The sequence below is a fragment of the Dyella japonica A8 genome, assembly GCF_000725385.1.
In the GTDB taxonomy this organism is placed as follows: domain Bacteria; phylum Pseudomonadota; class Gammaproteobacteria; order Xanthomonadales; family Rhodanobacteraceae; genus Dyella; species Dyella japonica_C.
The window spans coordinates 2359575-2416215 of record NZ_CP008884.1 but is presented as its reverse complement, the minus strand read 5'-3'; the positions used below and the strand labels follow the sequence as shown (position 1 = coordinate 2416215).

At 64.8% G+C, this 56641-nt stretch carries 52 protein-coding genes, 1 tRNA gene and 2 pseudogenes (1 of these 55 running past the window's edge); 26 read left to right on the top strand and 29 right to left on the bottom strand.

The window, feature by feature from the left end:
• Positions 1–2458, top strand: the 3' portion of a protein-coding gene (locus HY57_RS22135; protein ID WP_235186641.1) for a hypothetical protein. Its footprint begins 2270 nt before the window's first position; 2458 of the gene's 4728 nt are visible here — the last part of the coding sequence; its start codon lies off the left edge, out of view; the stop codon is at positions 2456–2458.
• Here HY57_RS22135 and HY57_RS22295 read toward each other — a convergent pair.
• Positions 2440–4386: pseudogene (locus tag HY57_RS22295) on the bottom strand (beta strand repeat-containing protein); the annotation flags it as partial. The gene HY57_RS22135 and the pseudogene HY57_RS22295 sit on opposite strands and share 19 nt — an antisense overlap.
• A 546-nt stretch (positions 4387–4932) precedes the next feature.
• Positions 4933–5064: pseudogene (locus HY57_RS22290) on the bottom strand (ESPR-type extended signal peptide-containing protein); the annotation flags it as partial.
• Positions 5065–5239: 175 nt separating this feature from the next.
• Here HY57_RS22290 and HY57_RS21560 point away from each other — a divergent pair.
• A complete protein-coding gene (locus tag HY57_RS21560) occupies positions 5240–5503 on the top strand; it encodes a hypothetical protein (protein ID WP_144240805.1) in 264 nt (87 codons plus the stop codon).
• Positions 5504–5879: 376 nt separating this feature from the next.
• On the opposite strand, the gene HY57_RS10015 is transcribed toward HY57_RS21560, so the two are convergent.
• Entirely contained in the window at positions 5880–6833 is a 954-nt protein-coding gene (locus HY57_RS10015) for a hypothetical protein (protein WP_144240804.1), read from the bottom strand.
• A gap of 791 nt (positions 6834–7624) precedes the next feature.
• Positions 7625–8101 (bottom strand): Lrp/AsnC family transcriptional regulator, encoded by a 477-nt coding sequence (locus HY57_RS10010; RefSeq protein ID WP_019465097.1) that lies wholly within the window; start codon positions 8099–8101, stop codon positions 7625–7627.
• 122 nt (positions 8102–8223) lie between these two features.
• Here HY57_RS10010 and HY57_RS10005 point away from each other — a divergent pair, with 122 nt between their 5' ends.
• The 3 genes from HY57_RS10005 to HY57_RS09995 all read left to right on the top strand — a co-directional run bounded on the left by HY57_RS10005 (position 8224) and on the right by HY57_RS09995 (position 11946).
• Complete coding sequence (locus tag HY57_RS10005) at positions 8224–8895, top strand: glutathione S-transferase family protein (RefSeq protein ID WP_019465098.1); 672 nt, start codon at positions 8224–8226, stop codon at positions 8893–8895.
• A 404-nt stretch (positions 8896–9299) separates the two neighbouring features.
• Positions 9300–9689, top strand: a complete 390-nt coding sequence (locus HY57_RS10000; protein WP_081500636.1) for a DUF2946 domain-containing protein — start codon at positions 9300–9302, stop codon at positions 9687–9689.
• Positions 9690–9843: 154 nt separating this feature from the next.
• A complete protein-coding gene (locus HY57_RS09995) occupies positions 9844–11946 on the top strand; it encodes a TonB-dependent copper receptor (protein WP_019465100.1) in 2103 nt (700 codons plus the stop codon).
• Between the two features lie 278 nt (positions 11947–12224).
• Here the strand turns inward: HY57_RS09995 and HY57_RS09990 are convergent, their stop codons facing one another.
• The gene (locus HY57_RS09990) at positions 12225–13091 is read right to left on the bottom strand and encodes a pirin family protein (protein WP_019465101.1); all 867 of its coding nucleotides are present in this window, start codon (positions 13089–13091) and stop codon (positions 12225–12227) included.
• Positions 13092–13220: 129 nt separating this feature from the next.
• On the opposite strand from HY57_RS09990, the gene HY57_RS09985 reads away from it, so the two are divergent.
• Both HY57_RS09985 and HY57_RS09980 read left to right on the top strand, forming a co-directional pair.
• Entirely contained in the window at positions 13221–14165 is a 945-nt protein-coding gene (locus tag HY57_RS09985; RefSeq protein ID WP_019465102.1) for a LysR family transcriptional regulator, read from the top strand.
• A gap of 37 nt (positions 14166–14202) precedes the next feature.
• Positions 14203–14451: a hypothetical protein gene (locus HY57_RS09980; protein WP_019465103.1), complete on the top strand. Its 249-nt coding sequence runs from the start codon at positions 14203–14205 to the stop codon at positions 14449–14451.
• Positions 14452–14513: 62 nt separating this feature from the next.
• Here the strand turns inward: HY57_RS09980 and HY57_RS09975 are convergent, their stop codons facing one another.
• Positions 14514–14960: a methyltransferase family protein gene (locus HY57_RS09975; protein WP_019465104.1), complete on the bottom strand. Its 447-nt coding sequence runs from the start codon at positions 14958–14960 to the stop codon at positions 14514–14516.
• Positions 14961–15166: 206 nt separating this feature from the next.
• Here HY57_RS09975 and motA point away from each other — a divergent pair, with 206 nt between their 5' ends.
• Both motA and motB read left to right on the top strand, forming a co-directional pair.
• A complete protein-coding gene (gene motA / locus HY57_RS09970; RefSeq protein ID WP_019465105.1) occupies positions 15167–16036 on the top strand; it encodes a flagellar motor stator protein MotA in 870 nt (289 codons plus the stop codon).
• Positions 16033–17067: a flagellar motor protein MotB gene (gene motB / locus HY57_RS09965; protein ID WP_019465106.1), complete on the top strand. Its 1035-nt coding sequence runs from the start codon at positions 16033–16035 to the stop codon at positions 17065–17067. Before motA ends, motB begins: the two co-directional genes overlap by 4 nt.
• 23 nt (positions 17068–17090) lie before the next feature.
• Here motB and HY57_RS09960 read toward each other — a convergent pair whose 3' ends face one another.
• Positions 17091–17600, bottom strand: coding sequence for a hypothetical protein (locus HY57_RS09960; protein ID WP_019465107.1), 510 nt, complete (start codon positions 17598–17600; stop codon positions 17091–17093).
• A 144-nt stretch (positions 17601–17744) separates the two neighbouring features.
• Between HY57_RS09960 and HY57_RS09955 the strand changes: the two genes are divergently transcribed.
• Positions 17745–18686 carry a helix-turn-helix transcriptional regulator gene (locus tag HY57_RS09955; RefSeq protein ID WP_019465108.1) on the top strand — a complete coding sequence of 314 codons (942 nt, stop codon included), beginning with the start codon at positions 17745–17747 and terminating at the stop codon, positions 18684–18686.
• 296 nt (positions 18687–18982) lie between these two features.
• Here the strand turns inward: HY57_RS09955 and HY57_RS09950 are convergent, their stop codons facing one another.
• A complete protein-coding gene (locus tag HY57_RS09950) occupies positions 18983–19573 on the bottom strand; it encodes a porin family protein (protein ID WP_019465109.1) in 591 nt (196 codons plus the stop codon).
• Between the two features lie 1183 nt (positions 19574–20756).
• Between HY57_RS09950 and HY57_RS09945 the strand changes: the two genes are divergently transcribed.
• The 3 genes from HY57_RS09945 (at position 20757) to HY57_RS09935 (ending at position 23142) form a co-directional block, all read left to right on the top strand.
• Complete coding sequence (locus HY57_RS09945) at positions 20757–21317, top strand: hypothetical protein (protein ID WP_019465110.1); 561 nt, start codon at positions 20757–20759, stop codon at positions 21315–21317.
• An 84-nt stretch (positions 21318–21401) separates the two neighbouring features.
• On the top strand, positions 21402–22334 hold the full coding sequence (locus HY57_RS09940) for a hypothetical protein (RefSeq protein WP_019465111.1): 933 nt from the start codon (positions 21402–21404) through the stop codon (positions 22332–22334).
• Positions 22335–22641: 307 nt separating this feature from the next.
• Positions 22642–23142 carry a pilin gene (locus tag HY57_RS09935; protein WP_039732322.1) on the top strand — a complete coding sequence of 167 codons (501 nt, stop codon included), beginning with the start codon at positions 22642–22644 and terminating at the stop codon, positions 23140–23142.
• Positions 23143–23194: 52 nt separating this feature from the next.
• On the opposite strand, the gene HY57_RS09930 is transcribed toward HY57_RS09935, so the two are convergent.
• The 5 genes from HY57_RS09930 to HY57_RS09910 form a co-directional block, all read right to left on the bottom strand.
• Positions 23195–23503, bottom strand: coding sequence for a hypothetical protein (locus HY57_RS09930; protein WP_019465113.1), 309 nt, complete (start codon positions 23501–23503; stop codon positions 23195–23197).
• Between the two features lie 172 nt (positions 23504–23675).
• Positions 23676–24077, bottom strand: a complete 402-nt coding sequence (locus HY57_RS09925) for a YciI family protein (RefSeq protein ID WP_019465114.1) — start codon at positions 24075–24077, stop codon at positions 23676–23678.
• A 17-nt stretch (positions 24078–24094) separates the two neighbouring features.
• The gene (locus HY57_RS09920; RefSeq protein WP_019465115.1) at positions 24095–24631 is read right to left on the bottom strand and encodes a LysR substrate-binding domain-containing protein; all 537 of its coding nucleotides are present in this window, start codon (positions 24629–24631) and stop codon (positions 24095–24097) included.
• An 83-nt stretch (positions 24632–24714) separates the two neighbouring features.
• On the bottom strand, positions 24715–25062 hold the full coding sequence (locus HY57_RS20865) for an FxLYD domain-containing protein (protein WP_144240803.1): 348 nt from the start codon (positions 25060–25062) through the stop codon (positions 24715–24717).
• Between the two features lie 78 nt (positions 25063–25140).
• Entirely contained in the window at positions 25141–25521 is a 381-nt protein-coding gene (locus tag HY57_RS09910) for a VOC family protein (RefSeq protein WP_019465117.1), read from the bottom strand.
• Between the two features lie 195 nt (positions 25522–25716).
• On the opposite strand from HY57_RS09910, the gene selD reads away from it, so the two are divergent.
• Positions 25717–26757 carry a selenide, water dikinase SelD gene (selD, locus tag HY57_RS09905; RefSeq protein ID WP_019465118.1) on the top strand — a complete coding sequence of 347 codons (1041 nt, stop codon included), beginning with the start codon at positions 25717–25719 and terminating at the stop codon, positions 26755–26757.
• Positions 26758–26774: 17 nt separating this feature from the next.
• Here the strand turns inward: selD and HY57_RS09900 are convergent.
• The 8 genes from HY57_RS09900 to HY57_RS22125 all read right to left on the bottom strand — a co-directional run bounded on the left by HY57_RS09900 (position 26775) and on the right by HY57_RS22125 (position 36449).
• Positions 26775–26871: transfer RNA gene (locus tag HY57_RS09900), tRNA-Sec, on the bottom strand.
• On the bottom strand, positions 26824–28818 hold the full coding sequence (gene selB / locus HY57_RS21190; RefSeq protein WP_081500638.1) for a selenocysteine-specific translation elongation factor: 1995 nt from the start codon (positions 28816–28818) through the stop codon (positions 26824–26826). Before selB ends, HY57_RS09900 begins: the two co-directional genes overlap by 48 nt.
• Positions 28815–30248, bottom strand: a complete 1434-nt coding sequence (gene selA, locus HY57_RS09890; protein WP_019465119.1) for an L-seryl-tRNA(Sec) selenium transferase — start codon at positions 30246–30248, stop codon at positions 28815–28817. The genes selB and selA overlap by 4 nt, the downstream gene beginning before the upstream one ends.
• A 156-nt stretch (positions 30249–30404) precedes the next feature.
• A complete protein-coding gene (gene fdhE / locus HY57_RS09885) occupies positions 30405–31355 on the bottom strand; it encodes a formate dehydrogenase accessory protein FdhE (protein WP_019465120.1) in 951 nt (316 codons plus the stop codon).
• A complete protein-coding gene (locus tag HY57_RS09880; protein WP_019465121.1) occupies positions 31352–32011 on the bottom strand; it encodes a formate dehydrogenase subunit gamma in 660 nt (219 codons plus the stop codon). Before HY57_RS09880 ends, fdhE begins: the two co-directional genes overlap by 4 nt.
• The gene (gene fdxH, locus HY57_RS09875) at positions 32008–32925 is read right to left on the bottom strand and encodes a formate dehydrogenase subunit beta (protein WP_019465122.1); all 918 of its coding nucleotides are present in this window, start codon (positions 32923–32925) and stop codon (positions 32008–32010) included. The genes HY57_RS09880 and fdxH overlap by 4 nt, the downstream gene beginning before the upstream one ends.
• An 11-nt stretch (positions 32926–32936) precedes the next feature.
• Positions 32937–36014, bottom strand: coding sequence for a formate dehydrogenase-N subunit alpha (gene fdnG / locus HY57_RS09870; RefSeq protein WP_081500639.1), 3078 nt, complete (start codon positions 36012–36014; stop codon positions 32937–32939).
• Between the two features lie 228 nt (positions 36015–36242).
• Entirely contained in the window at positions 36243–36449 is a 207-nt protein-coding gene (locus tag HY57_RS22125; protein WP_430536785.1) for a GDCCVxC domain-containing (seleno)protein, read from the bottom strand.
• Between the two features lie 131 nt (positions 36450–36580).
• Between HY57_RS22125 and HY57_RS09855 the strand changes: the two genes are divergently transcribed.
• From HY57_RS09855 to HY57_RS09845, 3 genes are all read left to right on the top strand, one after another.
• The gene (locus tag HY57_RS09855) at positions 36581–37828 is read left to right on the top strand and encodes a GGDEF domain-containing protein (RefSeq protein ID WP_019465126.1); all 1248 of its coding nucleotides are present in this window, start codon (positions 36581–36583) and stop codon (positions 37826–37828) included.
• 82 nt (positions 37829–37910) lie between these two features.
• Positions 37911–38774, top strand: coding sequence for a PhzF family phenazine biosynthesis protein (locus tag HY57_RS09850; RefSeq protein ID WP_026033896.1), 864 nt, complete (start codon positions 37911–37913; stop codon positions 38772–38774).
• A gap of 134 nt (positions 38775–38908) precedes the next feature.
• Positions 38909–39688: a hypothetical protein gene (locus HY57_RS09845; RefSeq protein ID WP_050997899.1), complete on the top strand. Its 780-nt coding sequence runs from the start codon at positions 38909–38911 to the stop codon at positions 39686–39688.
• 28 nt (positions 39689–39716) lie between these two features.
• Here the strand turns inward: HY57_RS09845 and HY57_RS09840 are convergent, their stop codons facing one another.
• On the bottom strand, positions 39717–40514 hold the full coding sequence (locus HY57_RS09840) for a helix-turn-helix domain-containing protein (protein WP_019465129.1): 798 nt from the start codon (positions 40512–40514) through the stop codon (positions 39717–39719).
• Between the two features lie 82 nt (positions 40515–40596).
• Positions 40597–41178, bottom strand: a complete 582-nt coding sequence (locus tag HY57_RS20860) for a DUF1579 family protein (protein ID WP_019465130.1) — start codon at positions 41176–41178, stop codon at positions 40597–40599.
• Between the two features lie 195 nt (positions 41179–41373).
• On the opposite strand from HY57_RS20860, the gene HY57_RS09830 reads away from it, so the two are divergent.
• On the top strand, positions 41374–43332 hold the full coding sequence (locus HY57_RS09830) for a M61 family metallopeptidase (protein ID WP_019465131.1): 1959 nt from the start codon (positions 41374–41376) through the stop codon (positions 43330–43332).
• Positions 43333–43537: 205 nt separating this feature from the next.
• Positions 43538–44341, top strand: coding sequence for a GAF domain-containing protein (locus HY57_RS21550; protein ID WP_200873913.1), 804 nt, complete (start codon positions 43538–43540; stop codon positions 44339–44341).
• A 128-nt stretch (positions 44342–44469) separates the two neighbouring features.
• Here HY57_RS21550 and msrA read toward each other — a convergent pair whose 3' ends face one another.
• Positions 44470–44988, bottom strand: a complete 519-nt coding sequence (gene msrA, locus HY57_RS09820) for a peptide-methionine (S)-S-oxide reductase MsrA (protein ID WP_019464114.1) — start codon at positions 44986–44988, stop codon at positions 44470–44472.
• Positions 44989–45433: 445 nt separating this feature from the next.
• Here msrA and HY57_RS09815 point away from each other — a divergent pair, with 445 nt between their 5' ends.
• The gene (locus tag HY57_RS09815) at positions 45434–45874 is read left to right on the top strand and encodes a hypothetical protein (RefSeq protein WP_019464115.1); all 441 of its coding nucleotides are present in this window, start codon (positions 45434–45436) and stop codon (positions 45872–45874) included.
• A gap of 172 nt (positions 45875–46046) precedes the next feature.
• On the opposite strand, the gene HY57_RS09810 is transcribed toward HY57_RS09815, so the two are convergent.
• Complete coding sequence (locus HY57_RS09810) at positions 46047–46964, bottom strand: JmjC domain-containing protein (protein WP_019464116.1); 918 nt, start codon at positions 46962–46964, stop codon at positions 46047–46049.
• Between the two features lie 569 nt (positions 46965–47533).
• Between HY57_RS09810 and HY57_RS09805 the strand changes: the two genes are divergently transcribed.
• The 3 genes from HY57_RS09805 (at position 47534) to HY57_RS09795 (ending at position 50486) form a co-directional block, all read left to right on the top strand.
• Positions 47534–48226, top strand: coding sequence for an alpha/beta hydrolase (locus HY57_RS09805; RefSeq protein ID WP_019464117.1), 693 nt, complete (start codon positions 47534–47536; stop codon positions 48224–48226).
• Between the two features lie 149 nt (positions 48227–48375).
• A complete protein-coding gene (locus HY57_RS09800; protein ID WP_019464118.1) occupies positions 48376–49485 on the top strand; it encodes a hypothetical protein in 1110 nt (369 codons plus the stop codon).
• A gap of 74 nt (positions 49486–49559) precedes the next feature.
• Complete coding sequence (locus tag HY57_RS09795; protein ID WP_019464119.1) at positions 49560–50486, top strand: M14 family metallopeptidase; 927 nt, start codon at positions 49560–49562, stop codon at positions 50484–50486.
• A gap of 91 nt (positions 50487–50577) precedes the next feature.
• On the opposite strand, the gene HY57_RS21830 is transcribed toward HY57_RS09795, so the two are convergent.
• A complete protein-coding gene (locus tag HY57_RS21830) occupies positions 50578–50736 on the bottom strand; it encodes a hypothetical protein (protein ID WP_157786173.1) in 159 nt (52 codons plus the stop codon).
• 297 nt (positions 50737–51033) lie between these two features.
• Between HY57_RS21830 and HY57_RS09790 the strand changes: the two genes are divergently transcribed.
• A complete protein-coding gene (locus tag HY57_RS09790; RefSeq protein WP_019464121.1) occupies positions 51034–51465 on the top strand; it encodes a phosphate-starvation-inducible protein PsiE in 432 nt (143 codons plus the stop codon).
• 13 nt (positions 51466–51478) lie between these two features.
• On the opposite strand, the gene HY57_RS09785 is transcribed toward HY57_RS09790, so the two are convergent.
• The gene (locus HY57_RS09785; protein ID WP_026033735.1) at positions 51479–52420 is read right to left on the bottom strand and encodes an alpha/beta fold hydrolase; all 942 of its coding nucleotides are present in this window, start codon (positions 52418–52420) and stop codon (positions 51479–51481) included.
• A 164-nt stretch (positions 52421–52584) separates the two neighbouring features.
• On the opposite strand from HY57_RS09785, the gene HY57_RS09780 reads away from it, so the two are divergent.
• Positions 52585–53469 carry a LysR substrate-binding domain-containing protein gene (locus HY57_RS09780; RefSeq protein ID WP_026033736.1) on the top strand — a complete coding sequence of 295 codons (885 nt, stop codon included), beginning with the start codon at positions 52585–52587 and terminating at the stop codon, positions 53467–53469.
• Positions 53470–53485: 16 nt separating this feature from the next.
• Here the strand turns inward: HY57_RS09780 and mddA are convergent, their stop codons facing one another.
• The gene (gene mddA / locus HY57_RS09775; protein ID WP_200873912.1) at positions 53486–54577 is read right to left on the bottom strand and encodes a methanethiol S-methyltransferase; all 1092 of its coding nucleotides are present in this window, start codon (positions 54575–54577) and stop codon (positions 53486–53488) included.
• On the opposite strand from mddA, the gene HY57_RS09770 reads away from it, so the two are divergent.
• Positions 54572–55951 (top strand): Hsp70 family protein, encoded by a 1380-nt coding sequence (locus HY57_RS09770; protein WP_026033737.1) that lies wholly within the window; start codon positions 54572–54574, stop codon positions 55949–55951. The genes mddA and HY57_RS09770 overlap by 6 nt on opposite strands.
• 6 nt (positions 55952–55957) lie before the next feature.
• On the opposite strand, the gene HY57_RS20855 is transcribed toward HY57_RS09770, so the two are convergent.
• Positions 55958–56500 (bottom strand): TetR/AcrR family transcriptional regulator, encoded by a 543-nt coding sequence (locus tag HY57_RS20855; RefSeq protein ID WP_019464126.1) that lies wholly within the window; start codon positions 56498–56500, stop codon positions 55958–55960.
• Positions 56501–56641: the final 141 nt, after the last annotated feature.

Here is a 56641-nt window from a genome sequence, read left to right as displayed (position 1 = left end):
CAGCGAGGCCACGGTGCTGTTAGTCGTGCTCAGACCGGTCGACAGCGAGTTGAGGCCCGACGAGGTCGAGGTCGACAGCGAAGCAATATTGCTGGTGGCTGTGCTCAGACCCGACGAGGTCGACGTCGACAACGAAGCAATGTTGCTGGCGTTGGTGCTGGCGCTGGACGACAACGAGGCCAGGCCGGTGGAGGTCGAGGTGGACAGCGACGCCACATTGCTATTGGTCGTGCTCAGAGCCGACGAGGTCGAGGTCGACAACGAGGCAATGTTGCTGGCGTTGGTGCTGGCACCCGTCGACAGCGAGGCAATATTGCTAGCGTTGGTGCTGACGCTGGACGACAGCGAGGCCATGCCCGTCGAGGTCGATGTCGACAGCGACGCCACATTGCTGTTGGTCGTGCTCAGACCGCTCGACAGCGAAGAGATGCCTGTCGACGTGGAGGACGACAACGAAACAATGTTACTAGCAGCGGCGCTAGCACTAGAGGACAGCGAAGCGAGGCCGGTCGAGGTCGATGTGGACAGCGACGTCACCGTGCTGTTGGTCGTGCTCAGACCGGTCGACAGCGAGTTAATGCCCGTCGAGGCCGAGATCGACAGCGATGCCACATGGTCATTGGTCGTGCTAAGGCCAGTCGACAGCGAAGCGATATTGCTATTGGCCGTGCTCAATCCCGCCGATGTTGAGGTCGACAGCGACGTAATGCCGCTGGTGGCCGAGCTAATGCCCGTCGAGGTGGAGATCGACAACGACGTGATGTTGCTGTTGGCCGTGCTCAGGCCCGTGGAGGTCGAGGCCGACAGCGAGGCGATGTTGCTGGCCGTGGTGCTAGCGCCCGTCGACAGCGAGGCCACCGTGCTGTTGGTCGTGCTCAGACCGCTCGACAGCGAGGCCATGCCCGTCGAGGTCGAGGTCGACAACGACGCCACATTGCTGTTGGTCGTGCTCAGGCCCGACGACAGCGACGTGATGTTGCTGGCCGCGGAGCTGGCGCCCGTCGACAGCGAAGCAATGTCGCTGGCATTGGTACTGACGCTAGACGACAGCGAAGCCAGGCCGGTCGACGTTGAGGTCGACAGCGACGTCACCGTGCTGTTGGTCGTGCTGATGGCCGACGAGGTCGAGCTGGAGAGAGACGTGACGGTGCTGTTGGTTGTGCTCAGGCCGGTCGACAGCGACGTGATGCCCGTCGAGGCCGAGGTAGACAGCGACGCCGCATTGCTGTTTGTCGTGCTCAGGCCCGACGAGGTCGAGGTCGACAACGAGGCAATGTTGCTGGCGTTGGTACTGGCACCCGTCGACAGTGACGAGATATTGCTGGCATTGGTGCTGACGCTGGACGACAGCGAGGCCATGCCGGTCGAGGTGGAGGTGGAAAGCGAGGCAATGTTGCTGTTAGCCGTGCTGATACCCGACGAAGTCGAGTTCGACAGCGAGGCGATACCGGCCGAGGTGGAGGTGGACAGCGATGTCACCGTGCTGTTGGTCGTGCTCAGACTGCTGGACAGCGACGTGATGCCCGTCGAGGCCGAGGTCGACAGCGATGTCACGCTGCTGTTGGTCGTACTCAGACCGGTCGACAGTGAATTGATGCCCGTCGAGGCCGAAACCGACAGCGAAGCAATATTGTTGGCGTTGGTGCTTACGCTTGACGATAGCGAAGAAATACCCGTCGAAGCCGACGTTGACAGCGAGGTCACGGTACTGTTGGTCGTGCTCAGACCTGTAGAAAGCGAGGTGATACCCGTCGAGGCCGAGGTCGACAGCGATGCCACGAAGCTGTTGGTCGTGCTCAGACCCGACGACAGTGACGTGATATTGCTGGCCACGGTGCTGGCGCCCGTCGACAGCGAAGCAATGTTACTGGCGTTGGTGCTGACGCTGGACGACAACGAGGAAATGCCGGTCGAGGTCGACGTGGACAGCGAGGTCACCGTGCTGTTGGTCGTGCTCAAGCCACTGGACAGCGAGTTGATACCCGTCGAGGCCGAGGTCGACAACGAGGCCACGGTGCTATTGGTCGTGCTCAGGCCCGACGACAGCGATGTGATGTTGCTGGCCGCAGTGCTTGCACCCGTCGACAGCGAAGCAATGTTGCTGGCGATGGTACTGGCACCCGTCGACAGCGAAGCGATGTTGCTGGCGTTGGTGCTGGCGCCCGTCGACAGCGAGGCAATATTGCTGGCGTTGGTGCTGACACCCGTCGACAGCGAAGCAATGTTGCTGGCATTGGTGCTGGCGCCCGTCGACAGCGAAGCAATATTGCTGGTGTTGGTGCTAACGCCCGTCGATAGCGAAGCAATGCCCGTCGAGGTCGAGGTGGACAGCGAGGCAATGTTGCTGGTCGCGGCGCTCAGGCTGGCCGTGGTGGCGGTCGACAGCGAGGTAACGCTGCTGTTGGCCGTGCTGATACCCGAAGACGTAGAGGTCGACAGCGAGCTCAACTGGCGATAGTTCACCGCATCCGTCGGCTTGGAGCCATCGGCAACATTGGTCAGGGTGACTTCGGAGGAGGCGCCGGTACCACCCAGGGTGACCTTGGAATGGCTGGTATCGTCATACTTCACTGCCATGTCCAGGCCGGTCGACAGCGAATTGATATTGCTTGTCGCCGTGCTCAGGCTGGCCGTGGTAGCGGTCGACAGCGATGCCACGCTGCTGTTGGCGGTGCTTAGACCGGTCGACAGCGAGTTGATACCCGTCGAGGTCGAGGTCGACAATGAGACGAGACCACTATTGGCCGTGCTCAGGCCCGCCGAGGTCGAGGTCGACAACGAGGCAATGCTGCTGGTGGCCGTACTCAGACCGGTCGAGGTTGAGGTCGACAGCGATGTCACTGCACTGTTGGTCGTGCTCAGACCGCTCGACAGCGAGTTGATACCCGACGAGGTCGAGGTCGACAGCGACGTAATACGGCTGTCGGCCGTACTCAGGCCCGTCGAGGTCGAGGTCGACAGCGAGGCGATAAGGCCATCGGTTCCCGTGCTGATGCTGGTACTCAGCGATGCTATGCCGGTCGAGGTCGACGTGGACAGCGAGCTCAACTGGGAATAGTTGACCGCATCCAACGAGTTGGAGCCGGCTGCGACATTGGTCAGGGTGACCGGGGTGCTCGCATTACCCAGAGTGACCTTGGTGTGGCCAGCGTCATCATACTTCACCGCCTGTGCCGACAGCGCGTTGATGTTGCTGGTCGCCGTGCTCAGGCTGGCCGTGGTGGCGGTCGACAGCGACGTCACGCTGCTGTTGGTCGAGCTCAGGCCCGACGACAGCGAGGTGATATTGCTGGCGTTGGTGCTGACGCTGGACGACAGCGTGGCAAAGCCGGTCGAGGTCGAGGTGGACAGCGAGGTAATGTTGCTGGTCGCTGCACTCAGGCTGGCCGTAGTGGCGGTCGACAGCGAGGTAATGCTGCTGTTGGCCGTGCTGATACCCGACGAGGCCGAAGTCGACAGCGAGGTAACGTTGCTGTTGGTCGTGCTCAGGCCGGACGACAGCGAGGTGATATTGCTGGCGTTGGTACTGACGCTGGCCGACAGCGTAGTGAAGCCGGTCGAGGTCGAGGACGACAACGAGGCAATGCCGCTTTCGGCCGTGCTCAGACCCGTGGAGGTCGAGCTCGACAACGAGGTGATACTGCTGGTGGCGGTGCTCAGGCCCGTCGAGGTCGAGGTCGACAGCGATGTAATGCTGCTGGTGGCGGTGCTCAAGCCCGTTGAGGTCGAGGTCGACAGCGATGTGATGCTGCTGGTGGCGGTGCTCAGGCCCGTGGAGGTCGATGTCGACAGCGAAGTAATGGTGCTATTGGTCGTGCTAAGGCTGGTCGACGTCCAGGTCGACAGCGACGATACGTTGCTATTGGTCGTGCTCAGACCCGTCGAGAGCGACGCGAGGCTGCTTGCGTTGTCCCAGTTGATCGAATACACCTGCGAGCCGTTGATCGCATCGGTCGACGTAGCAGTGATTTGACCGGCCGCCACATTCTGGATCTGACGCTCGTGGCCCGCCGAACCCACGCTCACCACGCCATCCGTTGCCGGTGTCACACCCGCAAAGTTGGAGTAGGTCTTGCCGGCAATCGTCGCTGAGGCGGTATTGACGCCCAGCGTGGTCGCGCTCGACGCACCCAAGGCCACGGAGTTGGCCTGCGTTGCGCTTGCACCGTTACCCACCGCCACGGCGTTAATGGCCGACGCGCCAGCATTCTGGCCGATGGCGATGGCACCATCGGTCGCTGCGGCGGCCTGCGCGCCATAGGCAAGCGAACCAACGCCGCTCGCGGCGGCCAGTGTGCCCGACGCCTGCGCGTCTTGCGCGATTGCAGACGCTTGCGTGCCTTGCGCGTAGGAGCCATTACCACTTGCGTAGGCGTTGATGCCCATAGCAGTCGTGCCGGTACCAATGGCACTCGAACCCCAGCCGCTGGCGAAGGAGCCAAGACCCAACGCCTGAGAACCGCAACCCGTGGCAAAACTATTCATACCCAAGGCGGCGTTATCGCCAAACTTCTGCCCGGTCGCTGCGTTAGCCGCCGATGGCGTTTGGGCAGACGTTACATAGAACGATCCGCCATTGATGCTCTGGGCAGCAGAATAGTTATTGATCGCACCGTTAGAAATGACGCCATAGGTAATCGAAGTAGTCTGCGGCGTTATCTTGGATGAATACAGTCCACCGGTACCACCATAAATGTTTGTGGCCGTAAGCGCCGTGGGCGTATTGGTAGAGGACGTACCCGAAAGCAGGCCGCAATCGATGGCGCCTGCCATGGCCACGCCGTTGAACGAGGCGTTCGACGAGTTCTGAAAGGTGTAGGTGGCGGCGTTGCCGTCTCGAAAACTTTGGCTGGCATTGGCGACCGCATAGCCTGCCTCAGCAAGCTGCGGCGCCGCTATTCCCAGCAACGCGAGCGCCACGCCACCGGCCAATGCACCCGCGCGCAACGGCTGCACCGATCCAACGGTGTCGGAAGCCATACTCGAGCACGGGCTGACCAACTCGGATACAACGTCAATGCGTCCGAGCTTGCGGTTGTAAACAAGCCGATAGATACGATTCATGGAATCAAAGTCCGAGAGAAAACGCCGAGAAAACTCAGTAACCCGAAGACACTCGAGAAGCGCCTGAGCTGAGCCGCCAAAACCAAAAAAGAAAAGTTCCCTGCCGCAAGGTTAGCGACGGCCACAGAGGGGAAACATCAGGGGCTTCTCAAAAAATTTTCGGATTTGTTTTCGCTTGGACTTAATCAAGAAATTGCCCGAAATCTCAGAGCATTCTTACTTCGCAATCGCCAGCCAAAATGGCTTAAAGCGTGTTCGCTTTTCTCATCATCGCCACAACAAACATGAGTCGTTTCAGTCATCGATAGCGGAAGCGCTCGAGCAAGCGAAGCCTGTCGACCGCCTCCTGTCCGTACCTATCGAAGAGATTGCGAAAAGAATCGAAGGCGTGAACCTGCGCTGGACACTATCTTTGCAGACGCCTGAGCAAGCCTGGTGATGGCAAAACCATCTATCGGCGATAGCGTTCGAGCCACTTTGAAAAGGTGGCCGCGCTTAAATCACGTCAGGAAGGAAGATCAGCCAGCGCCAATCTCGCTTCGCTCTACTTGACGAACCCGGGATCTAGTCAGCACGTTCTCAGCGCTGATGCCTATGCATACTCGCGAGGTGACGAACCTTACCGCCTCACATGTGTGGCGCAACAGACGTCGGGAAGATATTGGATAGCCGGCGAACTCGCGCCAACCGTAGCTATCGCTGATTGCTGCGCTAGACCAAAGCATCCATAGCCGTGAAAGCACCAGATCGATAACCATGCCAACGAAAAAAGACAAAAGCAGATATCACCATGACACCCTTCAGCGCTTGATGGCTCAATGTAACGGCGGCTTTGCACCGTCTGCGGACCCTGTAGAGCTGTCGCTGCCATCGGAGGGAACCGCGTTCAGTGCGAGACGGACGAACCCAGACTGCTCCCACCACGTACTGGCCATCTCATTGCCGAAGTTGCATACAAGGTTGAAGCTCATCACGCGGGCATGGATCTCAGTCAGCCGCTCGTGGACATCCGCCCCCTGAAGCAGGCGGCAAACACGCGATACGCACCCTGGCAATGGCCACCGGGACGGCCACTCGCCAACGAGCCGGCCCAGCTCTTCGGTTCGTTCGCACACGTCCAGCATTTGACCTGCCGAGAGATCATGTTCGATCTCATGCACCACCGTTACGATGGACCGCCGAAGCGCGGAACGCGCGCGCACCGAGCTCGATGGGGTGTCGACATTCGATGTGTCCGACCTTGGCGGAGCCATTTTCAGCTCCCTCTCCAGCCGGGCCAGCGCCGCTGCCCGCGTAGGCACCTCTGCCCCTCGAATGGCCACATGAAGCAACAGCGCACGATCATCCTGATCTTTCATCAGACGCATGCGATCGCTAAATGGCGGCGATGCCTGGTGCGTCCCGCTCATCATCGCGTAATAGATGGCGAGTGCTTTAGCTCGCACTTCCGAATCACTACCAAAGGTCGACGCGTACTGGGCACTGGTCAGGTCAAAGATATCCGTCGGCGTCGCATGCCCCGGCATACCTGAAGAACCCACGTTACGCGTGGCATGGTCATCGCCACTCGGACCATCAATACGCACTTTCCACGACATCATGATCTTTAACCTTAGCTTCTCGACTGACGCAAAGGCGGTGATGGATCGCCACCTTCCGGTGCTGCTCCATAGGCCCGCATGGTGATCACAACGATCACGCGAAGCCCGCGCTCTGATATCGAAGGCATCGGGCATGAATCGCCCCGGGATGCGCGGCAGAAACTTCATCGATAACGCCATGAAACTTTCGCACACACCGCCAGATGGTGATTGACGTGGGACCGAATACATTCGGCTATCAGGTTTGTAGGAGTCTAGTCATAGGGAATGTGTGCTCAATAAGAAAATGCTTAGATTTGCGAGTCCTGGCCATTTGCAAGCATTCCCCTGGTGATTAGCTGCCAATACCCGCGACGCGCGAAGGTGGCCTGCCAAACCCCCGACGTCATCGCGCCTCTTCGCTCGCATAGCCGTACCGACTGACCGGGCTGAATACGTTCACGTCATCCCTCAGCTTCAAGGTCAGCCTCAACAGCTTCCCCCGCGGCCATGAACACCATTTAGTACCGCAACGATCCCGTCACCACGGTGCTCAACAGCGCGCAGGATGACCAGCCTTCGGCTGTTGTGACGCGTCTCCGGCATGCGCCGGAATGACAGGTGTTGTGCATGTAGCCCAAATGGAGCCGACGGCGCCATCTGGGGTCACGCCGCGAAACGCTCACAGGCGTGCATGGAGCAACCCACGATTATGTCTTGGCTTAACTGGATCGACCTCGCACGGCCACCCGGATTCTCGCTGCGCTTCATCCGGGCAACGTTGATCGGGGGGCGCGTTGGGTCGGGAGCGGACTTGACCAACTGGCCGACAATGCACCCCAAAGGCAACGCTCCCGAGCGAGCCGAAAGCTGGCAAGTCCAGGATCAAGGCCCACTTTTTTTCGGTCACATGCGCTCAGCCTGGGGCGTCATCGTTTTGAGCGAAGGTTCGATGTATCCGCAGAGAACCAGGCCATCGCTCAGGAAAGCGGGTCCATCGGCACCAGCATGCCCCGCTTCAACGTACTCAACGCCACGCGCGTCTGAAACCGCCGCACGTTGGCGTTCTCCGCCACCAGCCGTTGCATCAATGCTTCGAAATCATCGACGTCGCGTGCCGAGACGATGAGCACGTAGTCGCCTGCTCCGGTGACGTACCACGCCTCCTGGATGCACGGTTCGGTGGCGATCCATTGCTTGAGGCTGGCGAGTAGTTCGGGGCGTTCGCGTTCCACTTCCACGTCGACAATCATGGTCAATGGCCGGCCGGCGCGGCGTGGATCGACCAGTGCGACCTCGGCGGTGATGACGCCTTCCTCGCGCAGGCGGGCCATGCGTCGCTGCACGGCGGAGGCGGACAGGCCGACGTCCGCGCCGATCAGTTCGGCGGGGCGACGGGCGTCCTTCTGGACGATGGCGAGGATGCGGCGGTCAAGTTTGTCCAGTTCGCTGGTCATCGTGCACAAGGCCCAGGGGATGCGGGGAAAAGACGCGTTATGCCGCCCGTAGTTGCGGGCTGCCCGCGTGGGCGAAACCTAGCATAGCCCACTCAAACCACCACGCAGAGAGCGGGCTCCCGATGAAGCTTCTTTACCAATCCCATTCGCCGTACGCACGGAAGGTCCTGGTGTTCGCGCACGAGGCGGGGCTTGCGGACCGGCTCGACGTGATCCACCACGAAACCAGCCCCACGCTGCGCAACGAAGAAGTGTTCGCGCTCAATCCGCTGGGCAAGGTACCGGTGCTGATCGCTGATGACCGGACGGCGCTGTTCGATTCCGCCGTGATCTGCGAGTACCTGGACGGCCTGCACGAGGGCCGCAGGCTGATCCCGTCATCCCCTGCCCGGCGCTTTCGCGCCTTGCGCCACCAGGCCATCGCCACGGGGCTGGCGGATGCAGGCATTGCGGTGCGGTGGGAAGCCACGCGACGCCCGGAAACGCTGCGCTGGGCGCCGTTGCTCGAAGGCCAACTGCAGAAGGTCATCGCCTCGTGCGATTACCTGGAGCAGAACGTCGAAGACAGCAACGACGTGGACATCGGCGATATCGCGCTGGCCACGGCGCTGGATTGGATCGCCTTCCGCAACATCCATGATTTCCAGCACAGACGTCCCCGCCTTGCCGCCTGGTACGCAGCGCTGTGTTCGCGCGAGTCGATGCGGGCCACGGCCTTCCATGGCGATACGGTCGATCAGGTGCCTGCGTCATCCACCATCACGGGAGTGGCTCATGCCGTCGCCATGGGTTGATCTTCTGCAACTGCATGGCCACATCACCGACCTGTCGCTGCTGCGGCGACTGGCTGGATTACCTCCGGCGGCACCTCGCCCCGCCTCGGATACCCACCAAACCCCAGTCACCCGTGCAAAACGCGTCATCGCGAGATGGCGATTGTGCCTGGGCATTGGCGACGGCGTGCTGCGCACGCAATAGAGCGCTACTGCTCGCACCGCGCATGACAAGGCCAGCCGCCGGTCGGTCACGGGCTCACCCGCGTGCCCGGCCGGTGGTGGTGAAACCGCGGACGAAAACCTCGACCTCCGCGTCATGGGCCGCGTGTCGATACCACTCGCGTGTCGATTTGCCACAGCATCCATGCCCATGCTGACTGGGCGACCATGGCATCATTCCGCAAGTTCTTGTGGGAGTTAGCATGGTTCGCGGACGCGCCCGGCGAAAAATGGTCGCTTGGCTCGCCATGTTGGCGATAGGCCTGCTGGTGGTTGCGCCCAGCCTGTCCCGGATCACCTCAACGCCATCCATGGCCGCGGCCATGGGCGAGATGTGTGACGACCACGCGCACAACGACTCGCCTCGTCCGAATGATCACCGCCACGCCGACGCGCTCGATGCGTGCGCCTACTGCGTGCTGGTATCGCATGGCACGGCGCTGGGTGGCACGGTGGTGTTTTCCGTTCCGCCCGCCCCGGCTGCGCCCGCAGCCACGCCGCTTACAGGCCGCAGCATCACCACCGTCCACGTGTGGCGCCAGCCCGCGCGCGGGCCGCCGACGCGCCCCGTGAGCGTCTTCGCCACCACCTGAGCGAACGCACCTCCCTGCTCCCTACCCACGCCCGCTGACGACCGGTGTCGTCGGCCCGTCCCCGTGTGCGCGGCGCTCTTGCGCCAGCACGCGCCGGCTTCGCTGTGCCTGCGGAAGACCCGGCAGCCGGCGCCGTATCCAAGGAATTTGCATCATGTCCCGGACCTCCCCTCACGCTTCAGCCGCGCGCTGTGCGCTTGCCTTCGCCCTGAGTCAGGCCTTCGCCGCCAGCGTCCATGCTGATGACGTCGCCGCCATCGACTCCAAGACGCTTCCCCCCGTCGTGGTCACCGCCATCATGCAGGACAGCCCACTCATGGTGATTACCGATCCAAAGAAACCGCGCCAGCCGGTTCCGGCCAGCGATGGCGCGGACTTCCTCAAGGGCATCCCGGGCTTCTCCACCATCCGCAAGGGTGGCAGCAACGGCGATCCCTTGCTCCGCGGCATGAGCGGCTCGCGACTGAACATTCTGGTGGACGGCGGCATGATCGCCGGCGGCTGCCCGTCGCGCATGGATCCGCCCACCGCCTATATCGCGCCGCAGCTCTACGATCGCGTCACCGTCATCAAGGGGCCGGAAACCGTGCTCTATGGGCCGGGCAATTCCGCTGGCGTCGTTCTGTTCGACCGCGAGTTCAAGCGCTACACCCAAGCCTCGCTCGATGGTGATGCCAGCGTGCTGTTCGGCACCGCCGGGCGCAACGACCAGAACCTGGATCTGCGCGCGGGCGACGCCACGGGCTACATCGGACTCAGCGCCAACCACACGCACTCGCAGGACTACAAGGATGGCGACGGCAACCGCGTGCATTCGCAGTATGACCGCTGGAATGCCGATGCCACCGTCGGCTGGACGCCAAACGACGACACGCGGGTGGAACTCACCGCTGGCAAGGGCAATGGTGATGCCGCCTACGCGTTCAGCGGCATGGATGGCGCCCAGTTCCTGCGCGAAAGCGCGGCCCTCAAGTGGACGCAGGAGCACCTCACCCCGCATTGGGACAAGCTCGACGTGCTGGCGTACACCAACTACGCCGACCACGTCATGGACAACTACACGCTGCGCAAACCCGACCCCTCCAGCATGATGCCCATGGCCATGGCATCCGACGTGGATCGCCGCACGTCCGGGGGCCGCGCCGTGGGTACCTGGCGCTGGGACGACGCCCTGGAACTGGACGCGGGCATGGACGGCTCCGTCAGCGTTCATACCAGCCGCATGGGCGGTCCTCCGGGCAGCAGGATGGGCTACTACAAGGACAAGCCGCGCACGCGTGACGCGCGCCTGCAGGACATCGGTGCGTTCGCCGAGGCGCGCTGGACGTTCGCACCATCACAGCGGCTGGTATCCGGCATCCGCGTCGACCGTGCGCAAACGCGCGGCTACCTGCTGGATGAAGGCGGTGGCCACACGGCTGGCATGGGCGGCATGGGTCACATGCCCATGGCACCGACGCGGGTAGCCGCCGATCGCAGCGATACCCTGCCCTCGGGTTTCGTGCGCTACGAGCGCGACCTGTCGACACAACCGGCCACGTTCTACGCCGGCGTCGGCCATGTGGAACGTTTTCCCGATTACTGGGAACTCTTCGGCCAACATGTGCAAAGCACGCTCGCCAGCTTCCGCACACTGCAACCCGAGCGCACCACGCAGCTGGATGTCGGCATGCAGTACCACGACGACCGCGTGAAGGCCTGGGTGTCCGCCTATGCGGGCGTCGTCAACGACTTCATCCTGATGCACTACCCCGTCACGTCGATGAATGTCGGCTACGCCAGCAACGTGCAGGCGCGCATCGCCGGAGGCGAGGCGGGCGCCAGCTATGCGCTCACCGATCACTGGAAAGCCGATGCCACGTTCTCCTACGCCTGGGGCGAGAATCGCACGGAAGATCGCCCGCTGCCGCAGATGCCTCCTTTCGAAGCACGTCTGGGGCTGACCTACGAAGCCACCGCATGGTCGGTCGGCGCGCTATGGCGCGTGGCAGCCGCCCAGCACCGCGTGGCAACGGGCGAGGGCAATATCGTGGGCCAGGACATCGGCCCCAGCGCCGGCTTTGGCGTGCTCTCGTTGAATGGCGCCTACCGCATCGATCGACGCTTCACGCTGAGCGCCGGTATCGACAACGTGTTCAACAAGACGTATGCCGAGCACGTGAACGCAGCGAGCGCGGGCCTGGCGGGTTACGTCAACACCACCCGCGTGAACGAACCGGGCCGCACGCTGTGGATCAAGCTGGACACCAGGCTTTGACGGGCTGACTTCCTGGCCGCCTGTCGTCGACAGCATCCTTGTGCGACAGGCGCGGAACAGGAAACGACCGTCCGCAGGAGGAGCGCGAAGGCTCCTTCTGCGGATCGTGCCGTCATTCCTTGTCGTAGGAGAACGGCAGGCCTGCCGTGCCGCCGGTTTCGATGAAGAGGTTCATGAAGGCCGCCACGGCGTCCTTGCGCTGCCAGTCCTGCCTACGGGCATCGGCCCATGACGACGCGTCATCGCGGTGCGGGAACGCCTGGGATACCCCGCTGACATCAGCGGGGCATCTGCCCGAAGCGGCCGCTGTTGAAGTCCTTGATGGCCTGGTCGATTTCCTCGCGCGTGTTCATCACGAACGGGCCATAGCCGACAACGGGCTCGTCGATGGGCTCGCCGCTCAGCAGCAGTACGGTGGCGTCGCTTTGCGCGTCAAGCAGCACGCCGGTGCCATTGCGTTCAAGCATCACCATCTGGGCATCGCGGACAGTGGTGGCGCCATTCACCTGCACGGCACCATGCAGCACGATCAGGGCCGTGGTGTGGCCTTCCGGAACATCCAGCTGCGCCTGGCGGCCCTGCTGCAGGCGGAGATCCCACACGTTGATAGGCGTGAAGGTCTGCGCCGGCCCGCGATGACCGAGGTAATCGCCGGCGATGACGCGAACCTGGCCCGCGCCCTCCGGCAGATCGACCAGCGGGATGTCCTGGTCGAGCAGGGTCTGGTAACGCGGCGGGGACAACTTGTCGCGGGCCGGCAGGTTCACCCACAGCTGCACCATCTCCAGCACGCCACCCTTGCGGGAGAATTCAGTGGAGTGGAACTCCTCATGCAGGATGCCGGAGGCCGCCGTCATCCATTGCACGTCGCCGGGGCCGATCTTGCCGCCCGCGCCGGTCGAGTCGCGATGTTCCAGCTCGCCCTGGTAGACGATGGTGACGGTCTCGAAGCCGCGGTGCGGATGCTGCCCCACGCCGCGCGGCCGGGCCGACGGCTCGAACACGGCCGGACCGGCATAGTCGAGCAGCAGGAATGGGGTAACGTGCTGCCCGTGACTGTCGTAGCTGAAGATCGAACGGACTGGAAAACCGTCGCCCACCCAGTGGCCCTGGGGAGCACTGTAGACACCTAACACCTTCTTCATGGCGACCCTCCCGTGGCGGGCCGAATGCCCGCCACCATTGACAGGGAACGATACGCTTGGAACGATGCCCCCAGTAGACAGCAGTTTTTATCCTTTGCGTCCCACCGATGGAACGACAGGCAGACCGTTATGCGGGACCTGAACGACCTGTATTACTTCGCCCAGGTGGTCGAGCATCAGGGCTTTGCGCCCGCCAGCCGCGTGCTGCTTATTCCCAAATCGAAGCTGAGCCGGCGCGTGGCCATGCTCGAGGAGCGGCTGGGCGTGCAGCTGATCCAGCGCTCATCGCGCCACTTCTCGGTGACGGACATCGGACAGGAGTTCTACCGGCACTGCCAGGCCATGCTGGTGGAGGCCGAAGCCGCTGACGAAGCGATTGCCTACCGGCGGGCGGAGCCGCAGGGCGTGGTCCGGCTGACCTGCCCCACCGGGCTGCTGCATGCACGGGTCAGCGACATCCTTGCTGATTACCTGACGAAGTATCCCAAGGTGAAGTTGCAGCTGGAGGCCACCAACCGCCGCGTGGACGTGATCGCGGAAGGCATCGACGTCGCCATCCGCGCCCGGCCGCCGCCGCTGGAAGACAGCGACCTGGTCATGCGCATCTTCGCCGAGCGCAGCTGGAAGCTGGTGGCGTCGCCGTCGCTGGTGGCGTCGCTGCGTGCACCCGACGTGCCGGCGGATCTCAGCTGCTTTCCCACCATCGACCTGAGCCCGTCCAACGGCATCCATGTATGGGAGCTCACCGGCCCGAAGGGCGTGAAGGCATCGATTCATCACGATCCGCGCATGGTCACCGACGACATGCTGGCCTTGCTTGCCGCTGCTGCCAAAGGCGTCGGCATCGTGCAACTGCCGAGCATGGTGGTGTCCGGCGCATTGAAGAACGGCAGCGTGGTGGAACTGCTGCCGGCGTGGACCCCCAAAGTCGGCGTGGTGCACGCCGTGTTTTCCTCCCGCCGCGGCTTGCTGCCTTCGGTGCGACACCTGATCGACTTCCTGGCGGAACGCCTGGCGGTCGACGAGGACGAAGCAAGCCCAGCGACACCCGCAACGCCCGCCAGCGACGCATGAAGGCAAGTACAAGCATCACCCCCACGAGGACCCATGCATGATCTCCGCCATTTTCCTGATCGACGCCAAGACCAGCCAGACGGAACACCTTGAAGAAGCGCCCGAGCTGCTCGATCGCGATGGCCGCGTGTTTTCGCTCCGCGCCGGGCCGCGCCAGCCGCAGACCACCGATCACACGTGGGATCCGGTCGCCGTCTATGCACCCGACGAGCTGACCGAGGAAGAATTCCAGGACCTCTACTGGGCCAGTCGCGAACGCATACCGGAACTCAACCTCAAGTATTGAGGGCTTGCCGTGGTCGTCGACGAGCCGATGGCTTTGTCAGGCACCGCGAACATGCCGCTCCCTCAAAGCCATCGACGCACACGAAGGCGATACGCGGCGAACTCCACCGGAAAGCGCTGCGACAGCGCACGCTCCTCCGCCCGGATCTGCACGCGGTCAAGGTAGATCGCAAACAGCGGAACGCCGAGCAGGCCCACCGGACTCGCCAGGTACAACGCCAGCGCCAGCAGCTGCATGAGCCGGCCCAGGTACATGGGGTTGCGGCTCCACTGGTAAGCGCCCGTACTCACCATGACCGACGCGGCGCCGGGTGACATGGGGTTCACCGTGGTGCCCTGCCTGACGAAAAGTCGTTTCGCGCTCAGGTCGACGGCCGTGCCAAGCAAGGCCAGCGCAAGGGCTGCGCACGACGCATAACCGTTGGCTGGCCATGCGCGCGTCATGTGTCCCGAACTCATGACCGTCGCCACGGCCATCGTCACGGCGATGACGGGTGGTGGAATCCTCATCGTTCGACTCATCCTTGAATGTTCATCGGGCGGCCCCTTCACCATGATGGCCGGGCTTGCCGCCCCACCATGGGAATGGCATTTCGCCCGGCGCGCAAGAGGCTCGCTGTTGCCTGCTGCAAGGTGCAGCTGTTTCCTTAACTTTCCCGCCCCCGCGCCGATAAGACCTCAGCGCGGAGTAACCAGCTCCGTATCATGGAGCGAACATGTTGGTCCTCATCGGCGCGGTGGTGGTTCTTGGGTGCGTGTTTGGCGGCTTCGTGCTGTCGCACGGGCAGATTCTTGCCTTGTGGCAACCCTATGAACTGATGATCATCGGCGGCGGCGCGCTGGGCGCCTTTCTTTCGGCCAACCCGCCCAAGGTGGTCAAGGGTGCCGTGCAGGATGCCATCGGCCTGCTGAAGGGCCCCAAGTACACGAAGCAGGATTACGTCGACCTGCTGTCGATGCTCTACGACCTGTTCAGCCTGATCCGCAAGGAAGGCCTGCTCGGCGTGGAGGAACACATCGAAGATCCGCAATCCAGCTCGCTGTTCTCCGCTTATCCGCGGCTGCAGCGCGAGCATCACCTGATCGAATTCACCACCGACTGCCTGCGCCTGATGGTGGGAGGCAGCATGAATCCGCACGAGCTGGAACAGCTGCTGGAGGTGGAACTGGAAACGCACCACCACGAAGCCGTGGCGCCGGCGCTGGCAGTGACGAAACTGGCTGATGCGCTGCCCGGCTTCGGCATCGTGGCGGCGGTGCTCGGCATCGTCACCACCATGGGGCAGCTCGACGGCGACACCTCAGCCATCGGCGAACACATCGCTGGCGCGCTGGTGGGCACCTTCCTCGGCATCCTGCTCTGCTACGGCTTCCTCGGCCCGCTCGGCTCGGCGATGGAAAACCGCGTGCAGGAAGATGGCAAGGCGTTCGAATGCGTGAAGGTGGCCCTGCTGGCCAATCTGCGTGGCTACAACCCCAAGGTGGCGGTGGAGTTCGCGCGCAAATCGCTTTCCTCCAATGCGCGGCCGGGCTTCCAGGATCTTGAGGAACACCTCAAGGCGCCGCGCGCCAAGGCGGCGACGTGAGCGATCAGGGCGACCTCGCGCCCATCATCATCCGCCGTGTGAAGAAGCGGGGGCACGGCCACCATGGTGGGGCGTGGAAGGTCGCGTATGCGGACTTCGTCACCGCAATGATGGCCTTCTTCCTCGTGATGTGGCTGATCGGCGCAGGTACGAAGCAGCAGCGCGCGGCCATCTCCGAATACTTCAAGAATCCGAGCATGACGCAGGGCACGGCGACCATGGCACCGCCGGGCCGCACCGGCCCGGGCGGCGCCAGCACCAGCATGATCAAGCTGGGCGGTGCGCTGGACCTGCCGCACGGCCCGGGCAAGGACACCAGGAGCCAGGCAACGGCCAGCGTCGATCCCAAGGAGATCGAGCAGGAAGCGCGCAAACAGGAGCGCGCGCGCCTTGAACAACTGATGCAACAGCTGCAGGCGGCCATCCAGAGCAGCCAGGCGCTGGCTCCGTTCAAGGACCAGCTGCTGCTGGACATCACGCCCGAAGGTTTGCGCATCCAGATCGTGGACAAGCAGAACCGCCCGATGTTCGACCTGGGCAGCGCGCAGCTGCGGCCGTACACCACGACGATCCTCGAGGAGCTGGCGGGCTTCATCAACCGCGTGCCCAACCGCATCAGCCTCTCCGGCCACACCGACGACGCGCCGTACAGCAGCGATCACCAATACGGCAACTGGGAGCTGTCCGCCGATCGCGCCAATGCCGCACGCCGCGCGCTGCTCTCCGGTGGACTCACCGAAGACAAGATCGCGCGCGTCGTGGGGTTGGCCGCCTCGGTGCCGTTCGACAAGGCGAATCCGGGCGACCCGGTCAACCGCCGCATCAGCATCATCGTGATGAACAAGCAGGCCGAGGCCGCCTCGCTCTCGCAGGAAGCCGGCCCCGGCGACATCAAGACGACATCGGCACAGCTGCCTGCGGTCGCGCACGTCGTGGCGGCCACGCCGGGCATCGTGGCGACATCCACGATCGAACCAGCCGGTCAGAGCACGACGGACGCCGCCGTGCAGGCCAGCCCCAACTCACCCTGACGCGGGGCACCGCGCGTGCCGTCTCAGCGCTTCGCCTTGGCCGGCCGCAGGTAACCGTCGTAGTTGACGACCCAGGTCTGGCCACCGTCGAGCGAGTAATCCCAGACCTGGTGCACGCCGTCCGCCATGGGCGTCCAGATATTGCGATGCAGGGCCACGCGTCCATCGTCGTCCACGTGCGTGCCGATCATCACCATCTGCTTGCCACGCATGCCGCCCTCGATGGTCAGCAGCGTACCGTGGCTGCTGGCCCAGGTTTCGTTCCAGACCTTGCGGTTGGCATCGTAGATGTTGAGGCTGGTGCCGCTCTCCCCTTCCACGCCGGTCCAATGCTCGATCAGCACGCAGCCGTCGTGCGCCTTCTCCACCCGGTTGTGGCCAAGCAGCTTGCCCGCGCTGTCGTAGGCGTCCCAATCGCCGGCAAAGAAATCAAACGCACGGTGAGCGGCGTCGGTGCAACGCGGACCATCGGCGGCCCTGGTAGTGGGAACCACCAAGGCAGTGGCAAGCAAAGCGACAACGATGAAACCCATGGCTTTCACAGGATGTTCCCTCCCTAGACGAGTGACGAACGTGGCGGCAGGCACCGCACGGGTCGCTTGCGGTGCCTGCGGGACAGCCCCATGCTAGGCAGCCATTAGGACGATCTGCGTCCTAAATTCCTTCCGGGTCTTCGCATGTATCACCCCACCAGTCGTGCCCTGGCCGTCCTGGAGTTGTTGCAGGCCCATCGCCGCATCAACGGCACCGAACTGGCACGGCGGCTGGACATCCACCCACGCACGTTGCGCCGCTACATCGCCATTCTCGAGGACATCGGCATACCGATCACCACCGAGCGCGGACGCCACGGCGCCTACATGCTGGTGCCCGGCTTCAAGCTGCCGCCCATGATGTTCAGCGATGACGAGGCGCTCGCACTTTCGATAGGCCTGCTTGCTGCGCAGCGCCTTGGCATGACCCAGGCCAGCACAGCGGCCGCCAGCGCACAGGCCAAACTGGAACGCGTGATGCCCGAGCGGCTGCAGCAGCATGTGCGCGCGCTGACCGAAACCGTCAGCCTGGAGCATGGGCGCCCTGCGCCAGCCGTGAACAGCAGCCTGCTGATGACGTTGAGCAAGGCCGCCCAGGAGCGCCGGCAAGTGCGGTTGGCTTATCGCTCACCGCAGGATGAGCACACCGAACGGCCGGTCGATCCGTTCGGGCTCGGTCATCGCCATGGCTATTGGTACCTGGTGGGCCGCTGCCACCTCCGTCAGGAGTTGCGCTCGTTTCGGCTGGACCGCATCACTGCCGCGCATCCGCTTGAAGTCCCCTTTGAACGTCCCGGGAACTTCGACACGCTGACGCATCTCGCCGACAGCCTTGCCACCCAGCCGCGCACGCATGTCGCCGAGGTCGAGTTGTTCACCGACCTCCCGCAGGCGCTCAACCACCTGGGCAACGCCATCGGCGTGTTCGAACCCATGGAGCGCGGTGTGTTGATGCGCAGCCAGGTCGACGACCTGGACTGGCTCGCGCGCGAACTGGCGCGACTGCCCTTCGGCTTTCGGGTGATGAGCCCCGTACTGCTTCGGCAGGCCCTGCAGGATCTGGCGGGGCGTCTGGCGCTGGCGTAAGTGGCGCCGTTGTGCGCACACGCCGGCGCCGCTCCGCCTGTCGCTAGCCGCTGAGGGAAGGCACTCATGCTGGCCGCGACGTGCGGCCAGCATGAGGATTGACACCCGCCAAAGGCGCCATGCCTTAGAGCCTGTTCACGATCTCCATCAAGACCCACATCTCCTCACCGTCATCCCCGCGGAAGCGGGGATCCAGTGCCTTCAAACCCTATCGAAAGCCGAAAGTCACTGGATTCCCGCTTCCGCGGGAATGACGGTGAGGAAAATGGGTGTCCCGCGAGACGTTGAACAGGCTCTTAGAGACCGAAGCGGTACTCCACCGTGCCAGAAAGCAGGTACGGATTATTGGTGTTCGTCAGGATGCCCTTGGCCTTGGCTTCGTAGCGGTCGAAGTTGATGCCGACGCTGAGATTCCGGCTGAAGTTGTAGCCAGCGCCAACGCCGACGTACAAGTTCGTGTCGTTCGCGCTGAAGTCGTTGGAGTAGCCTTCCACCGTCAGCTTGGTGTTCGAGAAGAATGCGCCAAGGCGCGCGCTCAGGAACCAGTGCTCGGCCAAGTTGAGCTTGCCGTTCACGCCCAAGGTCCAGCCCGTGACGTGAAGCTTCAGGTTGTACGTATTGTTGTACACGGGATAACCCTTGGCTTCCGGCTTGCCCAGGTCGACATAGCCAGCTTCCACGCCCCAGGTGTCGTTCCAGCGGTAGCCGACGTTGACGCCGTAACCGAAGTCGTCCTGCTTCGTGAGGCCCGACACGTCGGAATGGGCGCTGCCGAGGCTGGCGTTGACGAACAGATCGCCATTGCCCGTCTCCACGGCGGCACGGCTGGCAAGGGGTGCGGCCAACAGCAGCGCACCCAGCGACACAGAAAGAAGCAACTGACGCATGATTTTCCTTATCTGGTGAAATGAACCCGACAACGCCATGTTGCCGGTGGATGGAAACGGCCTTTCCTGCGCGCATTCGCCCCACAACATCCGCCTGCGTCGACTTCAGTCGACGGCGGAAATCTTTCGCGATGTCCCGGCGGCAGCGACGGGCACGTGACGGCACGCCGGACTACAGGCGTCACGTGCGGTCTGCTTCGTATCGAACGTAGATATCCCGGCATCCGCGACAGCCTGGTGGTGCCATGAAGCACCTCCGGGCGATATCTCGGGAATCATCGGGCCCACGGGTAACGAGGTGGAGACGAAGCGACCGTAATGACATCCCTGTTTGCCTTTACCCGTCGCGGCACTCGGCCACGCGGAAACGCCACCATCCCTGGCAGAACGATCGATTGCATAGGTTGTCCCCTGTTTCGCATGTCCGTATCGCGGCAGTCGTCGTCTCGATAGCTCATCGACGAACGTTCCGCGGCAAACGGGGCGCTATGCTCGTGAATGACGCGCCCGAAGTGAATAGGCCCTTTGGCGGATGCGCACAGGACTCAAGGGAAACATTCGGGCGATACGACACGTGGCAAAACACAGCGCACGTGCGCTTCCCTGCGCGCAGGGTCACGACGCCAGCAATTCCGATGCGTCATCGCAATTATTTGCGCCATATCCCGTACGGAAGAGGCACTTCGCAATTTCTGGACCTTGATCGAAAGACCATGCTAGGTTTTGTCGCAAGGGGGAAAACATGAAAGAACACATCGCCGCAGGCATAGCGGCGGCGCGCGCTTGCGCGCCTGCGAGCCATCGCACTCCATCCTTTTGCCAACGGCGCCTTGCGACTTCGCATGTCGTTGCGTGCGCCACGGGGCACATTCGAAACCGCCATCCCTGACGCTTCGCGCCGGGGACATTCAACGCTTGCCTGTTAGCCAGACTGGGCCACGGGTCGTTCGCCATGTCGCACAACAACCTCGGGTTGTCGCGCGCCCTGTCGATCGCACCGATTGCCCGGCCGAACATCAACACCGTCCGACCACACAGGGAGATCCACCACATGCAGTTTCGTATCGGAGTCGTACTTGCAGCCGCGGCTGCCTTGTTGAGCGGATGCGCCGCGACGCCCCAGCGACCCATCGCGTTTTCCGCTCCGGCACAGAACGCCAGTGCGCAAAAGGTAGGCGTGGTCATGACCACGCTTCCCAAGGTCGATGTCTACACGCCGGGCGCGGGTTGCCTGCTGTGCATGGCGGCAGCGTCCATGGCCAATTCCAAGCTCACCACCTATTCCCACTCGCTTCCGGAAGAAGGCCTGCCGAAGCTCAAGGACGACGTGGCGACCCTGCTGCGCAAGCGCGGCCTCGACGCCGTCGTGATCAATGAAGACATCGACGTGTCCAAGCTTCCCAGTGCCAAGTCCAGCGGCGCCGACATGGCAAAGAAGGATTTCTCTTCGCTGCGCGCCAAGTACTCGGTCGACCACCTGGTGGTGATCCAGATCCAGGAAGTCGGCTTCGAGCGCCCTTACTCGGCCTACATTCCCTCCAGCGATCCGAAGGGTGTCGTGATTGGCCTTGGCTACGAAGTGAACCTCGCCAACAACACATACGAATGGTATTCGCCGGTAAACATCCACGTGGCGGCCGAAGGCAAGTGGGATGAGCCGCCGACCTTCCCCGGCCTGACCAATGCCTATTTCCAGGCGCTGGAAACGGGCAAGGACACGTTCCTCAAACCGTTCAAGGGCTGACCGCCCCGGCCTGTGCATGGAAACGGCGGCGCAACGCCGCCGTTTCCGCCAGGCCGCGCACACTCCAGGCAAGGAGATCAGGGAATGAATCGTTTTGCATTGATGCTTGCCATCGCCATGGCCACCATCGTGTTCTGCACACCGGGACGAACCGCGCGCGGCGCCGACAAGAGTGCGGCACCCGTGGCCAGCGTTCCCGCCGCCCAGGGCTTGAACTGGTCGCTGCAGCTGCCCGCGGACGAGAAGGTGCCCTTCAGCGGCGTGGCCAATTTCGACGGCTCGGGCATGTCCACCGGCAGCATGATGTATCCGGCGCCCAACGCCATTGGTTTGCTGGCGGCGGTGCTGACCCACGCGGCGATCATGAAGTCGACCCGCAACGCGCAGAAAACCAAGATCCAGAAGGACGCTGACAAGGTGCTCGGCCCTTATCAGCCCGTGCTTGATGGATTCCACACAAACGCGCTCATGGAACGCGGCCTTTCGCTCACCAGCAGCGGCACCGCGAGACAGCTGTTGCAGGAGGGGCAGGACGATCATCAGGGCTGGCTGGTACTCAGTACGCCAAGTTATGCCATGACGCAGGACCAGAGCACCCTCGTGCTGGACAACATCGTGGAGATCTACGCACCCAACGAGCGGAAGAAGGCGTCGTACGTCAACACGGTTCGCGTCATATCCAGTGCGCGGCAAGAGCAGGACATGATGACGTACTGGACGCGCGACCAGGGCAATCCGCTCAAGGAAGAGAGTGCCCGGTTGCTCGCGGCGTCCCTCGATATCGCCATCGCCGATGCATCCAGGGCAAAAGCCGATGCGCCATTCAAAACGGTGAGGTATCAGGAAGGCCATGCCGAACGCATGGAGCGCGGCCAGTTGATCGACGAGCAATGCGGGCGCGTGCTGTTGCGCTCGCTGCGGGGCACGCTCATGTCCGCGCCCGCCAAGATGGACGAGACGGCGGCACCGTCGCCCACCTGCGGCGATCAGACGGCCAACGCCGCCCAGTCACTCTGAGTCCGGGATCAAGGCACATGGCCACCTGGCCCGGGGTTTGCCCAGGCCAGGTGGAAGCCGCTCTGGCATGGTCGATGCGTGGTGCGGCACCTTGTGGCCATGGGTGAGGCGACCTGCCCTGCTTCCAGCGACGGCATGATGTCTGCGCCCACGCATCGCCTGCCCTCGCCAACAAAAAGCATGCAATAACAACGCGGATAGCGGAATTAACATGTCCTCCACGGTACGTACACCGCCACTGAGGACAGTTGGAAGGGATTCGTCGCTCGCGTGGAGCAGCCAACGGCCATCAGGCTGGGGATGTGTCATGACCCGTAGGAACAGCGCCGCCGTGTTCGGCATGGTGGCACTGAGCGCCATCGTCGCTGCCATGCTATGGGCCTTGGGATTGCCGCTTTGGCACAGCTATAGCACGGAGCATCACGTAGCAGACGCACTGAACCACGTCGCCGTCGCCAAGCTGGCGGTGATGGAAGCGGCCACGATCAAGGGCGGCTTTGCACAGGTACGCTCGAACGACCTGCAGTACAGCGCCAGGGTATCGGGCGGGCCCTACGTTTCGCGGGTGGATATCGCCGACGGCGGGCTCATCACCCTGATGACGCGCAACACGGGTGCCCATCCCGATCCGGTCCTGGTGTTCACGCCGCTACCGAGTCGTGGGAGCACCGGTGACATCATCTGGAATTGCCAGGTGTTCCTCGGTGATTCCTCACTCGTTCCCGCGAGCTGCCAGAACCAACCCATCCCGTCCTACACGGTCGTCCCTGTGTCCACTCGCGGCGCGACGGTCAGCCTGATCCCTTAACCGCGAACCATGCCTGCGAGTCAGCAGCGTACCGATGCACGCGGCCGCTGCGTCAATGCTTGCCACGGGACGCGGGTGGCGCGGGTGGCGCAGGCGCGGCCTCCTCGGGGGGCGGCTGCAGGCTCACCGCCAGCTTCTCCAACGCGGCGAGCTCCTCTTCCAGGGCATCGTGCAACTCGCCCTGGCGGTTCATCAGTGTTTCGATCGAGCTCGTATGCTTGAGCTTCTTCAGTACACCGTCGAACAGCAGCCACTGCGCTGTCAGGGTTTCGACATTGTTCTTCGCGTAATGGCGCATCTCCTTGAGTTGCGCCACAACGTCGTTGACGTGATCGAACGGAGTCTTCGTATCCGCGGACATGGCGGCACCTCAGGTCTCATCCGTACCCGCAGGATAGTCGCGCGAAGCTGGCTGTTGCCGAAACAGAGCCCGCATCGGCGAACGATGGCGGCCCTTGCCGTGCTTAGCTAATTCGGCCGCGCCCCATCATGGCGGAGAAGTTGCCGGGGCCGCCTGCATGCCGGGCGTGCCCTCAGGATTCGCCGCGATCCTCGGCACCGTCAGCGGCGAGCAGATCCGCCATCTCATACAGCGGCCGGATTTCGATCTCGCTCGGCCCCGGCATGGGATTGGGGCAGCGTTTCACCCAGGCCACCGCTTCCTCCATGTCCTTGACCTCCCACAACCAAAACCCTGCCACCAGCTCGTGGGTTTCGGTGAAAGGTCCGTCGGTGACCGTGCGGCTGGCACCATCGAATGCCACGCGCTTGCCATGCGAAGAGGGCTTGAGACCATCGGCGGCGCGCATGATGCCGGCCTTGACCAACGCTTCATTGAATCGCCCCATCGCCTCGAGCGATGCAAGGTTGTCCGGGGTGGGCGCAAAGCCCTGCTCGCTGTCCGAGGTCGCTTTTACCAGCACCATCACACGCATCGTCTGTCTCCTGGTTGCTAACCGGCCTTGTTGGCCTGGCATGGGTACGACGAACGGAAGCTCGAAAAATCGACACCATGATCGCGCGCCCTGAGGCCAGCGAGGCACCGAATGGGTCTGGCTGGGCGTGCTGGCTCACCGGGCCGGCGGAGGGTTGGCCATCGCCACACTCCGTTTTCCCACAGAAAATCGACCACCGCCACGACCGCGGGCGGTACCGGCGGCCGGCTCGCGTATACAAGGTGCATGCCGAGTTCCGTGCTTGCACGTCGATAGTTGGGCAGTACGCGCACGAGCCGTCCCTGCGCGATCATCGGCTCCGCCATCCATTGCGGAAGCAGCGAGATATCCAGCCCCGCCATGCAGGCCTGCGCCAGCACACGCCTATCGTAGACGGCGAAGCGGCGGTTGATCGCCACCGCCTGGCTGCCGCGCGGCCCCTGCAGGCGCCAAAGGTTGCGACCCTGGCGATGGGAAAGGGTCAGGCCGTCGTGCCGGGCCAGTTCGCGCAGTGTGCGCGGCGCGGAGCGCCGTGCCAGACACGAGCATGCCATCGACGGCGCAACCTGCACGCACCACCGGCAACGCGGCGGCGAACCTGCAAGAGTGAGCGGGGCCTCCCGCCGCAGCTGACTCGCTATCTGGCTTCGACGCGCAGGAGACGGGCCCGGCTTACATTGCCGCGGGCCTGCGCGTGGAATTTCCAGGATTGGCCCGGTTCCAGATCATGCACTTCATCGGTGGCGCGACCGATCGCGCGACCGGTGGCATCGAACAGGCGGAAGCTCACCCTGGCAGAATGAACGGGCACCTTCCCCGTGTTGGTGAGCGTTCCCACCACTTTGTTGCGGCCCGGCGTCACGTCGCGCTCGACGCGGTAGGTCCCCAGGTGCACCTTGGGCCTTACCACGCCGGTCGCGGTGGCGATGGAGGACATCAGACCAAATCCAAGCAACAACAACGCAACGGTCGAACGGAAATTCATCGTGTACTTCTGAAAGGAAATGCAGGAACAAGGCCGCGTAGCTTACCGGCCTTCACCCCGCTCCGGATGCCACACCGTTCACTCCCAGCGATTGGCGTTCTTCGGAAAGCCGGGGCGCTGTATCCGCACCACGCAGAACCGTTGTCCCGTGGGCGCCTGCATCACCACCCAGCGTTCCAGCCGGCTCACCACGTGGGCGCCGAGCTTTTCCAGGCGGGCGACCTCGGCGGGGATGTCGTCGGTTTCGATATCCAGGTGGATGCGGCTCTCGTGCTCTACGCGCTGGATCTGCACGATGGGCTCGTCTTCCGGCGTTTCCAGCATGCGGTAGTTGCCGCGCGTGCCGGGGTGTTCCGTGTCGATCGGCCGCCCCAGCGCATCAGCCCAGAAGCGGGCAGCCTGGTCGATGTCCGGCACGTGGCAATCGATGAGCAGCGCGCAAAGACGGGAGTGGTGCATGGCGTTTCCTCCAGAGGAAGTCATGTGACGCAGCCAGGGCATGGTATGACGGCCTGCCCGGTTCGTCCCCCTCGGACGTCGGCAGCCTCGCTGCTCCTGTCGTGACATCGTGAAGGCCGCATCGGGTCCCTGCATTTCGCTATGCTTCGACGCGCATCACCCGCGTACCCGCGAAACTTCCGGAGGCTCCTCGGCATGACCTCTGTTCGTTTGACCGATCTTGCCCACGGCGGCGGCTGCGGCTGCAAGCTCGCACCCTCCGTGCTCCAGCAACTGCTCGCCGGCAAAGCCGCCACGATGCCGTTCGCCCAACTACTGGTCGGCACGGAATCCAGTGACGACGCCGCCGTGTGGCAGGTGGACGAGCACACCTGCGTCATCGCCACCACCGACTTCTTCATGCCCGTGGTCGACGATCCCCATGATTTTGGCCGCATTGCCGCAGCCAACGCCTTGTCCGACGTGTACGCGATGGGTGGCAAGCCGATCATGGCGCTGGCCATCCTGGGCATGCCGCTGGACAAGATGGACGTGGACACGGTGCGCGCCATCCTCGCCGGTGGCGAATCCATCTGCGCGGAAGCAGGCATACCCATCGCGGGCGGCCACTCCATCGATTCGGCCGAACCCATCTACGGTCTTGCCGCCATCGGGCTGTGCGCGCCCGCGGACGTGCGCCGCAACAGCGGCGCGCAGGCGGGCGACGCGGTGATCCTTACCAAGGGTCTTGGCGTGGGCATCTATTCGGCGGCGTTCAAGAAGCAGGCGTTGCCGGCGGCGGCGTATGCGGAAATGCTGGCGTCGACCACCCTGCTCAACCGCGTCGGCCACGCGCTGGCCAGGGATAAGGACGTGCATGCCATCACCGACGTCACCGGCTTCGGCCTGCTGGGTCATGGGCTGGAAATGGCGCGCGGCAGCGGCCTGCGCATCCGCATCGAACAAGCGCGCCTGCCGTGGTTCACACAGGCCGAAGCGCTGGCCCAGGCCGGCTACCTCACGGGCGCATCGAAGCGAAACTGGAACAGCTACAGCGACGGCATCACCCTGCCCGCCGAACTGCCGGACTGGCGGCGTGCGCTGCTGACCGATCCGCAGACCTCCGGCGGCCTGCTGGTGGCATGCAGGCCGGAACGTGCCGAGGCGATCCGCGCGATGATCGAAGACGCGGGCTATCCGCGCGCCACCATCATCGGCGAAGCGCTGGCCGGAACGCCGGGCGTCGAGATGGTCTGAACACGCCGCGCGCAAGGTGGCGGAAGAGAATGGGAGTCGAACCCACCCGAGACAGTCTTGCCTGCCTCACCCGGATTTGAAGTCCGGACGCCCCACCGGGGACGATGCTCTTCCATGCTGCGAGGTTACCTCAGCCGCGGCGGCGTACAAGTCGAGGTAGCGCGACTGGAACCGGCGCAAGGTGCCGCGATTGAGCGTGACGCCCTGGCGGTCGAAGAACTCCAGTATCTGGATGGCGACCTTTCGACCGTTGTCCAGGCGGTCGCGGAACTGCGCCGCGGTGAAGCGGCCGTCCGGCGCGAGCGCGGCGATATCCGCGGCGATCAGCACCATTTCGTGCATGGTGGTGCGCAGGAAGAAATGATCGTGCGCCACTTCGTCCACCAGGCCCAGCCGGGCCGCGAAGGCCAGCAAGTGCCTTATGCCCTGCTCCGGGCGTGCCAGGATGCCAGCGATGTCGCGCACCCGTGGCGGCCGGAAGCGCGCCTCGCCTCCCAGCAGCGGCTCGATGGAATGCCATAGCGCCTCGCGCTCGGGAATCCATTGCATGATGTGGCTGGCCAGTCGCACGAACGCGCCATCACGCACGATGGGACCATCGAGGTCGGCGTGCTGCAGTGCCTGCACAAAGGCAGCTGGCGGCAAGCGTGGTTGCGAGGCGAGGCGCAGCTTCTCCCGGCTCACGCCCTGCAGATCGGGATTGGCCGTATGGAAGGCTTGCAGGTAATCGTGCACGCCCGCCACGAAACCTGGCCAGCGCGACTGGCTTATCGCGATACGTTGTGCACCGAGGTCAAACACCACCGGCGAGAGCGCGGCGACGATTTCCTCGAGCCTGGCGGCCGAGAGCGCGCGGTCCCGCGCAAAGGCGAACAGGTCCCACGCATGCGGCGGTGCCTCGAGCAAGGCAGCCAGCGCCTGCTGGGCGTCGGCGATGCCCAGCGCGGCACGCACCGCCTCCCGCCCCGCCGCGCGGCGCTGGCGCGCCGGTGCGCGCAGGTCGAGGAACACGCCGCCGCCCATCGTGCGTTGGGCGGATACGTCGCGCAACACGAAACGATCCAGCGCGGCGGCGGCGATGGGCCGGCTCAGCACCAGCTGCACATGGGTCGTACCGCCTGGCTGCAAAGGCAGGCCATCGAGCAGCACGATGCGCGCGCCGACCTCTACCGCCCCATGATGCAGGCGCGCAGGAAACCATTGGCCGATGGCTTTCGGTTCGCCAGGCAGCAGATGCACGCGCGCGTCGATGCGATCGGTCGGCGCATGCAGGAAGGCATCGACCACCATGTCGCCACGATGGATCGCATCCTTGGTGATGCCCTCCCCGGCAAGGTTGAGTGCGCAGCGATCGCCGGCCCTTCCACGCTCCACCGGACGGTTCTGCGCATGTACCGAACGAACACGCGCCGCAAGCCCCGAGGGACTCAGCCGCACCTGATCCTTCACGCGCACCACGCCGGACAGCACCGTGCCGGTCACCACCACGCCGATGCCTGGCAAGGTGAACACGCGATCGACGGCGAGACGGAAGCGGCCGTCGTCCGCGCGCTCGCCAAGGGCGCGGGCCTCGGCTGCGAGACGGTCGCGCAGCGCGTCCATGCCCCGGCCAGTGGTCGAGGAAACCGGCAGGATGTCGGCGCCGTCGAGTACGGTGCCCGCGGTTGCTTCGCGAATCTGCGCGCTGACGTCGGCCAGCCGTTCGGGCGTTGCCAGGTCGGCCTTGGTCAATGCCACCAGGCCACGGCGGATGCCGAGCAGGTCCAGGATCGCCAGGTGTTCCAGCGTCTGCGGCATCACGCCGTCGTCGGCGGCGACCACCAGCAAGGCCATGTCGATGCCACTCGCGCCCGCCACCATGGTGTGCACGAAGCGCTCATGGCCGGGCACGTCGACGAAACCAAGGATGAGATCGTCTTCCAGCGGCAGGTAGGCAAAACCAAGATCGATGGTGATGCCGCGCGCTTTTTCTTCCTTCAGGCGGTCGGTGTCCACACCGGTCAGGGCTTTGACCAGCGAGGTCTTGCCGTGATCGATGTGGCCCGCGGTGCCGATGATCATGGGGTGTGTGCGGCGACGCCGTCGATATCGAGCCGCGACAACGCGGCTGCCAACCGCGCTTCATCGGCTTCGTCCAGGCAACGCAGGTCCAGTCGCAATGCGCCGTCGGCGATGCGGCCGATGATCGGGCGCGGCAATGCGCGAAGGGCCGCGGCCAGCCGTTCCAGCGCGCCCTGGCTGCCGCGCGGGCGAATCAGCAGCGCCGCGCTGGCGAGCGTATCCAGCGGCAGGGCGCCGGAGCCGACCTGGCTGAGACACTCGCCGACGTCGACCGTAAACGCAGGACCCAGCCGCTCGGCAACGATGGGTTGTAAGCGATGCGCCTGCGCCTCGATGTCGTCCCGGGCGCGCGCCAGGAAACGCAGCGTGGGCAAGCGCTGCGCGAGCCGGTCCGGATCGCGGTAGAGATTCAGCGTGGCTTCGATAGCGGCGAGCCGCAGCTTGTCCACGCGCAATGCTCGTTTCAATGGGTTGCGGTTGATTGCGGCGATCAGCGCGCGATCGCCCACAATGAAACCGGCCTGCGGTCCTCCCAACAACTTGTCGCCCGAGAACGTAACCAGCCGCGCGCCCTCTTCCACGGCTTCGCGCACGGTGGGTTCGCGTGCAAGCCCGTAGCGCGACAGATCGACCAGACTGCCGGAACCCAGGTCGTTCAGCAGCGGGACGCCGGCGGCGTCGGCCATCGCGGCCAGTTCGCGCGCGCCCACTTCGGCCGTGAAACCCTGGATACGGTAGTTGGAGGTGTGCACCTTGAGCACGACACCGGTGTGCTCGTTGAATGCGCTGCGATAGTCGGCGGCATGGGTGCGGTTGGTGGTGCCTACTTCGACCATGCGCGCACCGGCACGGGCCATGATGTCGGGCATGCGGAAGGCACCGCCGATCTCGATCAGCTCGCCGCGCGACACCACGGCCTCCCGTCCGAGAGCCAGGGTGTTGAGGCATAGCAGCACGGCGGCCGCATTGTTGTTGACCACGGTGGCATCTTGCGCGCCGGTCAACTCGCACAGCAGTGCACGCACGTGATCGTCGCGCTCGCCGCGCGTGCCATCGGCCAAGTCGTATTCCAGCGCCACCGCGTGGCGCATCGCCTCCACCGCCGCCTCGATCGCCGCCTCCGCCAGCACGGCACGGCCAAGGTTGGTGTGCAGCACGACGCCAGTAAGGTTGAACAACGGGCGCAGGCCGGGCATGCGGGCCTCCAGCAGTCCATGGGCCCGCTGGGCCAGTTCCGTGGCGCTGGGCGCATCGGCGGGGATGACCCGCAGGGTGTCGCGAGCCGCGTCGATGACCTGGCGAATGGCCTCGGTGGCGGCGACGCGCCCGTGGCGCTCCACCAGCAGGGCCGCCTCGGCGGTGGCCAGCACGGCGGCAACCGCAGGCAGGTGGCGCAGGACGTTGACCTCGGGTTCGGCCATGGCGCTCATCCACTGGCATCGCCGGTCGCCCAGACGTCGGTCAGGGGAAAGCGGCGATGAAGTTTCGGGGTAAGCCGTATGCTGCGGGGTGCGCCGGACGCGGTCAAGGCAAGGCGCCACGCCGGCGTTTGCCGGGGGCTTGGATGCTTGGGAGAAAGCGGCGCCCTACCCGGCCACGCTGTCCTCGTCGCCGACCAGCAGCAAGGGGTTGGGCGCATGCCGGGCGAACCCCGCCTCGGCAACGAGCAGGTCCAGGCCCAATGAAGCCAGGTCGTCCGCATAGGGGTCGACCTGGGTGTCCTGCAGTTGGTAGAGCAGCTTGGCGTAGGTATGGCAGTCACCGCAGGTTTCGGCCTTGACCACGCCGGGATCACCCTCGATGGCCTGCAGGGACAACCGCCGCGTGCCACCGCAGGTGATGCACACCGCACGCGTGTGGTTCCACGCGGTGGAGCACAGCGAGCAGTAGAGGTAGCGCGTGCCTGGCGTGACCCCGGTGGCGGTGATCACCCCCGCCACTGAGGGCGAGCCGCAGCAGGGGCAGAGTTCGCGCTCTTCCAGCAGGCGCAGGTCTGCCGCGTCGAGGCGCGCCGCCGAGCAGGTGAAATAGACCTGCAGCGCGGCGGCGACGTAGACCGCGGCGGCCGCATCGGTGGCGGAGAGGCCTCCACGCAGGAACCGGTCGGCCAGCTTCTCCAGCGACGCGGCATCGCTGCTGCGCAACTGCTCCATCGCCTGCTGCGCGGCGGGCGGCAACTGACCGTCGTCGACCAGTTCGAGCAGCAGGGCCAGCCCGTCGCTCCAGGATGCGTCGCGGCGATGGCCATCCGCCGCCAGCGGCGGCAGGCGTGCCTCCACCGCCTGCATCACCTGGGCGGGGCTGAGTGTCGCGGCCGGGGCCAGCGTGGTGGCCACGGTGTGCTGGGCGTCCGCCAGCGCGGCCATGAAGCGCAGCCAGGCTTCCAGCGGATGCCCGTCCGCCAGCCGCTCCAGCCGTTGTGCCGTCGCGGCGAAGCGCCGGGCCGGATCGGCAAGCAGGATCGGTTCGGGTGCCTTGACGCCGGCGTGTGACGGGCCGGTCCACTTGCCTTCGGGCGGCGTGCCGGCTTGCTTCATGGGCGCTTCCTGATGATGTCCTTGCCCAGCCGGCCGGCGGCAATCTCGCGCAACCAGGTGCGGTGATGGCGCCAGGCCCAGCCCGGCGTCACGTAACCCTGCGTCATGGCGCGCACCGAGTCGCGGATCCACAGGGCCGCGTAGACGTGGACAATCCACACGATGATCGCGGCGATCGCCGCCATGCTGTGGATCAACACGGCCGCGCGCTGCACGGGTATCGGGGTGGCCTCGCCGAAATACACTTCCCAGATCACCAGGCCACTGCAGAACAGCACCGGGATCAGCAGCGTCATCGACCAGAACACGAATTTCTGGCCAGCGTTGTTGCGGCCCACCGGCGGCACATGTTCTTCGTCGTTTTCCACGACGTAGCGGATCGACTCCATCCACTCCACGTCGTCCTTGTGCACGAGGTTCTCGCGCCAGAACTGGACGATCAGGCCAAGGTAGCTGACCAGCAGCACGCAGCCGATCCACGGATGCATCGCGCGCATCCATTGCCCACCGCCGAACAGGCCGGACAGCCAGAACATCATCGGGTGGAACATCGCCAGCCCGGACAGCACCAGCAGCACGAAGCAGATGGCGTTGATCCAGTGGTTGACGCGGTTCACCCGGCTGTAGCGCACGATCACGGTCTTCGAGCGGTTCATGGCGTCTTCTCCGGCTCTGATGCCTCGAGGACGCGCTCGCCCTTCTCTTCGTCCTCGTCGGTGACCTCGTTCGGCCCTTCGGTGACCCAGTGGAAGAAGCCACCGAGTACGGCGGCGGCAACACCGAGCAGCGCCAGCGGCTTGATGATGCCCTTCCACGCCTCGACCATCCGGCTGATCCGTGGTTTGTCAGGCAGGCCGGAGTACAGCGAGGGCTTGTCCGCATGGTGCAGCACGTACATCACGTGGGTTCCGCCGACCTCCTGCGGATCGTACAGGCCGGCCTGCGCGAAGCCGCGGGATTTCAGGTCGACGATGCGCTCGGCCGCCTGTTGCTTCATGTCCGTCTTGGAGCCGAACATGATCGCGCCGGTGGGGCATGCCTTGACGCAGGCCGGCTCCAGCCCGACTGCTACACGGTCGGAGCACAGCGTGCACTTGTACGACTTGTGGTCTTTCTTGCTGATGCGCGGGATATCGAACGGGCAACCCTTCACGCAATAGCCGCAGCCGATGCACTTGTCGCTGATGAAGTCGACGATGCCGTTGGCGTACTGCACGATGGCGCCGGGCGCCGGGCAAGCCTTCAGGCAGCCCGGATCCTCGCAGTGCATGCAGCCGTCCTTGCGGATCAGCCATTCCAGGTTGCCCTGCTCGTTCTCGTACTCGGCGAATTTCATCAGCGTCCACACGTCGGGGCTGAGGTCGTTCGGGTTCTGGTACGAGCCTTCGAAGTGGCCGATGTCCTGCCGCAGGTTGTTCCACTCCATGCAGGCCGACTGACAGGCCTTGCAGCCGATGCAGCGGCTGACGTCGATGAGCTTGGCAACCTCTTCCTCGTGGTTGCGCGCCTGCGGCGGCGTCATGGTGGATGCGGAGCGCCGGATGTAGTCTTGCGATTGCAGGTCTGACATGTCGGCTCCCCTCAGGCTGCGACCGGTGCGCTGGTCTTTTCGATGTTGACCAGGAACGCCTTGAACTCCGGCGTCTGCGTATTGGCATCACCCACGGAAGGCGTCAGCGTGTTGGCGCCGTATCCCTTGCGCGCCTGCCCGGTGAAGCCCCAGTGGATGGGGCAGCCGATCACATGGGTGGGCTTGCCATCCACCATCATCGGCTTGATCCGCTTGGTCACATAGGCCTTGCAGATCACCTCGCCGCGCTTGGACGTCACTTTCACCCAGCCGCCCTGCTCGATGCCCTTCTCCTTCGCCAGCACTTCGCCGATCTCAATGAATTCCTCCGGCTGGAGGATGGCGTTGATCAGCGCGTGCTTGGTCCAGTAGTGAAAGTGCTCGGTGAGACGGTAGGTCGTGGCTACATACGGGAAGTCTTTTGGACTGCCAAACACGGCGCGGTCATCGGCGAACACGCGGGCGGCGGGATTGGACTTCACCTTCGGATGCAGCACGTTGTCCACCGGCGATTCCAGCGGCTCGTAGTGCTCGGGGAACGGGCCCTCCGCCATCATGTCGCGGGCGAACAGGCGCCCCATGCCCTCGGCATTCATGATGAAAGGGCCAACGCCGTCGGACGGTTTCACCGTGGGGCCGTAGTCGGGAACGTCGATGCCCACCCAGCGCGTGCCGTTCCACGAGATGACCGGCTTGGCCGGATTCCACGGCTTGCCTTCCAGGTCCGCGCTGGCGCGGTTGTAGAGGATGCGCCGGTTGGCCGGCCACGCCCACGCCCAGTTGGGTGCAATGCCCTGCTCGCGCGGGTCGGTGGCGTCGCGCCGCGCCATCTGGTTGCCCTTCTCGGTGAAGCAGCCGGTGAAGATCCAGCAACCCGAGGCGGTGGTGCCGTCATCGCGCAATTGCGCGAAGCCGTCCAGCAGCGTACCGGCCTTGGTCGCCACGGTGTTGGTGGCTGGGTCGGTGAGATCCGCCAGCGCGCGGCCGTTCATTTCCTTGGCCAGCTCTTCCGGATCCGGACTGACCGGGTCGGTGTACTTCCACGTCACGTTGAGCAGCGGATCGGGGAAGGCGCCGCCCTCCTTCCGATACAGCTCACGCAGGCGGTGGAACAGGCCGGCCATGATCCAGATGTCCGACATGGCCTCACCCGGACCGTCCGCCGCCTTCCAGTGCCACTGCAGCCAGCGCGCGGAGTTGACCAGCGAACCGTTCTCTTCCGCGAAGCAGGTCACCGGCAGCTGAAACACTTCGGTCTGGATTTCGCTGGGCTTGGCCGGGTTCTGCGGCCCGAAATCCTGCCAGAAGCGGGAGGTTTCGGTGTCCAGCGGATCCATCGTCACCAGGAACTTCAGCTTGCTCAGGCCACGGCGGATCTTGCCGCGATCCGGGAACGCCTGCAGCGGGTTGAAGCCCTGGCAGATGTAGCCGGTCATCTGGCCGTTGTTCATCATCTCGAACGCCTTGATGATGTCGTACAGCGGCACATCCAGCTTGGGCAGCCAGTCGAAGGCCCAATCGTTCTCCGCCTTGGCGGCGTCGCCGAACATCGCCTTCTGGAAGCTCACGAAGAACTTCCGGTAGTTCTGCCAGTAGCTGGTCTGCCCTGCCCGCAGCGGCTTGAACAGCTTGGTCTTCATGTAGACGTCGAGACTGGTTTCCTTGTCGCTGGGCAGGTTCATGTAGCCCGGCATCTGGTTGGAAAGCAGGCCGACGTCGGTCAGGCCCTGGATGTTGGAATGCCCGCGCAAGGCGTTCATACCGCCACCGGCCACGCCGATGTTGCCGAGCAGCAGCTGCACCATCGCCATCGAACGGATGTTCTGCGCGCCCACCGAATGCTGCGTCCAGCCCAGCGCGAACAGGCTGGTCATGGCCTTGTCGGGCGCGGCGGTGCTGGCCATCAGCTCGCACACGTGCAGGAACTTGTCCTGCGGCGTGCCGCAGATGCGCGACACCATCTCCGGCGTGTAGCGCGACACGTGCTGCTTGAGCAGGTTGATCACGCAACGCGGGTTCTGCCAGGTATCGTCGGACTTGGCGAAACCCTGCTCGTCCAGTTCGTAATCCCAGCTGGAGCGGTCGTAGGCGTGGGTTTCCTCGTTGTAGCCGCTGAACAGGCCTTCGTTGAAGGCAAAGCCTTCCTTCACGATCAGGCTGGCATTGGTGTACGAGCGCACGTATTCGTGCTGGATGGCGTCTTTCTCCAGCAGGTAATGCATCACGCCACTCAGGAACGCGATGTCCGTGCCCGGACGGATCGGCGCGTAGTAATCGGCCACGGAGGCCGTGCGCGTGAAGCGCGGGTCGATGACGACGAGCTTGGCGCCGTTCTCGATCTTCGCCTCGATCACCCATTTGAAGCCGCAGGGGTGCGCCTCGGCGGCGTTACCACCCATGACGACGACGACGTTGGCGTTCTTGATGTCCTGCCAGGTGTTGGTCATCGCACCGCGACCGAATGATGGGGCCAGACTGGCCACCGTCGGTCCGTGTCAGACACGCGCCTGGTTGTCGAACACCACCATGCCGAGGGAGCGCACCACCTTCCACGTGAGGTAGGAGGTTTCACTGGACGACGCGGACGCGGCCAGCATGCCGACGCTGGTCCAGCGGTTGACCGTGGTGCCAGCAGCGTTCTTGGCAATGAAGTTCTTGTCGCGGTCGTCCTTCATCAGGCGCGCGATGCGATCGAGCGCGAAGTCCCAGGAGACTTCCTCGAACTCCGTGCCGCCCGGCTTGCGATAGCGTGGTGCTTTCAGGCGGGTGGGTGCATGCACGATGTCGAGCAGGGCCGAGCCCTTGGGGCACAGCGTGCCGCGGTTCACCGGATGATCCGGATCACCTTCGATGTGGATGATGTTGGAGCGCGCGTTCTTGGCGCGATCGCCCATGCTGTAGATCAGGATGCCGCAGGCCACCGAGCAGTAGGTGCAGGTGTTGCGGGTTTCCGTGGCGTGGGTGAGCTTGAAGGGCCGTACGGCTGCGGCTTGTGCCTCCCCCGAGGCGCCGAAGCCGAGCATGCCCAGGCTGGATGCTGCCAACCCCAGGCCGGTGAACTTGATGAACTCGCGGCGGGTGAGTGCCATCGCTTGCGCTCCCGGAAAATCTGGCTGGACATACCGCCCGCTGGATGGGCGGTGGACATGGCTCGACAATCTCCGTGAAAACAACGGGTGTGACCCCGCAGTTCGCTCAAAACGGTAGCACAAGTTCCGTCAGTGGGCCGTCATGTCCGGGCGGCTTCCGGCGGGCCCCGCGGCGGCTTTGTGCCAGGCCGCCGTGATCGGCGCCACGGCCCGCAAAGCGGGCGACGCTCAGTGGCCGCAGCAGGACGACCCCTGCTGCTGGATCGGCGGGCACGGCACGGAACCGTACGAGCAGAACACGCAGCAGTCGCCGGCCTTCGGTTTCAGCAGCGCGCCGCAGGCAGCGCACTCATGGAAGAACACGCAGGCGTTCGTCGGCATGACCTCCACGCTCTGGTGGCCGCACTCGGGGCAGGTCAGCGTGGATTCCAGCATCAGCGGCTTGGCATCGGTACTTTTCATGGCTTGAGCAGCTTGTCCGTCGTCGTTTCGGTGAGATGGCGGCCGGCGACTTCGCCCCGTCATCCGGAGTTTTATACTAGGCAGCGGGCGAAGGCTTCGCCACCGTGCAACTGGGGAACACCGTGGAGTGGATTGCAAGGCTGGCCCACGCCGGCACCCTGCTTATCGTCAACGCCTTGTTGGCCGGCCTTTCCTCGGCAATGTTTCTGGCCCTCTATGCGACGCGCCGAAACCTGCGCCGCGTACGCGGCGTGCTGGCATGGGGCCTCAGTTATGCAGCCTTCGCCGTGGGCTTCGGGATACTCGTCCTCCCCGCATTCCACATCGATTTCGCCTTTCTTGCGCTGCTCGGCAACCTGGTCATCGACATCGGTGCCGTGCTGGGCCTGCTTGCCGTCAACGCCTATCTGGAACTATCCAGGCGCCGGTTGTGGGTACTGCTTCCCGTCGCCGTACTCGCGTTCGTGGAGATCGGCGCCGTCATCGCCGGGGGCGAAAACTTCCGGCTCATGGTGGTGCTGGGCAACAGCCTGACGGCCCTGCTCGTGCTCGCCACGGGTGCCGCGCTGTGGCAATGCCAGGACGCGCCCCGGCGCCCGGTGGCGCGCATGGCGGCGGCGTTCCATTTCCTGTGGGCGCTGATGCTGCTGATACGGATGGCCTGGTGGCTGGTCCATCCCGGCGCCAACGTCGGCCAGGAATCGACCTCTACCTTCGGCCTGCTGTCCCGCCTGATCCTGACCTGGGTGATCACGCCGAGCTTCCTGTGGATGCTTACCCGCCAGCTCGACGCGGAACTGATCCGGCAAGCCCGCCACGACCCACTGACCGGTGTGCCCAATCGTCGTGTCATCTGGGAACAAGGGGAGCGCATCGCCGCCGAGGCGGATCGGCGCGATACGACCATGGCCGTGCTGATGATCGATGTCGATCACTTCAAGGCAATCAACGACCGCTGGGGCCACGACGGCGGCGACCAGGTGCTTATCGCCATCGCCGCCACGCTGGATCGGCACGTCCGCAGCGACGACCTGCTGGCCCGCGTCGGCGGCGAGGAGTTCATGGTGTTGATCCCGCATGGCGATGGACCCGCCGTGCGCGAGATCGCCGAGCGGCTGCGCGTGGCCGTCGAAAGCCGGCCCATCGCCATGCCCTCGGGTGAACGCCTGACGTGCACGGTGAGCATCGGATGCTGCCTGTCCCCGCGTGGGCAGGCCCGCTGGCGGGACGTGGTCATCGCCGCTGACCAGGCGCTCTACGCGGCCAAGCGCCATGGAAGGAATCGCGTGGAGCTGGCCGCACCGCCCGCGTCGGATGCCGATCCGTCGGCTTCAGCGGCACGGCCCTGCTGAAGCATGCCCCTGGGCCGACTGGCCCACGCCCCTGCTTTCTGCCTAAATGACGGTGATGCCAGTCAGCCGAAGAGGACTCGCCGTGCGCTGTCGTGTGTTCAAGCAAGTGGACGTGTTCGCCGACCAGCCATTCAAGGGCAACCCCGTGGCGGTGATCATGGATGCCGATGATCTGTCCGTGGAGCAGATGGCCGCCATCGCCCGCTGGACGAATCTCAGCGAAACCACCTTCGTGCTGCAGCCCACCGATCCGGGCGCGGACTATCGCGTACGCATTTTCACCACCTTGCACGAGTTGCCGTTCGCCGGCCACCCCACCCTGGGCACCTGCCGGGCATGGCTGGAGGCGGGTGGCGTGCCATGCGGTGAGGAGATCGTGCAGCAGTGCGGCGTAGGGCGGGTGCGCATACGACGCGATGCCAATCGGCTGGCCTTCGCCGCGCCGCCGCTGCTGATGTCGGGCGCCGCACCGGCCCCGCAGGTGGAAGCCATTCGCGCCGCGCTGGGCATCAACGCGCATGAGCTGCTGGATGCGCAATGGGTGGATAACGGCGCGGGCTGGATGGCGCTGCGCTTGGCCAGCCCCGAGGTGGTGCTGCGCATCAGACCGGATGTCAGCAAGCTCGGAGGCACGCCCGTGGGTGTCTTCGCCGCGTATTCTGTTTCGACGGAACACGAACTTCCGGAGTTCGAGGCCAGGGCCTTCATCGCCGGTGACGCGATGCCGGAGGATCCGGTGACCGGCAGCCTGATGGCCGGCATCGCGCAGTGGCTCCAGCATGACCGGCTCGCCCCGGACCACTATGTGGTCAACCAGGGGCGCCTGCTTGGTCGCACCGGACGGATCCATGTCGACCGCCGTGGCGAGGACATCTGGATAGGCGGCAACGCCCTCACACTAGTGGACGGCATACTCGCAGCACCATTCGTCTTGTCGCGGACCTAGCACGCGACGCCATCAAGACATGTTGCGAATGGGTAGCGCTACGCCAGGGCTACGGCGGATCTCACTATGCTTCCTGCTCCCCGGCGAAGGCCGCCACGCGCCAGCGTGCCAGGTACATGCCCTCCACTCGACGGATGCTTCGATTTCTCGGCCTTGCCTGCGTGCCGTTGGCCATGCTGGCCGCACGCGCCGCGCATGCCGACCTGACCGACGAGATCCAGGTCTACGACGACAGCATCAACCGCCGCGGGCAACTCGGGCTGGAACTGCACCTCAACACCACGCTGGAAGGTCGCTCCACGCCGGCATGGCCGGGGGAAATACCGCCTAACCACGGCTTTCGCACCACCATGGAATGGTCGTACGGCATCACCGATACGCTGGAAGCGGGCCTCTATCTCCCGCTCGTGCACGACGGCACCGGTACCACCTATTTCCCCGGCCCGCGCCTGCGCATGAAGTGGATTCCCCACCGCCCCGCGACGGGTAGCTCGGGGATGTTCTACGGCCTCAACATCGAGGTGTCCGCCGTGAATGGACGATTCGAGCAGGGTCGTCCCGCCGTGGAGTTCCGCCCCATCGTCGGCTATCGCAGTTCGCTGTGGCTGGTCTCCTTCAATCCGGTGATCGACGAAACGTATCGTTCCCGCTATGTCAGCAACCGTCCGGATTTCAATCCGGGGCTGAAGATCGCGCGAACCGTGGGCCAAGGCACCTCGCTGGGCATCGAGTACTACGACGACTTCGGCTCCATCGGGAACTTCGCGCCGCCACGCAGGCAGAACCAGCAACTGTTCGCGGCCATGGACGTGACGCGGGGTCCGCTGCCCTTCAATGTCGGCATCGGCCACGGCCTGAACGCGTCGAGCGACAGGCTGACGCTCAAGGCCATCCTCGAGGTTCCCCTGGACTGAGCGCCCCGCAGGGTCGCTCATCGCCGGATCATGAGGCGGCCGCCAGCTCCGCGCACACTGCTGCCGTGTGATCGTCCGCCGGAAAGGCGCACTCGATGCGCACCTCGTCCAGCGTGACATTGCGCGGCGTGGCGAAGGTGGTGATGGTCTCGAAGAAACTCAGCTCGCCACGACGGCTGCGGAAGGTCATGGTGAGGATGGACGACGGCGCCGTGGTCACGTCGCGCTGGCGCCAGGCATGGGGAACGTCCGGGTAACGCAGGATGTCTTCGAGCAGCGCCTGCGCTTTCTCATCCTTGGGCGAGGCGGCGATCTCCTGGTGAAGATGCAGGATGAACGTCGCGGCGACCTCTTCCCAGTTCACGATGGCCGGGCGAATGTCCTCCGGATCGAAGACCTGCCGCAGGATGTTGTCGTGCTTGCCCGGCCGCCCTTCCATCACGAGCTGGTTGATGCGGATGGCGGCGTCGTTGACGCGCAGCACATCCCAATGGCGATTGACCACGAACGCCGGGTACGGCTCCTGCTGGGCGACGATCAGGTCGATCGCGCGGCGCATCATCTGCAGCGAGGGCGTATCCAGCGCCGTTTCCGGGTACTGGGGGGCATAACCCGCCGCGATCATCAGGGCGTTGCGCTCACGCAGCGGCATGCCCAGCACGTCAGCCAGGCGCGCCAGCAGGCCGCGGCTGGCCTGTGCCTTGCCGGTCTCGATACAGCTCAGGTGCCGCGCGGAGACGTCCGCCTGCAAAGCGAGCTCGAACTGGCTGTAGCGCAGGCGCGCTCGCCATTCGCGCAGAAGCTTTCCGATGGGTGGGTGGGACATGGCCGCTCGCAGTAAGGGAACCCCGTCGGCCCCACCATGCACCGGAGTACGACGCCGCGTCCCATGCCGTCAGTCCCGGGCTTCAGCCTTCCCGCGCGTATTCCAGCCTGACTGTGAGCGCCTCGCCGGCGCCGTGGTCTTCGTAGTACTCATAGGTGAAGTGCTTGTCGTCGATCACGTGCAGCACTTCGCGCAGCGGAATCCTGGCGCCCGGTTTGCCGGCGTCGGCCATGCTGCCCTTGAACGTATAGACGGCCGAAACGGGATCGAAGCTGCCCTGCGCCAGGACCATGCCGGGGAAGTTGATGTCCATCCACGTGCTGAAGTACTGGCCTGTCGCGTTGTCGTAGCCGATGTAGCCCAGCCCGTCGAACGGCTTGCCCGGGCCATCGATATGCAGCTCCTGCCGCAGATGGCGGCCGTCCAGCACCATGCTGAAGTGGGCGGTGCCGTGGTCGACTCGGGGCGCCTGCCCAGGCTTCTCCCACAGCGACTGCGTCACCGTCCAGCGGCCCGTGATGGCCGCCAGCCGCGCATGCTCCGGGTCCGGGTCCGGGGCCGGCGTGGGCGCGGTCGCAGGAGGCTGGGCGGCCACGGCCGCGCACCCACCGGCCGGCGAGACAATCAGGGCAAGCCCAAGAACCAGGGCGCGTGCGGATGTCATGCGTGCCACCTTCTTCCGTGTGAGGGTGGACGGAGCATGCGGATGGCTGCCGGGGGCGATCAATGACCTCCGAGGTCATGGAGCCCGGATGGACGCCCCGCACCAGTGCCAACCGGCATACCCGTGACGTGCTGGCCTTGCGGGGCATCCGTGGTGTTAAGTAGCGGGATCGTCCCGTTGCCTGCCGGAGTCCTCATGTCCCGCGTCCCCGCCGTTGTTTCCGCGCCTGCCTTGCGAAGCAGGCTGTCGCGCCTCGCCCTTGGCGTCACCCTGGCACTGGCCGCCGGTGGCGCCATGGCGCAGCAGAGCTATGCGGACAACGTGCCGCCCCCGCAGGACGCGAAGTACCCCGGCACGGTGACCTTGCACGTGGATGCCAGCGATACGGTGCAGGGCATCTTCCGCGTGCGCGAAACCATTCCCGCCAAGGCCGGCGCGCTGACCCTGTTGTATCCGCAGTGGATCCCGGGCGACCACTCGCCCACCGGCCCCATCAACATGCTGGCCGGCCTCAAGCTCAGCGCCAACGGCAAGCCGCTGGCGTGGAAGCGCGACAAGTACAACGTCTATGCCTTCCACGTCGACGTGCCAGAGGGCGTCTCCTCCATCGACGCCGAGTTCCAGTACCTGTCCGGCCGCTCGGAGAGCGAGGGCTACGACATCACCGACCGCATGATGGACATGGAGTGGAGCAAGGTGTCGCTCTACCCGGCCGGCTATTACACGCGCGGCATCACCTACGCACCCAGCATGACGCTGCCGCACGGCTGGCAGCTCGGCACGGCGCTGGAAACGGCCTCGACGTCGGGCGACACCGTGACCTTCAAGCCGGTGACGTTCAACAACCTGGTCGACTCGCCCGTCTACGCGGGCCAGTACTTCAAGCGCGTGGACCTCAACCCGGGCGGCGATGCGCCGGTGTACATGGACCTGGTCGCCGATGCGCCGAAGTATCTGGAAATGACGCCGGAGCAGCTGAAGGTGCATCGCGCCCTGGTCACCCAGGCGGTGAAGCTGTTCGGCTCGCACCACTACGACCACTACGACTTCCTGTTCTCGCTGTCCGACGTCATGGGCGGCAACGGCACCGAGCACCACCAGTCCAGCGAGGACGGCCTGGAGTCGGACTACTTCACGAATTGGACGGGCGCCGCGCCCGGCCGCGACCTTCTGCCGCACGAATACGTACATTCGTGGAACGGCAAGTTCCGCCGGCCCGCCGACCTGTGGACGCCCAACTTCAACGTACCCATGGGCAACTCGTTGCTGTGGGTCTACGAAGGCCAGACACAGTACTGGGGCTACGTGCTCACCGCGCGCTCGGGCCTGTGGTCGGCGCAGCAGTTCCGCGATGCGCTGGCGATGACGGCAGCCAACTACGAGCGCAATCGCGTGGGCTTCCAGTGGCGCACGCTGGAAGACACCACCAACGACCCCATCGTCGCACGCCGCTCCAGCCTGCCCTTCCGCAGCTGGCAGATGAGCGAGGAGTACTACAGCGGCGGCCAGATGATGTGGCTGGAAGTGGACGGCAAGCTGCGCTCGCTGACGCACGGCAAGAAGTCGCTGGACGATTTCGCGCGCGACTTCTTCGGCGTGGACAACGGCAGCTACGTCACCAAGACCTATACCTTCGATGACGTGGTAGCCACGCTCAATGGCGTGGCGCCCTACGACTGGGCCAAGTTCCTGCACGAGCACGTGGGCGCGCTCAACCCGCCGCTGCAGGACGGCCTGGCCGCCACCGGCTGGAAGCTGGTCTACACCGACAAGGAAAGCGACTTCGAGGCGCAGTACAACGGCCGCCAGGAACCCTCCCGCCACCTGTACAACTTCGCCTGGTCCATCGGCCTGACCATGAACGACAAGGGCGAGGTCAACGACGTGCGCTGGGGCGGGCCCGCGTTCAAGGCCGGCGTCACCACCGGCGCCACGCTGGTGGCGGTGAACGGCCAGGATTACTCCAAGGACGTGCTGAAGGACGCCATCGCCGCCGCCAAGACCGGCAAGGCGCCGATCCAGCTGCTGATGAAATACCAGGGCGGCATCCGCACGGTGTCCATCGACTATCACGATGGCCTGCAGTACCCGCACCTGGTGCGCGTGGAAGGCACGCCCGACTACCTGAGCGAGATCATCGCGCCGCGCAAGTAAGCGGCATCGCCCTCGCTCGGACGCGTCACGCCCGGCAGCTGCCGGGCGTGACGCCACCCGCGATCCGTATCTCACCGTCGTTTGCCCCTGACCCCGCCGGGTTGCCGCATACTGGCGGCCAACCGCGTGCCCGGGAAACACCGCCATGCCCTCGCCGGAATCGACGACCCCATACGCCTGGCCACCGTCCGTCTCCGGATTCGACATGCCCTCGCCATCGCCCACGGGTGGCGACGAAGGCGAGCCGGTCATGCTTGCGTTCCTGAATGGGCGCCCTGACCACTACTGGATCGAGGCCTTCGCCGCCGAACGGGACGGTTTCAAGGCGGAGCACCATGTGAGTGGCATGTGCATCGACGCACGCGGCCTGGTGGTGACGGGCCCCGCCGCCCAGTTGCGCAGCCTCACCGCGCACCTGCGGAACTTCGTGCATCGGGTGTCGCGCATCAGCCTGCAACGGCGTGTCATGGAGCGGTTGTCGTCCAACAGCACCAGCGTGTCGAACGCCGCCGAGAATGACGCGGCCAGGCGCGACATCGACCTTGTCGCGCGCATGCCTGCGGTCGCGACGATCCTGGAAGAAGTCTCGCGCTCCACCGGCATGCGCTTCGCTACCGTCGCCCGCGTCTCCGACACGCGATGGACCGCGTGCGCCGTCTACGACACGATCGATTTCGGGCTGCGCGCCGGCCAGGACCTGGCGCTGGAAACCACCATCTGCAACGAGATCCGCAAGCACGGCCAGACCGTGGTGTTCAACCACCCCAGCAGGCACCCGCTGTTCGCCTGCCATCCCACGCCGGCGCTGTACGGCTTCGAAAGCTATATCTCCGTGCCGATCTACCTGGCGGACGGCCGCTTCTTCGGCACGCTGTGCGCCGTGGATCCTCAGCCGCGTGAGCTGGACCCCGCCACCATCCAGAGCCTGGAGAAATTCGCGCACGCCATCGGCTCGGAACTCGACCGGGCAGGCCTGCATGCGGGGCCAGGCAGCAAGGCGCAGAGCTAATCAACTGCGCCACAGCCCCTCCCCCGTGGGAGCGCACCCTGTGCGCGACAACCCCACGCAGCGGTGACAACGATGCTCCGCCGTCGCGCACAGGGTGCGCTCCCACAGACCAGCAGGCAGAAGCTGCCTCAGGCGGCGTCGCTGTTCCGCCGCGGCAGCTTCCAGCCCGGCCGCGGGAAGTGGCAGGTGTATCCGTTGGGGAAGCGCTCCAGGTAATCCTGATGCTCCGGCTCCGCCTCCCAGAACGGGCCAGCCGGCACCACTTCGGTGACCACCTTGCCGGGCCACAGGCCCGAGGCATCCACGTCGGCGATGGTGTCCTCCGCCACGCGCTCCTGCTCGTCGCTGAGATAGAAGATGGCCGAGCGGTAGCTCATGCCGACGTCATTGCCCTGCCGGTTCTTCGTGCTCGGGTCGTGGATCTGGAAGAAGAACTCCAGGATGTCGCGGTAGGTGATCGCGGCCGGATCGAACACGATCTCGATCGCCTCTGCGTGGGTGCCGTGGTTGCGATAGGTGGCGTTGGGAACGTCACCGCCGGTGTAACCCACCCGCGTGGACAGCACGCCCGGGTAACGCCGCAACAGATCCTGCATGCCCCAGAAGCAGCCGCCAGCCAGCACCGCCGTTTCGGTTTTCGTGCTCATGTGTTGATCCTTCCCGTCAGAGTGTGTGGCGTAGGGGTCGGCCCGCGGGTTCGCCCGCCCCGGCGCCCCGGCACTGCGCGGCCGCGCGAACCGGCCCAAGTGACTGAAAGCAATGTGGTACTTCGCACGATGCTTCTCAAGTCGCCCCGATCGCAAGGATTGGCGACGCGCGATGCCCCGTGCCAGCCGGCTTCCGCAGCACAAAGAGCCGTCGCGTCGACACGAATGAACCGCCAGCTTGCTCTCCCGTAAACGGCTAGCCCATGCGGCCTGAGGCCCAACCAAGGTGCCCCGTAAGCCAGCGCTAAGCGTCCCATGACAAATTTTTTGCCTGTAGCCAAACGGCAGGCAACGGCGTCACAAACCTGAGAAGAATCGCAAAAAATTTCAGTAGGCATTAAGCCTTCCGGCCCGAGCATCTGCACCAACCCAACGGAGGTGTGTGATGAACAAAATTTCGATCAGTAAGCGCATGTTGCTCGGCCTGGCGCTGGTCGCGTCTGTCGGCGCGCCGATGGTCGCCTCCGCGCACGACTGGGATCACGATCGTGGTGGCTGGAACCGCGGCGGCTGGCATGACCGCGGTGGCTGGCGCGGTGACCGCGACGGTTGGCGTGGCGACCGTGGCGACTGGCACCGCGAACGCGGCCACTGGAGTGGCGGCCGCTGGATTGCCGGTGCCATCGTGGCCGGCGCGGCCGCTGCCATCATCACGCAGGCCGTTTCCGCCCCGCCGCCGCCGACCTATTACTACCCGCAGCAGCCGACGGTGGTGTATCGCCAGCCGACCACGGTGGTCTATCAGGATGCGCCGGTCGTGCAGCCGGGCACCGTGGTGTACAGCTCGCCCGCCCCCGTCTACTACGGCGACCAGGACGGCGACTGACCAACCGCGTGGCATGAGACACCCCACAGGAGCCCGGCACATGCCGGGCTCTTTTTTTCGCCGCACATCGCACAACCATGGACAGAAATGCCGCAGGTTCCTCCGGCGCCGCATCGGCGACAGCGTCCGCCTATGCCTTTTGGCGGAGCATCGATCGCAGGCAGGCCACTACTCAATCGGCCACTGCATAGGCAGTTTTGCTTCTCAGCGATGGGCAGGCCGGTGGGTGACCACCCGGCCCATGGCACACCACGATGGCCGACGCGGCGGCGAACGCGGCCCAGTCGAACACCTGGTTCTCGCCGATATCGGGCGGGGACAGGCCAAGCTTGCACAGCATTTCCCGCATCACATGCACCCTGCCGTGACGGCGCGTGGCGTCGGTGTTGTAGGTAAAGCTGATGGTGGTGGACGCCTCCTGGCTCGTCTCCACCATGTGCGGGCTGGTCAGCGGCATGTAGACACCGGTGCCGGGGCTGAGCTGGAACACGTGCGCGCGCTTGCGGAATTCTTCCTTCCACAGCGTGCGGCTCAGGTCGTGGCGAAAGTGGAAGCAGTCACGCGCGCGGTCGCTGCACACCACCCGGTCGTCGGCATCCCACACGTACACCGTCTTGGTGCCCCGCACCTGGAACAGGAAGACGTGGCTGCGATCGATGTGGAACGGCGTGGCCGTATTGGGTGACGCGGAGAAAATCCATCCCGCGCGGTAATACAAGCCCGGATCCTTGCGCTCGATCATCGGCTTCATCGGATTGATCACCGCATCGACCAGCTCCCGATACAGCGGATCGGCCTGGATATGCCGCAGCAACACCCAGGCTTTCGCGCTGCCGATGTCGCGCAACGAGTCCACGGCGGATTTGGAGGTGGGAAACAGACTGGCGGCATCGTCGAAATCCGTGCCTGCGGTGACGTCGCTGTTGAACGCATACCAAAGCTTGGTTCCCCGGCACCGCTTGCCCAGCTCCACCAGCTGTTGCGTCTGCAACAGCGGATGCTCGGTCAATCTATGCTTGAACGGCTGGATGCGCCATGGATCAAAAGCATCCCAATCCATGTCGATCACCGACACAGTCTTGTCGCTCATGGCAGCCCCCCGGCTTGGCGAACAGGCGCGTCCTGCGCGGACCCAACACCCTGTCGGCCCCACTTATACGCGCGCCCCCACAGCCGCAGCAGACGGCTGGAAGACATAGTCCATGAAAGAACATGCGTTCGTCGTTGCGGCAGAAATGATGCCCGTAAAAGCTTGCTTTGGATGCCACCGCCGCGCGATCGTCATCGCTTGAAACACATGCATTGAACAACCGAAGGAACACGCACGAGCGTAACGAAGGGACTCGCCTGAACCACCACGGTCACGCGGCCGTCGCCACGTATGGAAGGCCAAACCAGCGGCAGCCGGAAGGAGAAACGGCACAGGACACCGCAACGCCATCCGCGCCCGTTGAGGGAGGAAACACGCGGGGCCGCACCTGCTCCCGCGGCGCAGCGCAAGGCCCGCTGCAGCCCGTCACCGGCCGTCGACGCGGCGACGGGGAAAATGCCGGCACTTCCGGGCCGTTCCGCGTTGACCGGGGCGACATGCAGGACAGCTCGCCAGCCATCCGATGATCATCCTTTTGCGCCCAGCACCGCTGGCGCCCGGAGAACGTCATGAGCAGCAAGCCGGCGATCGTGTTGGTGCATGGTTTCTGGGGCGGCGCAGCCCACTGGGCCAAAGTCATCGTCGAACTGCGGCGCCTGGGTTACGACGACCTCCATGCCGTCGAAATGCCGCTCACCTCGCTCGCCGACGACGCGGAACGCACGCGCAAGATGCTCGCGCAGATCAAGGGCCCGGTCGTGCTGGTCGGCCACTCGTATGGCGGCGCCGTGATCAGCGAGGCCGGCAACCAGCCCAACGTCAGCGCACTCGTCTTCATCGCCGCCTTTGCTCCCGACGCGGGCGAGAGCCCCGGTGGCATTACGCAGGAAAAACTGCCCGAGGCCGCGCCGAACCTCGCGCCCGACAGCGATGGTTATCTCTGGCTGAAGGCCGACAAGTTCCACGAGAGCTTTTGCCAGGACCTTACCGAGGACGAGGGGCTGGTCATGGCGGTCACGCAAAAAGCGCCGCTCGCATCCACTTTCGGCGATCCGATCAGCGATCCGGCCTGGAAGCACAAACCATCGTGGTACCAGATCTCCAACCACGACCGGATGATCAACCCGGAGAACCAAAAGCGAATGTCCGGCCGCATGGGTGCGCGCAAGGTGATTGCGCTCGACGCAAGCCACGCCTCGCTCGCTTCCCGGCCGGTGGAAGTGGCGGCGCTGATCAGCGAGGCCGCGTCGGCGACGGGTTGATGCCACGGATAAACCGCGCAGCCGCGTATCCGGGCGGCTTGCGGGCACGGCCCGTGTTTCGCCCGCAACGGTCAGCCATGCTGCGCTGCAGCTGGTCATCGATGCGGGCACGCGTGCTAGCCTGAAATCCCATCCCCGGGGGATTTCTGATGCGCAACGAACGTGGCGGCAGGCTGCTGGGCCTGCTGGTGGCTGCCGGTATCGCTTACCCGTTTCATGCCTCGGCCGATGCGCCGGTGGCCGCGCCGCCGGCAACGGATCAGGTCATCACGGGCACGCTGCAGGGCGCCCCTTACCGGATCGACATTCCCGCCCACTGGAACGGTGACCTGGTCATGCTCATGCACGGCTACGAACCCAAGGGTACGCCGCGACAGGAACCTCGGCCGCAGAACCAAGAGACGCCCGTCTTCCTCGCTCGCGGCTACGCCGTCGCCGCCAGTGCGTATGCCTCACAGGGATGGGCTGTCGCGGAAGCACTGACGGACAACGAGCAACTTCGGCAGCTGTTCGCCAGGGAACACGGCAAGCCGCATCGCACGTACGTGGTCGGCTTTTCGCTGGGCGGGCTCGATGCGCTTGCCACACTGGAGGCCAACGGCCATCACTACAACGGCGCACTGTCGATGTGCGGGGTGAACGTTTCCTCGCCCGACATCATCGCGCGCGCCGTCGTTACGCCGCTGGTCGCCTTCGACGCGAACTTCCCCGGCGTGCTGCCTGACCTGGCGGACGCGGCGTCGCCGGCCATGATCGATCCGCAGAAGATCACGCAAGCGCTACAGGCCGATCCGGCCAAGGCGGCGACACTGGAGGCGCGGCTGCAGGAAACCGATGCCACGCTGCCTGGCGCCCTGATGCTGTATTACATGGTGCTGCGTGAGATCGAGCAGCGCGCCGGCGGCATGCCGGTCGACACCACGGCCACCACATACCACGACTTTGGCGACGACCAAGCGTTCAACCAGCAGGTACGTCGATACAAGGGATCGCCTTCGGCTATGGCTTATCTGGCGCAGCACGTCACGCTGACCGGAAAGATCGACGCGCCGACCGTGCTGCAGTGGAACGTGTTCGACCCCACCGTACCGTCGCGCTTTCATGGCGTGTACCCCGAGCTGGTGCGCACGGCGGGCCGCGATGCCCGGCTTACCGTGCTGCCACCCGTCGGACAGGGCCACTGCGAGTTCACGCCTGAACAGATCGGCGCGGCGTTTGACGTTCTGGTGCAGAAGGCCGGTGCGACGAAGGCCCCCTGAGCGCCTTTCCCACGCGCCGGTCACGCACGGCGCGAATGCTAAAATAGCCCTTTCCCCAGCGCGACGACATCCGCATGAATGACCAGGCTTTCTATCCCATTGGCACGCCCGGACAACCCTGGGGCGCGGCGGAACGCGCAGAGTGGCTGGGCCGTCAGGTGAAGCATCGCAGCTATGCGGACGACGTGCTGAGCGTGGTGGATCGCCTGCGCGACGCGTTCGACGTGGTTCCCTATGGCGCGCTGACCTACGGTGCCGAGCACTACCCGTTGCTGGCCGTGCGCAGCCGCGACTGGCGCGACGACCTGCCCGTGCTGATCGTGACCGGCGGCGTGCATGGCTACGAGACCAGCGGCGTGCATGGCGCGCTGCAGTTCCTTGAGCAGCATGGCCACGACTACGCCGGCCGCGCCAATCTGCTGGTGGTGCCCTGCGTCAGCCCATGGGGTTACGAGCGTATCCACCGCTGGAACCCGGACGCGCTCGACCCCAACCGCAATTTCACCAAGCACAGCCCGGCCGGCGAATCCGCCGCGCTGGTGGACCTGCTGGAACCCCTGCGCGATATCGCGCTGCTGCATATCGACCTGCACGAAACCACCGATTCCGACGAGTCGGAGTTCCGCCCTGCCCTCGCCGCCCGCGACGGCAAGCCCTTCGAGCCCGATATCGTGCCCGACGGCTTCTACCTGGTCGATGATGCCGACCATCCGCAGCCGGCATTCCAGCAGGCAGTGATCGACGCCGTGGCCAAGGTCACGCATATCGCCCCCGCCGATGCCCGCGGCGAGATCATCGGCTCACCGCTGCTGCTGCCAGGCGTGATCAAGTTTCCGGTGAAGCAGTGGAACCTTTGCGCGGGCATCACCAACGCGCGCTACGCCACCACCACCGAGGTCTATCCGGACAGCCCGCGCGCCACGCCGCAGCAGTGCAACGACGCCCAGGTGGCCGCGATCCGCTCGGCGATGGACTACGCGCTGGCCCATCGAAACGGCTGACCACTGGATCGGGATGCCGGCTGGCCTGCCCGCCTTCACGCAAGGCGGGCATGGTCTGGAGCGGCCAGACGACGGCACCGGCAGCCCGCCGTCAGTCATCCGCCCCGACGCCATGGACGACGCCCGGCGGGTTGCCGATCTGGGTGGCCAGGCCCCATGCGATGGCGCTATAGATCGTGGCGCAGAGCAATGACAGGGCAATAAGGACGAGCGCCATTCCGCTCGGCTTCTTCGGCTTGAATTTTTTCATGGATGTGTGCGCCCGGGTGTCCCGTGCGATGGCCTGTTACTGGGTCGTGTGAGTCTGCCAGTAGCGCGGTGAGGCACGGCGCGGCAAGAAAGCACATGCGGCAAAATGCACGCACGTCGCAGGCCGGCGCGGGCAGCCATGGCGACACAGCCTTTCCGCTTGCTGACGAAACGTTTCAGGAAAAGGCCGGAGCCAGGCCGCGCACGGCATAGGCCATGCCCCGTCGCCGCGCCTTCACCGCGCCGCCCCTGTCCTTGCGATAGCATCCGGCCAAACCCACCCGGTAGCGAGGGCGTCATGACCGGCCCGATATCGCTGGACGTCAAGCAGCTAGGCAGCAAGGTCATCGTAATCATCGAGCACGTCGGCCTGCTGATCGTGCTGGTGGCCGCCGTGTTCGCGGGCACGCAGGAAATCGCCGACATGTGGCGTTCCGGGCGCGTCGGGGTCAGCGACCTGCTGCTGCTTTTCATCTACCTCGAAGTGGTCACCATGAGTTCGGTGTACTGGCGCATCGGCCGGTTGCCGGTGCGCATACCGCTGTACATCGCCATGGTGGCCATGTCCCGGCACCTGATCCTCAACACCAGCGAAGTGTCGCCCTGGACCATCCTCGCCGAGTCAGGCGCCATCCTGATCCTGGCGATGGCCGTGCTGATGGTGCGCTACGGCCACACCCGCATGCCGTATACCGATGAAGGCAGTTCGGAGCAGAAGAGCCCGGATTGACGCCGCCAGCGGCTCACTGCAGTGCCGGCCGATGCCGCGCCAGGAAGTCACCAACGAACCCGGACACCGCATCGGGCGCATCGAGCGTGGCGAAATGGGTGGAGTCGAGGATGTGGATTTCCGCCTGCGGCGCGTCCTTCTTGTAAGCCCAGGCGCCCGGCGTGGTGAAGAAGCCATCCCTGTTGCCCCAGAGCACGAGCACCGGCACCTGCAGGCGGCGGAGCAGTGCCTGCCAGTGCGGATAGCGCTGCACGTTGCTCCCATAGTTGAACCACAAATCGTTGCGCGCCTCGATGATGCCCGGCCGCTGGATGGCCGCGATCATCTGCAACGTCGCATCCGGCCCGGCGTGGTCTTCATCGTCCCAGTGGCTGGCGTTGGGGTAGCCCAGTGAGCGCACGTAGGCGGCGCGCCGCCGGTCCACGGCCGGGTTGCGATGTTCCCAATGCTGCCGGAGTTCGCCTTGCGGATCCTGCGCGCTGGGAAAGCCATCCAGGTGGATGACGCCGTTCTGCACCATCACCGCGGCAATGGCCTCGGGGTGCAGCGTCATCAGGCGAAAGCCGACCGGCACACCGTAATCCTGCATGTAGAGGCTGTATCGCGTGATGCCACGCGCCTTCAGGAAGTCGTCCACGGTTTGCGCCAGATGGTCGAACGTATAGGTATAGGCAGCGGGAGCCGGCGCGTCCGAGTAGCCAAACGAGGGGTAGTCCATGGCGATCACGTGGACATGCCGGGCGGTCGCCAGCGACTCCATCACCTTCACGTACATCAATGAGGAAAGCGGGTTACCGTGCAGGAAGACCACCGTGGGATCCTTCGGATCGCCGCCCTCGCGATAAAAGATATTCAACCCGTCGACGCTCTGCCAGCCCTCGTGCAACGAAGAGGCAGACGCCGGCTGCGCCAGGGCGCACATCAGCAGCAGTGATAGACAAGCGAGAAGTCGCATATATTTTCCGCGTGGCGTCAAAGGACGTGGAGTCCGGTGGTTTCGCGGCATGGCCGACGCATCGCCGACCCTGCCTTTGGGGCGCCAGTATTCGCACCGCCCCGCCCGGCGGGAAGTGATATTTCCTCAAGCGCTGTTGAACGTCCTTCAACCTGGAAACCGGCATGCCCTACGTTCTTCCCCCCATGCACACGCTGAGGACTTTCGAAAGCGTTGCCCGCCTGCGCAGCTTCACCGCGGCGGCCGAAGAACTGCATCTCACGGTCAGCGCGGTCAGCCATCAGATCCGTGCGCTGGAAACGTTCTATGGCACGAAGCTGCTGCAACGCAGCCCCCGCGACGTGGCGCTGACGCATGCCGGCAAGGCGCTGCGGGATGTGGTGGAAGCCTGCCTGGACAGGCTTGCAGCCGTGGGTCGTACGCTGCGGCATCCACAGCCCCATCGCCTGTCGCTCAGCGCCCCGCCCTCCTTCGTCAGCCGCTGGCTGATGCCCCGGTTGAGCGGTTTCCTTGGCGCACATCCCGAGGTGGACTTCCGGCTGCACGCCACGACCCAACTGATCGACCTGGATGCCGACGACGTGGATTTCGCCATCCGTTATGGAGACGGCGAATGGCCGGGGCTGCACAGCGAGAAGCTGTTCGATGAAGAGCTGTTCCCCGTCGCAACCGCCGCCTATCTGCAAAAGTCGCATATCCGCGACCTGGGCGACCTGGGCAACGCCACGCTGCTGCGTGATGACTTCGTGCGCTGGGAAGACTGGCTGAGCCAGACGGACAGCCCCATCGACGCAAAGGCATCGGGGCCGGTGTATGGCGATTCATCGCTATTGCTGCAGGCCGCCGAAGCGGGCCAGGGCGTGGCGCTTGGGCGCAGCGTGCTGGTCGCCGATGCCCTGGCTTCCGGCGCACTCGCTCGCGTCGGCTCGCGATCACGCGAGGCGGGCGGCGCCTACTACCTTGTGCAATCCGCCATGACGCAGAGCACCTCGGCCATGGATGCGTTCCGGCGCTGGTTGATGTCCACCGCGCAGGGCGAACGGGCCTGAACGTTCCGCCTTTTCCTCAGTGCCTGCGCAAGAACGGAAGAATCATCGGCACGCGCTGGCGGTAGCGTCGATACTCGTCGCCAAAGTATGCGACCAGGTCCCGCTCCTCAAAGAAAATGCCAACGAAGATGTAGCCCGTGGTAGCCACCGCGAAAAGCAGGTGCCCTTGTGTCATTAGCGGCGTTGCCCAGAACGCGAGGATGAAACCGAGATAGATGGGGTGGCGAACCACCTTGTAGAACACCGGCGTCTTGAATGACGGTGTTGCCGGGGGCTTGCCGCGCCAGCCCAGATACGCCTGTTGCAGACCAAACAACTCAAAGTGGCTGATCAGGAACGTGGAGATCAACAGGATCACCCAGCCCAGCAGCGAGAGAGCCACCAGCAGCGTTCTGCCGAACGCGTTGTCCACTGCCCACACGACGTCGGGCAGCGGGCGCCATTGCCAAAGCAGCAACGCGACCGCCAGGCTGGCGGCCAGCACATAGGTGGACCGCTCCAGCGGTTGCGGCACGTAGCGCGTCCACCAACGCTTGAACCCCTGTCGTGCCATCACGCTGTGCTGCACGGCAAAGATGCCGAGCAGCACCGCATCCACGATCAATGCGCCCCACAACGAACCCACCGGCCCGCTGTCGATGGTCTTGAACCCCGGGACACGTTCGACAAAGGCGATCGTGTACAGAAAGGTGGCAAGAAAAAAGACGTAGACGAAGATGCCGTAAACGAGCGCTGCGAAGCCCATGGGAACCTCCCCCGGCCCCTGCCAGCTTGCGACCGGAATGGCGCGGGCCGCACGGGCCTGATGCACGCCGGCGTGGGCGCAGCGCGCAGATCGGAACATGGATACGCTGCGCCGAATGTTCTGCGCAAAAAAGACGCCGAACGATATAGCTCGCCCGGCCCGGGCTTTGAAAAGTCCGGCCGGAACCCGGAGCGGCTTGAGCCATCCCATGCTGGCCGGGATGCCGGACGCGGCTGCGCAGAAGTGCCTGGGCGCCGGGCAGGCAACCGCCTGCCCGGCGCGCGGCTCCCACCCTTCAGGCACGCCGGGCCAAGACCTGAGATAATGGTCGATTGCCCTTTCGCGCGCGGCCTCTTTATGCACATCGGCATCGACTTCGGCACCAGCTACTCAGCGGCGGCCGCCATCATCGATGGTGAACTCACCCTGGTTCGCTTTGGCGAGGCGGAGCAGTTCCGCACGGCGGTGTATTTCCCGGAACTGGTGCCCGACCCGAACGATTTCGAACTGACGCCCGAGCTGGAGGCGCAGCTGGAAACGCATATGCGCTCCGCCCGCGCCGAGTTGCGCCGGCAGGCGTCGGCAGGCATCGAGGTGTCGCGCTCCGACGAGGAGCTGCGCCGCGATGCGCTGCGCGTGGTGCGCCGGCAGTGGATGGAGGATCAGGCACGCGCCGCCACGGCCACCGTCGCCAGCTTCCAGCATGCGTTGTTCGGCGAAGAGGCGGTGGAGGGTTATCTGGAAAGCGGCGGCGGCAACCTGATCGAGTCGCCCAAGTCGATGTTCGGCTTCCGGCTGGACCCGCAGGTGCGCAAGGTGATCGTGCATATCGCCACGCACATCCTCGAACACATCCGCCTTACCGCCAGCCGCCAGTTCGGCGAGCCGGTGCGTGGCGCGGTGATCGGCCGGCCGGTGGAGTTCCGCAGCTCCATGGGCGCGGCCGGCTCGGAGCAGGCCATCGAGATCCTGCGCGAGGCGGCCGCGACGGCAGGCTTCGACGAGGTGAGTTTCCTTGAAGAGCCCGCCGCGGCGGCCATGCACTATCACAAGAGCCTCGGCGAACGGCAGCACGCGCTGATCGTGGACATCGGCGGCGGCACCACCGACGTGACGCACGCGGAACTGGGCGGCAACGCCATGCCCCTGATCGCACGCAACTGGGGCCTGCCCAAGGGCGGCACGGATCTGGACGTGGGCGTGAGCCTGCACAGCTTCATGCCGCTGATGGGCAAGGACATCGTGCGCGTGCCGCAGCATCAGTTCGTGGAAGCGGCGAGCGTGTACAACCTGCCCAAGCAGCGCGAGTTCCGCAAGCAGAACTACCGCCTGGTCGCCGCGCCATACGGCCCGCGCCTGCGCGCGCTGCAGGAGCTGGGCGCCACCACGCGCCTCAACCAGACGGCCGAACGCACCAAGATCATGCTGAGCGGCGCGGATGAACACCGCGCAACACTGGACTTCATCGAACCCGGCCTGGCCATAGATGCCACGCGCGACGACCTGCAGGCGGCCATCGAACCCTTCCTCACCCTGCTGGAACGCACGCTCACCACGGTGCGCGGCGACCTCGCCACCCTGCCCGCCAGCCTATTCCTTACCGGCGGTACCTCGCGCTCGCCACAGGTGAAGGCGCGCGTGCAGGCGTGTTTCCCGGAGATTCCGCTGGTGCACGGTGATCCCTCGCTGGGCGTGGTGTCGGGGTTGGCGGTGGCGGCGAGCGAAGTCGCCGCGTAAGGCGATTCAAGCGGTGCGTGATGCGTCGACGATGGCCCGGGCACGCTGCATCAGGACACGCGCCAGATCACTCGCCGGCATGGGCCGCTCGGCCAGCAGCCATTCGAGGATACCCGCGAGCAAGGCATCGGCCAGCATGTGGCTGAGCACCGGGAACGGCAGCCGCAGGCGACCGGGGCGATGCAGGCCGCGTGCGCCGAGGCGCGTTTCCAGATGGCCGGCAAGGGCCTTCGCGATCACCTCACGGGCACTGCCCTGCAGTATGCCAACACCTGCTTCGCGGACGTGGAGCATCTGTTCCAGCGCGGCGACGATGACGTTCTCCGGCAGTGGGTCAGCCACGAGTTGCGAGAGCAGGTCGAGCGGCCCGGCAAGGCCGGCGCGCAGCAGTTCGTCCTTGTCTTCGAAGTGCACGTAGAAGGTGGAACGTGCCACGCCAGCGTGGCGTGTGATGTCGTCTACGGTGATGACGTCGTACGGCTGTTGCAGCAGCAACTGGACGACGGCCGTGCGCAAGGCGGCGCGGCTGCGTTCGATGCGTTGATCCACCGCGCCCCTCCCGGCGTGACTCTTGTTCGTATGCGTACAGCGTGACGTGCGGGGTGGTACGGCATAAGAGCCTGTTCATGAGCTCGCTGTAGCACCTTGCTTCCCCTCACCGTCATCCCCGCGAAAGCGGGGATCCAGTGC

Coding starts and splice junctions, on each gene's coding strand:
- HY57_RS10015 (WP_144240804.1), bottom strand. CDS start 6,833: ATGAAGTTTCTGCCGCGCATCCCGGGGCGATTCATGCCCGATGCCTTC.
- HY57_RS10010 (WP_019465097.1), bottom strand. CDS start 8,101: ATGACCAGCGAACTGGACAAACTTGACCGCCGCATCCTCGCCATCGTC.
- HY57_RS10005 (WP_019465098.1), top strand. CDS start 8,224: ATGAAGCTTCTTTACCAATCCCATTCGCCGTACGCACGGAAGGTCCTG.
- HY57_RS10000 (WP_081500636.1), top strand. CDS start 9,300: ATGGTTCGCGGACGCGCCCGGCGAAAAATGGTCGCTTGGCTCGCCATG.
- HY57_RS09995 (WP_019465100.1), top strand. CDS start 9,844: ATGTCCCGGACCTCCCCTCACGCTTCAGCCGCGCGCTGTGCGCTTGCC.
- HY57_RS09990 (WP_019465101.1), bottom strand. CDS start 13,091: ATGAAGAAGGTGTTAGGTGTCTACAGTGCTCCCCAGGGCCACTGGGTG.
- HY57_RS09985 (WP_019465102.1), top strand. CDS start 13,221: ATGCGGGACCTGAACGACCTGTATTACTTCGCCCAGGTGGTCGAGCAT.
- HY57_RS09980 (WP_019465103.1), top strand. CDS start 14,203: ATGATCTCCGCCATTTTCCTGATCGACGCCAAGACCAGCCAGACGGAA.
- HY57_RS09975 (WP_019465104.1), bottom strand. CDS start 14,960: ATGAGGATTCCACCACCCGTCATCGCCGTGACGATGGCCGTGGCGACG.
- motA (WP_019465105.1), top strand. CDS start 15,167: ATGTTGGTCCTCATCGGCGCGGTGGTGGTTCTTGGGTGCGTGTTTGGC.
- HY57_RS09960 (WP_019465107.1), bottom strand. CDS start 17,600: ATGGGTTTCATCGTTGTCGCTTTGCTTGCCACTGCCTTGGTGGTTCCC.
- HY57_RS09955 (WP_019465108.1), top strand. CDS start 17,745: ATGTATCACCCCACCAGTCGTGCCCTGGCCGTCCTGGAGTTGTTGCAG.
- HY57_RS09950 (WP_019465109.1), bottom strand. CDS start 19,573: ATGCGTCAGTTGCTTCTTTCTGTGTCGCTGGGTGCGCTGCTGTTGGCC.
- HY57_RS09945 (WP_019465110.1), top strand. CDS start 20,757: ATGACCACGCTTCCCAAGGTCGATGTCTACACGCCGGGCGCGGGTTGC.
- HY57_RS09940 (WP_019465111.1), top strand. CDS start 21,402: ATGAATCGTTTTGCATTGATGCTTGCCATCGCCATGGCCACCATCGTG.
- HY57_RS09935 (WP_039732322.1), top strand. CDS start 22,642: ATGACCCGTAGGAACAGCGCCGCCGTGTTCGGCATGGTGGCACTGAGC.
- HY57_RS09930 (WP_019465113.1), bottom strand. CDS start 23,503: ATGTCCGCGGATACGAAGACTCCGTTCGATCACGTCAACGACGTTGTG.
- HY57_RS09925 (WP_019465114.1), bottom strand. CDS start 24,077: ATGCGTGTGATGGTGCTGGTAAAAGCGACCTCGGACAGCGAGCAGGGC.
- HY57_RS09920 (WP_019465115.1), bottom strand. CDS start 24,631: ATGGCATGCTCGTGTCTGGCACGGCGCTCCGCGCCGCGCACACTGCGC.
- HY57_RS20865 (WP_144240803.1), bottom strand. CDS start 25,062: ATGAATTTCCGTTCGACCGTTGCGTTGTTGTTGCTTGGATTTGGTCTG.
- HY57_RS09910 (WP_019465117.1), bottom strand. CDS start 25,521: ATGCACCACTCCCGTCTTTGCGCGCTGCTCATCGATTGCCACGTGCCG.
- selD (WP_019465118.1), top strand. CDS start 25,717: ATGACCTCTGTTCGTTTGACCGATCTTGCCCACGGCGGCGGCTGCGGC.
- selB (WP_081500638.1), bottom strand. CDS start 28,818: ATGATCATCGGCACCGCGGGCCACATCGATCACGGCAAGACCTCGCTG.
- selA (WP_019465119.1), bottom strand. CDS start 30,248: ATGAGCGCCATGGCCGAACCCGAGGTCAACGTCCTGCGCCACCTGCCT.
- fdhE (WP_019465120.1), bottom strand. CDS start 31,355: ATGAAGCAAGCCGGCACGCCGCCCGAAGGCAAGTGGACCGGCCCGTCA.
- HY57_RS09880 (WP_019465121.1), bottom strand. CDS start 32,011: ATGAACCGCTCGAAGACCGTGATCGTGCGCTACAGCCGGGTGAACCGC.
- fdxH (WP_019465122.1), bottom strand. CDS start 32,925: ATGTCAGACCTGCAATCGCAAGACTACATCCGGCGCTCCGCATCCACC.
- HY57_RS22125 (WP_430536785.1), bottom strand. CDS start 36,449: ATGCTGGAATCCACGCTGACCTGCCCCGAGTGCGGCCACCAGAGCGTG.
- HY57_RS09845 (WP_050997899.1), top strand. CDS start 38,909: ATGCTTCGATTTCTCGGCCTTGCCTGCGTGCCGTTGGCCATGCTGGCC.
- HY57_RS09840 (WP_019465129.1), bottom strand. CDS start 40,514: ATGTCCCACCCACCCATCGGAAAGCTTCTGCGCGAATGGCGAGCGCGC.
- HY57_RS20860 (WP_019465130.1), bottom strand. CDS start 41,178: ATGACATCCGCACGCGCCCTGGTTCTTGGGCTTGCCCTGATTGTCTCG.
- HY57_RS09830 (WP_019465131.1), top strand. CDS start 41,374: ATGTCCCGCGTCCCCGCCGTTGTTTCCGCGCCTGCCTTGCGAAGCAGG.
- HY57_RS21550 (WP_200873913.1), top strand. CDS start 43,538: ATGCCCTCGCCATCGCCCACGGGTGGCGACGAAGGCGAGCCGGTCATG.
- msrA (WP_019464114.1), bottom strand. CDS start 44,988: ATGAGCACGAAAACCGAAACGGCGGTGCTGGCTGGCGGCTGCTTCTGG.
- HY57_RS09815 (WP_019464115.1), top strand. CDS start 45,434: ATGAACAAAATTTCGATCAGTAAGCGCATGTTGCTCGGCCTGGCGCTG.
- HY57_RS09810 (WP_019464116.1), bottom strand. CDS start 46,964: ATGAGCGACAAGACTGTGTCGGTGATCGACATGGATTGGGATGCTTTT.
- HY57_RS09805 (WP_019464117.1), top strand. CDS start 47,534: ATGAGCAGCAAGCCGGCGATCGTGTTGGTGCATGGTTTCTGGGGCGGC.
- HY57_RS09800 (WP_019464118.1), top strand. CDS start 48,376: ATGCGCAACGAACGTGGCGGCAGGCTGCTGGGCCTGCTGGTGGCTGCC.
- HY57_RS09795 (WP_019464119.1), top strand. CDS start 49,560: ATGAATGACCAGGCTTTCTATCCCATTGGCACGCCCGGACAACCCTGG.
- HY57_RS21830 (WP_157786173.1), bottom strand. CDS start 50,736: ATGAAAAAATTCAAGCCGAAGAAGCCGAGCGGAATGGCGCTCGTCCTT.
- HY57_RS09790 (WP_019464121.1), top strand. CDS start 51,034: ATGACCGGCCCGATATCGCTGGACGTCAAGCAGCTAGGCAGCAAGGTC.
- HY57_RS09785 (WP_026033735.1), bottom strand. CDS start 52,420: ATGCGACTTCTCGCTTGTCTATCACTGCTGCTGATGTGCGCCCTGGCG.
- HY57_RS09780 (WP_026033736.1), top strand. CDS start 52,585: ATGCCCTACGTTCTTCCCCCCATGCACACGCTGAGGACTTTCGAAAGC.
- HY57_RS09770 (WP_026033737.1), top strand. CDS start 54,572: ATGCACATCGGCATCGACTTCGGCACCAGCTACTCAGCGGCGGCCGCC.